A 57,671-nucleotide genomic window follows, 5' to 3' on the forward strand; every position below is an offset into this window, starting at 1 on the left:
CCCTCGCTTCGCTCGGGTGGGCCACGGGTTGAGGGCGTCCCGCCCGATCCACACCCGAGTGCAGCGAGGGGCGAACTATATGCACGAAAAGCCGCGCAGCAGCCTAGCGGGTGCGAGCAAACCAATTCCGTAGTAACTGAAAACGGGCTGTCATTTCCCACATCCCTCGCTTCGCTCGGGTAGGTATCGCGCCTGGAGGCGCTCAACCCGGGCCTACCCGACAACCCAACCCCCATTCCCCCAAACGTATCTACCTTGCACCTGCGGCCCGCCGCCCCAAACTGAAGGCCCCCTATGTATGATGCTTCTTGGGGAAGAGAACCCGCGTAGCGGGTTGAGGTTGGGGGGGGGTGGTTGGTGCGCTAGTGAATTGGTGCATTGCTGCGTTGCCCGGCAGACGGGTACCCCTCGCTTCGCTCGGGTGGGCCACGGGTTGAGGGCGTCCCGCCCGATCCACACCCGAGTGCAGCGAGGGGCGAACTATATGCACGAAAAGCCGCGCAGCAGCCTAGCGGGTGCGAGCAAACCAATTTCGTGGTAACTGAAAACGGGCTGTCATTTCCTACATCCCTCGCTTCGCTCGGGTAGGTATCGCGCCTGGAGGCGCTCAATCCGGGCCTACCCGATAACCCAACCCCCATTCCCCCAAACGTATCTACCTTGCACCTGCGGCCCGCCGCCCCAAAATGAGACCCCTATGGCCAGTGTAGATATCGAAGCCCTCAATCAGCAAATCCGCGCCGACAGCGAAGTCGTGGAGCGCATCCGCAAAGAAACCGCCAAGGTGATCGTGGGGCAGGAGAATATGATCGACCGCCTGCTGCTGGGACTGCTGAGCCGCGGCCACATCCTGCTGGAGGGCCTACCCGGGCTGGCGAAGACGCTGGCGATCAAGACCCTGGCGCAGACGGTGAGCGCCGACTTCAGTCGTATCCAGTTTACGCCGGACCTGCTGCCCGCCGATATTGTGGGTACCATGATCTACAACCCGACGGTGAACGACTTCAGCGTGCGGAAGGGACCGGTATTCGCCAACTTCGTGCTGGCGGACGAGATCAACCGCGCGCCGGCCAAGGTGCAGTCGGCCCTCCTGGAAGCCATGCAGGAGCGGCAGGTGACCATCGGATCGGATACCTTCAAACTCGAGGAGCCCTTCCTGGTGCTCGCCACCCAGAACCCCATCGACCAGGAGGGTACTTACACCCTGCCGGAGGCCCAGACCGACCGCTTCATGCTGAAGGTCAATATCGGCTACCCCACCCGGGAGGACGAGCAGATCATCATCCGCCGGAACCTGGGCGAAGGCTTCGAAAAGATCAATGCCGTGGCCACGCCGGAGGATATCCTGCACGCGCGGAAGTCCGTACGGCAGATCTACATGGACGACAAGATCGAGCGCTACATCATCGACATCGTCTTCGCCACCCGCGAACCGGAAGCCTACCGCCTGGAAGACCTCAAGCCACTGATCAACTACGGCGGCAGCCCCCGCGCCAGCATCAACCTGGCCCTGGCCGCCAAGGCCCAGGCCTTCCTGGAACGCCGCGGCTATGTGACGCCGGAAGACGTCCGCGCCGTGTGCGAGGATGTGCTGCGGCACCGCATCGGCCTGACCTACGAGGCGGAGGCAGAGAATATCCGGCAGGAGGATATCATCAGCCGGGTGCTGAACGTAGTGGAAGTGCCCTAGGGAATCTGCAACAGCCTGGTTACCGTATCCGATCGCCCCGCACGACAGCGCCTGCGGCTGGCGCCCTACGTGGAATGAGCGCCGGAGTCAACCAAAGGCCGGCTCGCGCCTTTTGTCATATGAAGGAACCTTCATATAACAGATATTCCCATGACGATCGAGCAAATCTATACCGGCTGCCTCGCCCAGGGCGCATACTATATTTCCAGTAACGGCGAGGCCGCCATCGTGGATCCACTGCGCAGTCCCGATCCCTACGTGAAGAAGGCACGGGAGGCCGGGGATACGATCAAGTATATCTTCGAGACCCACTTCCACGCCGACTTTGTGAGCGGCCACCTCGACCTGGCGAAGGAGACGGGGGCCCAGATCGTCTACGGCCCCGGCGCCAAGACCGACTACGAAAAGCACGAGGCTGAGGACGGGGAAGAGTTCAAATTGGGTGACCTGACCATCCGGGTCCTGCACACCCCCGGGCACACCCTGGAGAGCACGACTTACCTGCTGCTCGACGAGCAGGGTACGCCAAAAGCGATCTTCAGCGGCGATACCCTCTTCATCGGCGACGTAGGCCGGCCCGACCTCGCACAGAAAAAGGGGCACCTGACCAAGGAAGATCTGGCGGGACTGCTTTACGACAGCCTCCGCCGCAAGATCATGGTGCTGCCCGACGACGTGGTTGTCTACCCCGCCCACGGGGCCGGCTCCGCCTGCGGCAAGAAAATGAGCCGCGAGACCACCGATACCCTGGGTAACCAGAAGGAAACGAATTATGCCCTGCGGAAGGACATGACCCGCGAAGCGTTCGTCGCCGAGGTAACCGCCGGCCTCGCCCCCCCGCCCGCCTACTTCAGCGAGAACGTACGGATGAACAAGGCCGGCTACGACTCCTTCAGCGACGTGATGGAGCGGGGAGCGGTAGCCCTGGACCCCGAACGCTTCGAGCAGGTCGCCAACCACGAGATGGCCCTGGTACTGGACGTGCGATCCAAGGAGGACTTCGTGCAGGGGTTCATCCCCAACAGCATCTTCATCGGGATCGACGGCAGCTTCGCCCCCTGGGTGGGAGAACTGGTGCCCGACCTGCAGCAGCCGATCCTGCTGGTCACCGACCCGGGCCGCGAGGCCGAAACCGTGGAGCGCCTCAGCCGCGTAGGCTACGACAACGCCCTCGGCTACCTGGACGGCGGCCTGGAAGCCTGGCGCACGTACGGGGGGGAGATCGACACCATCGACACCATCACCGCGGCGGATTTTGACCCGCAGGCGGCCAGCTACGTCCTCGATGTGCGCAAGGAAAGCGAGTACGCCGGCGGCCACCTCAGCGGTGCCACCAACCTGCCCCTCTCCCGCCTGCCCCACGCGACCGGCGAGCTTGACTCCGACATCACCTACCACCTTCACTGCGGCAGCGGCTACCGCTCCACGATTGCCAGCAGCTTACTGAAGGCCCGTGGCTTCGACCGGCTGGTGAACGTACAGGATAAGGTAGCCGACATTCTGGCTACCGAGTCCGTCGACGCGTAGGCGGTCCGTGTGGTTCGCCCGCCCCTCCGACTACCGCTCCGGTGGCCTTCGCCGCGACGTAGTGGCCGGTCTTACGGTCACCTTCGTGCTGGTGCCCCAGGCCATGGCCTACGGTCTGCTAGCCGGGGTACCGCCGGTGTACGGCCTGTACGCCGCGCTCGTCCCGCTGCTGGTATATACGCTGCTCTCCAGTTCGCCCCACGTAGCGGTGGGACCCACGGCGCTGGCAAGTTTGCTTACGCTAAACGGTCTCTCGGCGATGGCCGAGCCCGGCAGCGCGGACTACATCACCCTGGCGCTGCAACTGGCCTTGCTTACCGGGGCGCTCCAGTTGCTCTTTGGCCTGCTGCGGCTGGGGGGTCTGGTGAGTTTGCTGAGCCGACCGGTCCTGTCGGGCTTCGTATCGGCCGCGGCGGTGCTGATCGTGGCTTCCCAGTTGAAGGCATTCTTTGGCCTCGCTATGCCGCGCACCGCCTACCTGCATGATACCCTGTACCAGTTTGCACTTCATCTCGACAGTTTTCACTGGCCGACCGCCCTCCTGAGCGTAGGCACCCTGGCCCTGCTCGTAGCCGGCAAGCGGTACCTGCCGCGGTGGCCCGTCATGCTGATCTGGATTGTGTCCGCTACCCTGCTGGTATACGGGCTCCGCCTCGACCTCGCCGGCATAGCGGTGGTGGGCGAGGTACCGGCGGGGCTGCCTCCTTTCGTGGGACTCGACGCGGTCGGAGGCGACCTGCTTACCCTCCTGCCGGTAGCGGCGGTGCTGGCCCTCATCAGTATGGTGGAAACCCTCTCGATCGGTAATGCGCTGGCCGCCCGCCACAACTACTACCGCATCCTGCCCAACCGCGAACTGGTCGCCCTGGGCCTGTCGAAGGTAGCCGGGGCTTTCTTCTCCGCGGTACCTACGTCGGCCAGTTTCGGCCGTTCCGCGGTTGTGGAGGAGAGTGGAGGGCGGAGTGCCGTGGCCAACTTGATAAGCTTCGTGCTGCTGGTCGTGGTGCTGCTGTTCCTTACGCCCCTCTTCTACTACCTGCCCATTCCCATGCTGGCGGCCGTCATCGTGTATTCGGTCGGCAAGCTGTTCGATCTGACCGAGATGCGGCGCCTGTACCGGCTCGCGCCGCGGGAGCTGGCGGTGCTGCTGGTCACCTTCGGCTTCACGCTCTTCGCGGGGTTGCAGTGGGGCATTGCCGGTGGGGTGGCCCTTTCGCTGGCCTTCGTGTTTCTCCGGGCCGCCCGCCCCCACCTGGCCGAGCTCGGACGGATCGCGGGCACCAACGCCTTCCGCAACGTCAATCGATTCGAGGGTGCCGAGACCGATCCGGAACTGCTGATCGTCCGCTTCGACGCCGAACTGTACTTCGGCAACGCGGAATACTTCGGAGAACGGATCACGGAAATGGTGGAGGCCCGCGGCACGGGCCTGCGGGCGGTGATCCTCGACGGCCACACCATCAACGACCTCGACACCACCGGGCTACACGCCCTCGAGCAACTCCACGAGAAGCTCCACCACCGCGGAGTGGCCCTTTACCTGACCGGCATGATCGGGCCGGTGCGCGATTTCCTCTACCGGTCGGGCATGATGGAACGGATGGGAGTAGAGAGCCACTTCCTGTCCATCCAGGACGCCATCCGCTACCACCGCGGCGAGGGCGACCGACGCAACTGGGACCTGCCCGCCGTACAACACGACTGAATCAGGCAAGAATATTTTCCGTGCTCCCCAACGCTCGGGGGCCGGCGTACGTCTTGTCATATGACGCCCCGGCAGAAAATTTCTTGCCAGCAGAGTAGTACTAAAAAGTTATTATTGGCCTGACGGGCAGCGTAAACAACGGTCAGCCCGTTTCACACACCAGTCATTAACCCACTTTTTCATGATCCGATCAAGCACCTTCCTAACCCTATTCCTCCTCTCTCTCGTTCTGGGATTCACCTCCTGCGGAGACGACGACGGACCGATTGTTCCCGTAATCGGCACGATCACCGACATTCTCGAGGGTGAGTCGGAATTTTCCAATCTCGTGGCCGCCCTGCAGCGGACCGGCCAGGACCAGTTCCTTGACGGCCCCACCGCGCGGCTGACGTTCTTTGCCCCCAATGATGCTGCCTTCGCGGCTGCGGGAATCGACCTCGGCACCATCAGCGATACCGAACTCTCCAACATCCTGGCCTATCACATCCTGGTCGGTCAGATTCTGCGGGACGGGGACATTCCCGACGGCCGTACCGAGTACGACACCCGAAATGCCACCGTTCCCGGAGGTATCAGCCTGCCCCTGACCGTCGACAAAGACGGTAGTACCCTTACCCTCAACGGTATGACCACCGTTACCGCCGGTCCCGTCGAAGCGGTCAACGGCGTGTACTACACCATCGACGGAATACTGATGCCGCCGACCCTGGTGGATCGGGCTATGCTTGCTGGTAATTTCACTACGCTACTGAGTCTTCTGGAGCGCGTCGAACTGGACGAAGTGCTGATGGATACCGGCAACTATACCATTTTCGCCCCGACCGACGCAGCCTTCGCCGCTTCGAGCCTTGACCTGTCTACCTTGAATGACGATGAGGTGACCGACCTGCTGCTGTACCACGTGCTGGGCACAACCATTCCCGCCGCCAGCATTCCGTCCGGTCAGTCCTTCCAGACCACGCTGAGCACCGCCGGCCCGGATGACACCCGCCTTTCGCTGCTGCTTGGATCCTACCCCGACAGCGTGACCGTCAACGGCAGCGCGGAGGTAGTCGCAACGGACGTTTACGCCACCAACGGCGTAATCCACGCCATCGATGAGGTACTTGAGATGCAGGACCTGGTCGACTTCGTGACCAAAGCCGAACAGACCAGCTCCCTGGCCACCGCCGTTACGAATGCGGGACTGGCCGGCAACCTTATGACCAGTGGCCCCTTCACGGTATTCGCTCCGACCAATGCCGCGTTCACTGCCGCTGCGGACACCATTGCTACCTTCACCGGTAATCAGCTGCAGAGTGTGCTGCTGTACCACGTACTAAGCGGCAATGTCCAGTCCTCCGACCTGGTAGACGGTGATGTCACCACCCTCAACGGCCAGGAACTGACGGTAAGCATTGAAGAGGACACCGCACCCGTCCTGATTACCCCCGACAGCACGGTGGTCAACTTCGTCACTACCGACATCCAGGCTACCAATGGCGTGATCCACCTGATCAATGGTGTGCTGCTGCCGGAGCTGGAAGACTAGGCAACGGCAAGCGCGTTTCCCGGCTTCGTCCGCAACGGATGCAGCAACCGTGGAATACGCGTCATCTTTACCAAACAAGGCCGTAAAAACGCTAGGAGAGGGGATCGTGAGGTCCCCTCTTTTTTGTGTGCGTACTTACCCGTTTCGGGGCGCGGGGGCCGGGCCACCGATGCCACGCAGGAGGTATGGAAGACACGATCACCGATCTCCTGCAAACCTACTCCTCCACCGAGCCACCTGTTCATCCGGGATGCGCGATTCGCGCGCCCCGTCCAACTGAACGAGGGAGACCTTCGCACCCAAAATGGCGTGCGGTACCTGGTCGATCGGGTGGTTGTCCCCCGGCAGCGGGAGCGGCTGCAACGTGGAGACAACTAATTTGCACCGAATACGTTATCTTTGCCAAACAAGGCCGTAAAAACGTCAACAGAGGGAACCGTGAGGTTCCCTCTTTTTTGTGTCCCTGCTCACCGATTTCGGGCGCGGACGCAGGTGCAGGGCCGCCGGTACCAAGCAAAAGTTTATGGAAGAAACGATCACCAATCTGCTGGAAACTTACTTCTCCACCGAGGAGGAATTTCAGGACTGCTTCGTCGTGGACGTGAACCACTCCAACAAGAAATTGGAAGTCTTCGTCGACAGCGACTCCGGGATGACCTTCGCAAAATGCCAACGTATTAGTCGGTATCTTGAAAGCTACCTGGATGAGGCCAAGCCCCTCGGCGAGGAATATATCCTGAACGTAAGCAGCCCCGGCGTGGACCGTCCCCTGAAGTTCCACCGGCAGTACCAGAAAAACGTAGGCCGCACCCTGGAGGTCACAACCACCGAGGGGGAAACCTACACCGGCCTCCTCAAGGAAGCCACTCCCGCCGAGATCGTCCTGGAAGCCAAGCAGCGCATCCAGGACGGAAAGCGCAAAAAGACCGTCGTGGAGGACATCAGCATCGCCACCGACGCCATTAAAAAATCTATAGTCAAAATCTCCTTCTAGCCATGATGAACCTGGTTGACACCTTCAAGGAATTCAGCTCGGGCAAGAGCATCGACAGCCCCACCATGGTGCGGGTACTGGAAGATGTGTTCCGCACCCTGATCAAGAAAAAATTCACCACCGACGATAACTTCGACATCATCGTCAACGCCAACAAGGGTGACCTCGAGCTCTGGCGCGTACGCATGATCGTCCCCGACGGGGAAGTGACCGACGAACTCTCGCAGATCTCCTACTCCGAAGCGATCGCCATCGACGAGGACTACGAAGTCGGCGAAGAGTGCTACGAGCAGCTTTTCCTGAAGGATTTCGGCCGCCGCAGCATCATGGCCGCCCGGCAAACCCTGATCAGCCGCATCATGGACCTCGAGAAGGACGAGATCTACCGCAGCTACACCGAGCGCGTCGGCGAACTGGTACTCTGCGAAGTGCAGCAGATCCTCAAGCGCGAGGTACTCGTCATCGACGACGCCAATGGCCGCGAGCTGGTCATGCCGCGCACCGAAACCATCCGTGGCGACTACTTCCGCAAGGGCGACATGGTCCGCGGCGTCATCAAGGAGGTCGAAATGCGCAACAACAACCCGGTAGTCATCGTGAGCCGTACCGACGAGCGCTTCCTGGCCAAGCTCATGGAGCAGGAGGTCCCCGAGATCGAGGACGGCCTGATCACCATCAAGGGAATCGTCCGTATTCCCGGCGAGCGGGCAAAGGTCAGCGTAGAGAGCTACGACGACCGTATCGACCCCGTAGGTGCCTGCGTGGGCATGAAAGGTTCGCGCATCCACGGCATCGTCCGGGAGCTCAACCAGGAGAACATCGACGTGATCCCCTACACCAACAACACCAACCTTTACATCCAGCGGTCACTAACGCCGGCCCGCGTTTCCAACATCGACCTGGATATGGAATCGCGCCGCGCCAAGGTATACCTCGAGCCCGATCAGGTCAGCCTGGCCATCGGCAAGGGGGGTACCAACATTAAACTGGCCAGCCGCCTGGTCGACTTCGAGATCGACGTATACCGCAACAACGAGGTAGAGATCGACGACGTCGACCTGGACGAGTTCAGCGACGAAATCGAAGGCTGGGTCATCGACTCCCTAAAGAGCATCGGACTCGACACTGCCCGTTCGGTGATCGATACGAGCCCCGAAGATCTGGTCCGGCGTACCGACCTCGAGGAGGAGACCATCATGCACGTGCTGAAGGTACTCGCCGCCGAGTTCGACGATGTCCGCTACGTGGAGGAGTAACTCACTCGCGTAAGCCCCAAAAGAAAGCCCGCTCCGGATATCCGGGGCGGGCTTTCTTTTTATAGCTATCTTTCATTTTTTTCTGAAAATTATGCAGAACATGGGGCGACATAAAGCGGTTTTTCTCGTGTAAGACAGCTGATTTGGCAGAACAGGCCGGTATTTGGCCGACAATTGTGAAATCATATCACATCATTCTAAAACGCAGCTGCGACTTTATATAAGTAAACGCTATATTTGGTTTAACAAACGGCCAGCCCGGTCCTTCGCCCATGACTCAGTTTGACTTTTTCCTCCAGTTTGATCAGCAATCGCCCCTGCTTCACTCCTTCGCATACAACCTGACCAAGAACTCGGAGGACGCCAAGGATCTCTACCAGGAAACGGCCTTTCGCGCGATCACCAACCGCGACAAGTTCCGCCCCGGCACCAACCTGAAGGCCTGGCTCTTCACCATCATGAAGAACATCTTCATCAACAATTACCGGAAGAAGGTGAAGGCCAACACCATCATGGACAATACCGATAATCAGTACTACCTGAATTCGGGCAGCCACTCCATCGAAAACCAGGCCGACAGCAACATCCTGATTAAGGAACTGACGGTGATGATCGACGCCCTCGACGATTCGACCCGGGTCCCCTTCCTGATGCACTACCAGGGCTTCAAGTACCAGGAAATTGCCGACCGCCTGGGGCTGCCGCTGGGTACGGTCAAGAGCCGCATCTTCTTCGCCCGCAAGGATCTTAAGTCGCAGATTGCCGGTCGCTACGGTAAGCTGCGCGAAAAGGACTAACCAGCATAGCCGTTACGTACGACTTTTAACAATGTGTCACTATAGTCTCTCAACTAATTTATCACGTGTCTTTTTACCTTGGCCTACCGCAACGTCGCGGTAGGCCATTGCTTTGTTCATGACTACTCCCGACTGGTCCCTGTTCCGCGACGGCCTCACGGCCTGGTACGCGCCGGACCGCCGGCCGATGCCGTGGAAGGGAGAACGTGACCCCTACTGCATCTGGCTCAGCGAGATCATCCTGCAGCAGACCCGCGTGGCCCAGGGCTGGCCCTACTTCGAGCGGTTCCTGGCGGCCTACCCTACCGTTGCCCAACTGGCGGCCGCCGAAGACGCGGACGTGATGAAGCTGTGGGAGGGACTGGGCTACTATTCCCGCGCCCGCAACCTGCTACGCGCCGCCCGTACTGTCGTCGCGGACCACGGTGGCCGCTTTCCCGACACCTACCGGGGGCTGCTGACCCTGCCCGGGGTAGGCCCCTACACGGCCGCGGCGGTTGCTTCCTTCGCCTTCGACCGACAGGTAGCGGTCCTGGACGGTAACGTCTTCCGTATCCTGGCCCGCTACACCGCCGATCCCACCCCGATCGATACCGGGCCGGGGCGGAAACACTTTCAGTCGCTCGTGGACCGGGCGCTAGGAGAGGCCCCCGCCGCCGCCTTCAACCAGGCAATTATGGACTTCGGCGCCCTGGTCTGCACGCCGAAGTCGCCCGACTGCGCCCACTGCCCCGTAGCGGAAGGCTGCCGGGCCCGCGCGGAAGGCACCGTACCGGATTTTCCGGTGAAGGGCAAGGCGGCGGCCCGGCGGGACCGCATCTTCCATTACCTGCACGTGACCGACGCACGGGGCCGTTTCCTGCTGCACCGCCGGGAGGACCGCGACATCTGGAAGCACCTCTACCAGTTTCCCCTCGTGGAACGCGCAGCACTGGACCTGCGCCCGCCGCAACTCGCTGCTGCGGACAACTGGCCCGCCTGGCTGCCCTTCCGGGAACTGGAGGTTCGGGGCCGCAGCAAGCCTTATACCCATCAATTGTCCCACCAGCGGCTGGGGGTGGTCTTCCACCGGCTGTACTGGCCGGCCCCGCACGATGTCCCCGATGACTATACGGCCGTGTCGCGCGACGGGCTGGGACCGTACGCGCTGCCGCGGGTGATCACCCGTTACCTGGGCGACCAGCGCTTGACGCTGGACCTGTAATCCTACAAATTGTTTAATAAATCGGTGAAATCCCTTCCCGTTCCCACCCGCGGGGAGTAGCTTTGCGGGTCCTCAACCTGAAGCGATGATCAACAAAGTGACCCTAGTGGGCCGGCTCGGCGCCGACCCGGAAATCCGTACCCTCAGCAACGGGGCCATGGTGGCCAAATTCAGTCTGGCCACGTCGGAAAACTACAAGGATCGCGCCGGGGAGTGGCAGGAGGATACGCAGTGGCACGACGTGATCCTCTGGCGCAACCTGGCCGAGCGCGCGCAACAGTACCTCCGCAAGGGGAGCCTGGTCTACCTCGACGGCAAGCTGACCCACCGGAAGTGGCAGGACAAGGAAGGCAACCCCCGCAAGACCACCGAGGTAGTGGCCTCCTACTTTCGCCTGCTCGACGGCAAGCGAGACGGCGATGACTCCGGCAGCAACCCGGCCCCCGCGGAAACCGGGGCTCCTGCCAGCCCCGGCGCGAACAAAACCGACGGCGACGACCTCCCCTTCTGATTGATGGCGCGGGCTCGGCGCGGCGTCCTATCTTTGTGCCTGACCAATTCCGACTGTTGGACGCCACGGCTTCGTTATCGCATATATTCCCTTCCCTGCTGCTGCTCAGCACCGGCCTCGAGATTTTCCTGGGGTTCCTGGTGATCGTAGTCCTGCTGCTGCTATCGGGCCTGGTATCGGGTTCGGAGGTGGCCTTTTTCTCGCTTACGGCCAACGACTACGAGGAGATGGAGCAGGCCAACAACCCGGTACGCGAACTGCTCTATGAGCTCCGCGAAAAGCCGCGCCTGCTCCTGGCGACCATCCTGATCGCCAACAACTTTATCAATATTGCCATCGTCCTGGTATCGGAGATCATTCTCCGTAAGGTATTTCCGGAAGCCCTCTTCGCCAGCTGGGCGCGGGGCATCCACGAGCACCTGCAGTTCATGCAGCGCTTCTCCGAGACGGGCCTGACCGGCGCCATCGGATTTCTCATTACGGTGATCGGCGTCACCTTCCTGCTCGTTCTCTTCGGCGAGGTGGCTCCGAAGGTTTACGCCAGCTACAACAAGGTGCAGCTGGCCACCCGCATGGCTGGCCCCATCAACTTCATGCTGCGCGCCTTTCACCCATTAGCGTCCAGCCTGGTCAAGGGTGCGTCCATCATCGAGCGGCGGCTGGAGAACCACACCCTGGATGCCGCCGCCGCCAGCCAGGAGGATATCGACGAGGCCATCGACCTCACGGTCAATTCCGACGACCCCAACGACGACGCGCCGCGGCAGGACGTGGACATCCTCAAGCGCATCGTCAAATTCAATAACGTCACGGTACGACAGATTATGCGGTCCCGTGGCGACGTGATCGCCGTGGATCATAAGATCGACTACCAGCAGCTGATCGCCGTGGTCCGCGAGTCGAGCTACAGCCGCATACCGGTCTTTGAGGAAGACTTCGACAAGATCAAGGGCATCCTCTACGTCAAGGACCTGCTCGGCCACCGCCACGAGGCCGGCACCTTCGACTGGATGCCGCTGGTGCGCGAAGAAGTACTCTTCGTACCGGAGAACAAGAAGATCAGCGACCTGCTGAAGGAGTTTCAGACGGAGAAGACCCATATGGCCATCGTCGTCGACGAATACGGGGGCACCGAAGGGATCGTCACCCTCGAAGACGTTCTGGAGGAAGTGATCGGCGATATTCAGGACGAATTCGACGAGGACGACGAGATCATTTACCAGCGGATCGACGCACTCAATTACGTCTTCGATGGCAAGACGATGCTCAACGATGTCTACCGCGTGCTCAAGATCAATACCTCGGTCTTCGAGCCCGTCAAGGGCGAGGCAGAATCCCTGGCCGGCCTGCTCCTCGAGATCCTGGGGCGTATCCCCGAGGTAGGCGAGGAAATCGCCTACGAGGGGTACCGCTTTCAGGCGATGTCGGTCAATACCCGGCGCATCGAGGAGGTACTCATTACCCTGCCCGAACCCCCGGAGGCCGAAGCGAACCCGGAAACCTAGCCCGGAATATGTACGGAAAAGAACAACAACGGCAGCTCTACGCCCGCTCGAAAGCCTACCTGCAGGAAGCCGGCGACGCTCCCGCCGCGCAGCAGCTTCCCGAACTCCGCGAGTTGCTGCGCTACCACGAGTGGCGCTACTACGTGCACGACGACCCCGTGCTGAGCGATGCCGAATACGACAAGCTGTTCAAGCAACTCGAGCGACTCGAGGAAACCCACCCCGACCTGGTCACCCCCGATAGCCCCACCCAGCGGGTCGGCAACGACCTTACCGGCAACTTTGAGAGCGTCCCCCACTTGGTCCCCATGCTGAGCCTCGGCAACAGCTACAACGCCGACGACCTCTTCGAATTCGACCGGCAGGTGAAGCGGATGCTCAACATGGAGGAGGATGCTCCCCTGGCCTACGCCACCGAGCCCAAATTCGACGGCGGCACCATCGCCTTGGTGTACGAAAACGACCACCTGCAGCGGGCCGCCACCCGCGGCAATGGCGTCCTCGGGGAGGAGATCACCCACAACGCGCGCGTGATCCGGTCGGTACCCCTGACCGCCGCGTTCAGCCGCTTCGGGCTGCACCGCGTGGAACTTCGGGGCGAGGTGATCATCCGCAAGGACCGCTTCGCGGCCCTCAACGCCGCCCGCGCGGAAGCCGGGCTCACCCTCTTCGCCAACCCCCGCAACACGGCCACCGGCGGGCTGCGGATGAAGTCGCCCACCGAGACCGCCGACCGGCAGCTGGAGGCCTTCATCTACAGCTTCGGTTACGGCACCGACGCGGCGGGCAACGACGCCGTGCAGGCCCTCGGCACCCATACGCACGCCCTGGATATCCTGACCGAGCTCGGCTTCAAGGTGCCGGAGGCGGGCCGCGAACGGACCCGCTCGGCCGACATCACCGGGGCGGCGGACTTCTGCCGGGAATGGGAGGCGCGGCGGGAAGAATACCCCTACGAGATCGACGGCATGGTCGTCAAGGTGGACGACCTGGCCCTGCAGGAGCGGGCGGGCTACACGAGCCACCACCCCCGCTGGGCCATCGCCTATAAGTTTGCGGCGCGGCAGGCGACGACTACCCTGCTGAATGTGGAATACCAGGTCGGCAAGATCGGTACCATCACGCCCGTGGCGAAGACCGAGCCCGTAGGACTGGCCGGCGTCGTGATCGGCAGCGTGAGCCTGCACAACGAGGATTTCATCAGGGAGAAGGACCTGCGCCTCGGCGATAAGGTACTGTTGGAGCGTGCGGGCGACGTGATCCCCTACATCGTGAAGCCCCTGGAAGAGCTGCGCGACGGCAGCGAACGCCCCATCGTCTGGCCGGTCAACTGCCCCGTCAACGATACGGCGGAGAAGGTGCCCCTCGTACGGGCGGCGGGCGAGGCCGCCTGGCGCTGCCCCGTATGCGTATGCGGTGCCCAGAACCTCCAGCGCATCGTGCACCATGTCTCCAAGGTCGCCATGGACATCGACGGCATGGGCCGGCGCTACGTGGAGCAGTTCTACGCCCTCGGCTGGCTGAAGACGATCGTGGACGTGTACCGCCTCCCCTACGACGAGATCGCCGCCCTGGAGGGCTTCGGCGAGCGCTCGGCCGACAACCTGCGGCAGAGCATCGAAACGGCCAAGCACAACCCCCTGTGGCGTCTGCTGCACGGGCTCAGCATCCACCACCTTGGAAAGAAGGCCAGCCAGTTGCTCGCCCAGAACGTGGAGCACGTACAGGACCTCGCCGGGTGGTCGGAGGAGCAGTTCCTTCACATCAAAGATATCGGACCCACGGTAGCGGAGAACGTGGCCGCCTATTTCGCCAACCCGATCCACCTCGAGCAGCTGCGCGAGCTGGAGGACCTGGGCGTCAACGTGCGCCCCACCGACGAGGACCGTCCCGCCGCCCAGGTCACCGAGGGGCCCTTCGTGGGCAAGAGCATGCTCTTTACCGGCAGCCTGCAGGAGATGAGCCGCAAGGAGGCGCAGGAGAAGGCCAAGGCCGCCGGTGCGCGCATCGTCTCTGCGGTGAGCGGTAAGCTCGATATCCTGGTGGTTGGCGAAAAGCCCGGCTCCAAGCTGAAGAAGGCCGAGGCCCTCGGTACCGTCCGGGTGATGACGGAGGCGGAGTTCCTGAGCCTCACCTAGGACGCTTCCCGGCCTCCGAACCCCGCCGTGCCCGCCCCGGTTAGCAATTAATAAAGCCATGGCCCAGACCTCCTTCCACGACCTGATCAACGGCGACACCCCCGTACTGATCGACTTCCACGCTACCTGGTGCGGCCCCTGCCACGCCTACTCCCCCATCCTCAAGCAACTGAAGGAGGACCTGGGCGACAAAATGCGGCTCGTCAAGATCGACGTGGACCGCAATCCCGAGATCAGCCAGAAACTCGGCGTGCAGGCCATGCCCACCACCATGATCTTCCACCGCGGCGAGCTGAAGTGGCGCGCTTCCGGCGTACAGACGCCCCAAACCCTTAAGGACGAGCTAGCCAAGCTAAATTGAACGTTTAATCGGGGAATGCATAAATTGCGCGCCCCCCATGAACGCATCCCTCAGCCCCCTGGCCATCCTCGGCATCGTTGCCGTCTACTTCGCGGTGCTCGTGCTGGTCTCCTTCCTCACGTCGAGGAACGACAGCAATAACGCCGATTTTTTCCTGGCGGGGCGCAAGTCTCCATGGCTCCTCGTGGCCATCGGCATGGTGGGATCGAGCCTGTCCGGCGTTACCTTCATCAGCATCCCGGGGGCGGTAGGGGCCGGCGGCGTCAACCAGGCCTTCAGCTACATGCAGGTCGTGATGGGCTATCTGCTGGGGTACGCCTTCATCGCACTGGTCCTCCTGCCCCTCTACTACCGGATGGGGCTCACCAGTATCTACGAATACCTGCGCAGCCGGATCGGGCCCCACGCGTACAAGATCGGCGCCTTCTACTTTCTGCTGTCGCGTACCATCGGCTCCTCCTTCCGCCTCTTCCTGGTGGCGGTGGTGCTCCAGCAATTCGTCGCCGCCCCTATCGGTATTCCCTTCGCAGTGACCGTGGCCAGCGCCATCCTCCTCATCTGGCTGTACACCTTCCGGGGGGGCATCAAGACGATCATCGTCACGGATACGCTGCAGACCGTCTGCATGCTGCTGGCCGCCGGCATCACCGTGTACTACATCGCCGGGGCGCTGGAGACCGACTTCAGCGGCATGGTCCGGCTGATCCGGCAGAGCGACTACAGCCAGTGGTTCTTCTTCGAGGGCGGCTGGAGCGACCCCAACAACTTCTTCAAGCAGTTTCTGAGCGGAGCGCTCATCACCATCGTAATGACCGGCCTGGACCAGGATATGATGCAGAAGAACCTGAGCATGCCCAACTTCCGCGACGCGCAGAAGAATATGCTGCTGTTCAGCATCGTGCTCGTATTTGCCAACCTCCTGTTCCTATGCCTCGGGGCACTGCTCTACATCTACGCGGCCAACGTAGGCCTCTCCCTACCGGCCTCCTCCGACCTGCTCTACCCCACCATTGCCCTGATCAACCTGCCGCCCGTCGTGGGCGTGCTCTTCGTGCTCGGGATCGTGGCGGCGGCCTACTCCAGTGCCGACAGTGCCCTGACGGCCCTGACGACCTCCTTCTGCGTCGATTTCCTGGGCATGCGGGAAACCGACGTGGTGCCCGATACCCAGGCGGGGACGCAGGTGCTGGAGGAAAATACCAAGCGCAAGCGGCTGCTGGTTCATTCCGGATTTTCGGTGCTCCTTTTCGCGGTCATCATGGCCTTCGAGCTCATCAACAATACGGCGGTGATCAACAGCCTCTTCAAGGCCGCGGGGTATACCTACGGTCCGTTGCTGGGCCTGTTCGCCTTCGGCCTGCTGACCAACTTCCGGGTGCGGGAGGAGGTACGGGTAGGCAAAGTGCGCATCCCGGCACTCATTCTGGTGTGCCTGCTGTCGCCGATCGTATCGATGGTCGTGGACTATTACTCCGCGGAGCTGCTGGGCGGATTCCAGTTCGGATTCCTCATTCTGGCCTTCAACGGCTTGCTGACCTTCGTGGGGCTGGTGACCCTGAGCGAGCTGGGCGAGCCGCACGGCGATGACTTCACCGGCACCGACTACGCCTGACCCATGGACGCCGGGTTGCGGACTGTCCTCGTCCTGCTTACCTTGTGGCCCCTAATCATTCTACCCCCAACCCATGAGTCAACTACGCGCCGCCATTACGGGAGTGCAGGGCTACGTGCCCGATTACGTACTTACGAACGACGAGCTGGCCACGATCGTGGACACCAGCGACGAGTGGATCACGACCCGTACCGGCATCAAGGAGCGCCACATCCTCAAGGGGGAGGGGAAGGGTACCTCCGTAATGGTCGTCGAGGCCCTGCGCGGCCTGCTCAAAAAGACCAACACCGACCCTGACGACGTGGAACTCGTCATCTGCGCCACGGTCACCGGCGACAGCATTTTTCCCGACACCGCCAACGTGGCGGCCTACCGGGCGGGCATCAAGAATGCCTTCGGCTTCGACGTGAGCGCCGCCTGCAGCGGATTCCTCTACGCCCTTACCGTGGGGGCCAAATTCGTGGAGGCGGGCCGCCATAAGAAAGTGATCGTGGTGGGTGCGGATAAGATGTCGAGCATCGTGGACTACACCGACCGGACGACCTGCGTGATCTTCGGCGACGGCTGTGGCGCCGTCATGCTCGAACCGACTACCGACGGTACGGGCTTCATCGACTACCAGCACCACGGCGACGGCAGCGGGGAAGAATACCTCTACCTGGTGGCGGGGGGATCGCGCAAGCCCTCCACCGTCGACACCATCATGGCCCGCGAGCACTTTGTCCGGCAAAACGGGCGCCCCGTCTTCAAGGCGGCGGTAAAGGGTATGTCGGAGGTAGTGACCGAGGTGATGCAGCGGAACGGGCTGACGACGGAGACCGTAGACTGGCTGGTACCGCACCAGGCCAACATCCGCATCATTCAGACGGTCAGCAAGATGGTCGATTTTCCGCTGGACAAGGTAATGGTCAACATCGAGCGCTACGGCAATACCACCGCCGGCACCCTGCCCCTGTGCCTGTGGGACTACGAATCGCAGCTCCGGCGCGGGGACAACCTGATCCTTACCGCCTTCGGAGGGGGCTTTACCTGGGGAGCCCTGTACCTGAAATGGGCCTACGACGGCACCCCGACCGGGTAAGCCCCGCACCCGCGCCCTGCCGCCCGAACATGCCCCCTCCATTTCAAATTAGGTAAACGGGGGCCGCACAATGCGCTAACCCCCAACGTTTTTGATATACCGCAAGTATCACGGGGTAGCATATGAATAGGGATGAACTAAAGCACAGCGGTCTACTTGACCAGTATGTGCTCGGGCTGTTAGGGCCGGAGCGCAGCGGAGAGGTCGAGCAAATGATCGCTGAGGATCCTTTTCTCCAGCAGGAGGTGGACCGCCTGCGGAAGGAACTTACCGCCTACGCCGACTTTCACGATATCGCCCCGCCCCCTTCCGGCCGCGGGCCGCGCACCGCCGAGGAGTTTCAGGACCTCGACCATGAGATGATCACGGCGATGGTGGAGCACAACCATTCGCTCAATATCTGGCGCTATGTCCTGCTCGCAGTTTGCCTTCTCCTGATCGGCACCAGCGGTTACCTATTTCGGCTGAAGGAGGAGTACCGTGGCGACCTGGTCACCGAGCGCGCGCTGCGCGCCCAGGATCACGCCAGCTACGAAACGGACCTCTACAGCATCGAACAGGGCCTGACCGCTTCCGGCGTCGACAGCCTGACAACGGTGGAGGGCTCCCTGAGTACCGGCGGGCAGGTACACGTGCACTTTCTTTCCTGGGCCCGCGTGGCGCTGCTCGACCTGACGGATGCCCCGCCCCCGGCCGAAGGCCACGTGTACGTGATCTATCCCGCCTCCGACACCGAGTTCGCCCCCCATCAACAGGTGGTGCGCACCGATGAAATCCAGAACTTACGTACGGTACGACTGTCTGCAGATGACAACCAAATCAGAATATACGACTGGGATTCTACGAAATCTGCCGAACCAAACTACGGGGATAAGCCCCTATCGGTAATTTTGTTACCGTAAAATAAAATCCCTGCTATCTCGGTTTGGAAAAAAGAGCGCAATTATGTTTATTGCGCGCAAGCCGTCAGACACGGTCGAGCCCGGCCGGTTGGGACGCTTGTTAGTCACTAGCCCACCTAACTCTTCATCTTTTTAATTGTAGCTTTAATGACGATACTGTACGTTCTGATGGCCGCCTGTGCCCTTGGCGGTGGCCTTAGCCTTACCTCTGCAATTTTGGACGGATCCCGTCACCTGTAACTTATTTCTCACACGGTCAAATCTGGATTAAGAAACGCGCGCTTACCGCGCAACCCTTCAACCGGCCGCTTGCTCACGCAGGCGGCCGTTGTTCTTTTACAAGGGTTTACCTTTACGTTGACGCCCAAACCGTTTCGTGCAACCCCTTATTCCACCCTTCATCCAGCAGAAGCTGCTCGCTGACGACCTGCACGGCGAGATCGACGCGTTCACGCTGAATATTGACCTCTCCGGCTTCACGCCGCTGACGGAGTCGCTGATGGACCAGGGGCTCAGCGGGGCGGAGCAACTTTCCGTTATTCTCAACGAGGTGTTCGAGCCCCTCGTTTCGCTCACCTACGCCGCCGGCGGCTTCATTCCCTACTTCGCCGGGGACGCCTTTACGGCCGTCTTTCCGCTGCCGCTCGACCGCACCCACGGCATGCACCTGCTGCGCACCGCCGAGCACGCGCGACAGATATTCCGGGACCGCGACAACAAGTTCGGCGACAAGTACCGCATCGGCATCAAGGCGGGCGTATCGGCCGGATCGGTGCAGTACGGCATCGTGGGGGAAGAGCTCAAGACCTTCTACTTCCGGGGGCCGGCCATCGACGGCGCCGCTACCTGCCAGAGCCTCGCCGGTGAGCAGGAGATCGTGATCAACTCCTTCGTAAACTCCCTCATCGAGGGCCGGCTGGTGTATACGGAGGAGATCGACGCCGATGCTTACCGGATCCTCGGAGAGATATCCACCACCGAAGACGCCGGCGTTTCCCCGCTGGACCTGCCCGCCATAGATCCGGAGACCGCGACCGTTTTCCTGCCCCCGGAAGTGGTCCGCTACGACCAACTCGGGGAGTTCCGCACGGTGGTTTCCTGCTTTTTGTCCTTCGATGCCGTACGGACACACCAGGAACTGGATGAGTTCGCCACCGTAGTACTCAATCAGGTGAAGGATTTCGGCGGTTACTTCAAGGAGGTGGACTACGGCGACAAGGGGGCGCTGATGGTCATTTTCTTCGGAGCGCCCGTCTCCTACGAGAACAACGTGGCCCGCGCCGTCGAATTCGCCCTCACCGTGCAGCACGAGCTCGACATCCTGTCCGCTCAGCAGCGGCAGGCCTTTCGTTTTCGCATGGGCATGACGGTGGGCACCGCCTTTACCGGCATCGTGGGGGGCAAGGAGCGCGCGCAGTACGCCTGCGTGGGCAACCGGGTCAACCTGGCCGCCCGCATCATGTCGGAAGCGGAGTGGCAGGCCGTGCTGGTGGACGACGAGATCGCAACCAACCCGCAGTTTCGGTTTCTGCCGCGGGGCGACCTTCAGTACAAGGGGGTAAAGGATACGGTGCCCACTTACTCGCTGGAGGGACGCCGGCAGTCGCTGGGCAAGCCCGACTACGGCGGCCGCCCGATCGGCCGCGAGGGGGAAGTCGAGCAACTCGTTGATTTCGCTGCCCCCCTGCTGGAGGGGAAACCGGCGGGCATCGCCTACGTACTGGGCGAAGCGGGCATCGGTAAAAGCCGACTGACGCACGAGCTACGCCACCGCCTCAACCAGGAACGGCCGTTCAACTGGCTGCTGGGCAGCTGCGACCAGATCCTGCGTAAGCCCTTCAATCCCTTCGTGTACCTCCTGCAGCGTGTCTTCCGGCAGAGCATCGACCTGGACGCCGAGCAGAACCTGCGCCGCTTTGAATTTCGCCACAACTGGCTGCGCATGAACCTTGCGCGCCGCAAAACGCGGCAGGCCGAGCAGTACGCCGCCGAACTGGAACGGACGGAGTCCATCCTCGCCGCCCAGCTCGGTATCGTAAAGCCGGATTCGCTCTATACGCGACTCGATGCCCAGGGCCGGTACCAGAACACCATCGATGCGATCGTGACCCTCGTCATTGCTGAATGCCTCATCCAGCCCACGGTGCTGGAACTGGAGGACATCCACTGGATCGACGAGGAAAGCCGGACCGTCCTGCGCGAACTGATGCGGCGCATCGGGCAGCTCCCGCTGCTCGTGATCGCCACGGCTCGGCCCGACGACGACGGCACCTACGCGCAGCTACTCAGCGAAGCGCAGCGGGAGCAGCTCGACCTGCCCACCCTGCGGATCGAGATCGCCGGGCTGGAAGCCGCCGCCGTCCGGGAGTTCGCCGAAACCACCCTGGGCAGTCCGATCTCGGAGGATACCTTCGAAACCCTACTCAAGGCCTCCAACAGCAATCCGTTCTACCTGGAACAGATCCTCGAGTACTTCCGGGAAAGCGAGCTGCTGACAGAGCACGAAGACGGCGTGCTTCAGCTCAGCGACGAAAGCATCAAACTCAGTACCAGCATCACCTCGATCCTGACCGCACGGATCGACCGGCTCTCGGATATGGTGCGCGAAACGGTAAAGGCCGCCGCCGTGATCGGACGGGAATTCGACATCCCCGTCCTCAGCGAAGTCATGCGTGCCGATGCCGAATACTCGGGCTCGGGCGACGTAATGTCCGACCTGCGCGAGCAAATACGCGTGGCGGAGCGGGGGCAGATCTGGAGCGCGATGAACGAGCTCCGCTACATCTTCAAGCACAGCCTGCTGCGGGAAGCGGTGTACGGCATGCAGCTAACGACGCGCCTGCAGCAGTTGCACCGGCAAATTGCCCGGGCGATCGAAAAAATCTACGGCGATACCATCGAGGAACGCTACGTCGACCTGGCCTTTCACTACGAGCAGGCCGGCGAGAGCGAGAAGACGATCGAGTACCTGAACAAGGCCGCCAGTTACGCCCGGGCCAATTATCAGAATCAGCAGGCCCTGGACCTCTACGCCCGCCTCATCAAGAAGATGGCCCTGCACCCCGACCGGGAAGTGACCGTCAATATCCTGATCAACCAGGGCAGCGTATTCGAGATCGTGGGTCGCTGGGAAGACGCCCGGCAGGCCTACGAGGAAGCCCGGCAGCTGGCGAAGGCGAGCCGCGACATTCTGCTGCTCGGCCGGGCCAATGACCGCCTGGGGCACCTGCATACGCTGAAGGGGGACTACGAAGTGGCCATGGACTACCTCAAAGTGGCCGCCAGCCTCTTCGAATCGGTGGACGATATGTTCGGCATTGCCAAGGCCTACAGCAATATGGGCAACCTCTTCTTCCGGACCAACCACTACGACCGGGCCCTCACCTATTACAAACGCTCCCTCGAAAGCGGCCTCAGCCAGGCGGGCACCACCACTTCCGCCAGTACCATCAGCCACCTGGGCCTGACCTACATGAACCTCGGCGAATACGACGAAGCCATACGGGTGATCAAGGAGCAGATTCCCCGCCACGAGGAAAGCCGCGACAGCATGGGGATCGCCACCCTGCATACCAACCTCGGGATCGTTTATTTCGAGAGCGGCAACTACAGCCTGTCGCTCGAGCACCACCATACCGGCCTCAAACTGGCCCGGGAGCTCGGTAATCGCCGGCTGCAGGCCATCGGGCTGGGCAGCCTGGGCAGCATCAACGAACGGCAGGGCAACTACGAGGCGGCGCTGGACCTGCTGGAGCAAGACCTGCAAATGTGCTACGAGTTGGGCGACCGGCAGGGCATCGCCGTTACCGAAGGCCTGATCGGCGATATCCACAGCGTGCTGGGTAACTTTTCCAAGGCGATCAATCACCTGGACCGCTGCCTGTCCATCAGCAGCGACCTGGGATACCGGAAGGGCGTGGCCAAGGCCGTCAACACCCTCGGCGACATCTATTACCTGCAGGGGGATTACGAGCCGTCGCTCAAGTACTACGACCAGGCCATCGAGATCGCACGCTCCACCAACAACCGGCTGGTATTGGGTGCGAGCCTGTACGAGAAAGGACAGGTGTTGCTCGCCGACAACAAGCTGGAAGCGGTACGGGAGGTGGAACGGGAGGCCCTGGAGCTGGCCGAGGACCTCGGCAACCCGGACGTACTGTTCGGGGCACGACTCCTGCACGCGCGCTGCCTGGTGGCGTACGACCGCGCGAACTACGAACAGTCGCGGCAAATCCTGCGTGAGCTCATCGACAGCGAGCGGCTCACTACCGAGCAGCTGGCGGAGGCCAACCTGGTGGTCTACCGCCTCAGCGAAAAAAAGGATACGGAGGCGCGCCAGACTGCCCTGGAACTCTACGATAAGCTCTACGCGGAGACGCCTAAGTTTATTTACAACAACAACCTCGAGGCCCTCCGCGCCGACGGCAACTAGTTGCCACCGCCAAGGATGAGGGGCAGGCCACCGCTTCCCGCGTCCCCCACTACCACGACCTTGCTGTTGGGCGACTTGGCCAACTCAAGCGTAGCCTCGATGCCCTTGTCCCGGAGGATATTCTCGGAGAGGCTGGCGGTAAGGATCCGGTTGGCGTCCGCCTTGGCCTGCGCCTCGATGAGGCGGCGCTCGGCTTCCTGCTTCTCGCGGGTCAGGATATACTCGTACTTGAGCGAAGCCTGTTCGGCCTCGAGTTTCTCCTCGATGGCGGTGCGGACCTTGTCGGGCAGCTCGATGTCACGGATCAGGATGGCCCGTAGCTCGACGTAGTTGCGCGCCAGGGTATTGGACAGTTCCTCCGTGATCAGGGTCTGTACCTCGTCCCGCTTGGTGGAGTACAGCTCCTCGGGGGTGAACTTGCCGATCACCTGCCGAACGCTGGAGCGGATCTCCGGGCGCACCAGGCGCTCTATGTAATCCTTGGCGAAGTTTTCGTGCAGCAGGGGTACCTGCCCGAAGTCGGGGCGGATCCGGGCGGTGACGTCCAGCCGGATGTTGAGGCCGTTGCTGGAGAGCACTTCCATTTGCTCCTCGAGCTGCTGTTCGCGTACCTCGTAGACGAACATGGTGTTCCACGGGGCCACAACGTGGAATCCCGGCGCGAAGACCTTATCCTTCTCCAGTCCCTGGAAAGGGCGGAACAGCACGCCCCGCTCGCCGGAATCGATGGTCACGAAGGTGGCGCTGGTAAGCATGATCAGCACGAGTAAGCCGAAGAAGCCCAGGATACCCCAGGTCATAAGTTTTTTCTGATCCATTGCGGTTGCATGATTTTAGATGTGGCTTCCTAAGATGCCACTAATTGCAACAGTACGCGCGCGGAAATAGATGTACGCCGGCGCGGCATCGATCAGCGTTGCGCGTTGGCGACAAAGTAGAGGGCCGCGGCGAAGAAGATGATGTTCGGCATCCACATCCCGAGGAATACCGGCAGGGCGGTCCCGGCACTGAGGGTGGAGGCAAACCGACTGAGGAAGACGAACAGGGCCCCCATGAAGATGCCCACAGCGAGCTGGATCCCCATCCCGCCGCGCACCTTGCGGCCCGCCACGGAAACACCGATGAGGGTGAGGATGAAGATGGTGAAGGGCTCCGCGGTACGGCGGGCGAGCTCCACTTCGTACTTGCGGATCTTGCCGGCGCCGCGTTCGCGTTGCTTGCGGATCTCGGCCAACAGTTCCGGGGTGGTCAGGGCGGACTGCTGCTCGCGGTAATCCACAAAATCTTCGGGCCGCAGGTTGAGAACGGTATCCAGCGTCATGCGGTCGCTGGCGACCAGTGTCTCTTCCAGGCCGTCGAAGGTGCGGATCTCGTAGTTATCCAGCCGCCACACGCCGGGATCGCCGTCGACGAACTTGGCCGAACGGGCCTTGGTGAGGCTCACCAGCTCGTCGTCGACGATGTGCTCGATGCGGAAGTTGCGGGCGGCGCTGTCCCGCTTGCTGAAGTGGGTCATGAATACCTTGACCTCCGGTGCCACGAAGAAGTGGACGTTATTGGTCTTCCCCTCGTCGCGGCTGCCGCTGAAGTACTCCCGGTCGATCTCCCCCCGGCGGGCGTTGGCCAGGGGTACGGCGTAGTGGATACCCGCCAGGTACAGCAGGAAAAGGAAGCCCGCCGAAACCAGGTAAGGCCGCAGCAGCCGCCAGAAGCTCACCCCGGCGTTGAGGATGCTGATGATCTCGGAATTGTCCGCCATCCGCCCCGTAAAGAAGATGACGGCAATGAGGGTCAGCATCGGCCACAGGAAGCCGAGGATGAACATCAGGAAGGTCGGGAAGTACTCGAAGGCGATCACCGATACCGGAATGTCGGACTCGATGAAGCGCTCGACCTTCTCACTGAAATCGATCACCATACTCACCATCGAGAAGATGAGCACCGTGAAGAAGAAGGTGCGCATGAACTTGCCGATGATGTACCAGTCTAGCTTCTTCAACATAGGGTAGAGTCCGGTTGCTTCGCGCCCGAACGGTAGAGGGACCTGCGGCCCCGGTAGAGAATCCGCTTGCTGCGCGTGCGGCTTCGGTAGAGGGGCCTGCGGTCCCGGTAGATCTAGCTCAGCAGGCGTTTTACGGTGGTGGCGACCTGTTTGCCGTCGGCCCGGCCGGCCACGCGGGCGTTGGCGGCGCCGATCACCTTGCCCATGTCGCGCATGGAGGTGGCTCCGGTTTCGGCGATCACTTCCTTAACGATGGCTTCCAGCTTTTCGTCTGACAACTGCTCGGGCAGGTAGCGGCTGATCACTTCGATCTCTTCGCGCTCGGGCTGGGCCAGGTCGTCGCGGCCCTGCTGCTCGTAGATCTCGAGGCTCTCCTGCCGGCTCTTCACCAGTTTCTGAAGTAGGGCGATCTCACCGGCCTCGTCGAGGGTCGCTCCGCTGCCGTCGGTCTGCTGCAGCAGGATGGCGTTCTTGATGGCGCGGATGCCCCGGAGGGCGGCCTGGTCCTTGGCGCGCATGGCGGTTTTGAGGTCGGGGGTGATGCGGTCTTGTAGGGACATGGGGGGAATAACTTGTAGGAGTGGATTGAGGTAACGCCGTGGAGCCTTGCTTTGGTTGCGCGCGTACGCCGCACCCGCGCTCCGCCGCCCTATTTGTGCCGCCCGCGCAGTACCTCCCGCACTTCCTCCAGGGTGTAGCCCTTGGCGGCCAGTAAGACGAGGTAGTGGTACATAAGGTCGGCGGCTTCGTTGAGGAAGAGATCCTTATCGTCGTCCTTGGCTTCGATGACCAGCTCGACGGCCTCCTCACCCACCTTCTGGGCGACCTTGTTGATGCCCCGCTGCAGCAGGGAGGTCGTGTAGCTGCCTTCGCTGGGGTTATCGCGGCGCTCCTGGATGGTGCGCTCGAGGTGATCGAGAAAGTCGCCCCGGTTCGCCTCGTCCCAGCAGGTATCGGCGCCGGTGTGGCAGACCGGGCCGGCGGGATCGGCCCGCACGAGGAGGGAGTCCCGGTCGCAGTCGGCGTCGATGCGCACCAGCGACAGGGTATTGCCGGAGGTTTCTCCCTTGGTCCAGAGGCGCTGTTTACTGCGGCTGTAGAAGGTCACGTGGCCGGAGTCGAGGGTACGTTCGAGCGCTTCGGCGTTCATGTAGCCCTGCATCAGGACCACGCGGGTGGTGCTATCCTGCACGATAGCCGGTACGAGGCCGTTGTCCTTGGAGAAGTCGACCTGCCCCTGGGTATTCTTGGTTATCTTCATTATACTTTCCTCAGCGTTTACCTAAATCTCCGAATCATGTACGAAAGCTCCGCACCCCTCGACGACCGACTGGGCGGTGGTCCCGGCCTGCCGCCCGCCGGAAGCACAAACCTACGCAAAGCCGGCAAGTGGGGCCGGTTTATCGGTATTGTCAGTATGGTAGGTATCGGCCTGGGTGCCCTGACGGCGATCGTTTTCGGTGGCACGCTCATCGGGATTACCGGCAACTCGGAGTTCGGCGGGATGATGACGGCTTGGCTGATCCCGATCGTGATCGTCTATGGCTTACTGTTTGCCCTCATGTTCTACCTGTCCTTTCTGCTCTACCAGTTCGGCAATAATGCGATCGTAGCGGTGGAAACGCGCAACGAAGACGCCATCGTAACCTCCTTCGGCTCCCTGGCCCGCTTGCTGAAGATTCTTGGTATATTCACCGTCATCCAGTTGGCATTTTCCGCCCTGTGGTTTGCCGGCATATTTATCACGGGGGCGTTCTCGCTGTTTCAGTAGGCGTACCCCTCCCCCGGAACCCACCCACAGATGATCGACGAATCCCCCCACCTGACCTTATCCCCCGAAGACGTTCGAAACTTCCGCAAGGCTGGCGTATGGAGCCGCCTGGTCGGGGTGGTCGGCATGGTAGGCCTGGGGCTGTTTTTGGTCGTGATCGTGGTCTATAGCGGGATAATCACGGGCCTCACCGGCCTGGCCATGAATATGCCTGGCGGGGGGATGGCGGTAGTAAGCGTCGTGTTGGTGATTTACGTCGGGATCCTGCTGCTGCTGGGTTACCTGGCCTATCTCCTTTTCACCTTTGGAAAGTCCGCGGTAGCGGCCAGCGACGCGGGCGACCACGCCGCCCTCTCCGGCGCCATGACCTCCCTCAGCCGGCTGTTCCTGATCTACGGCATCCTCACGATCGCCTACGCAACCGTTACGGCCGGCGGCTACCTCTATTCGCTGTGGGTCATGCGGGGCATGGCTCTCTAGACCGGCCGTACGGGCACGCCCTGCGCGCTCAGGTAGCTCTTGAGGTCGGCGATTTCGACTTCCCCGAAGTGGAAGATGCTGGCCGCCAGCCCGGCGTCGGCCTTTCCTTCCGTAAATACCTCCGCGAAATGCTCCTTGTTGCCCGCGCCGCCGCTGGCGATGATGGGAATGCTAAGCCGGTCGCTCATCTCGGCCAGGGCCGCGTTGGCGAAGCCCGCCTTGGTGCCGTCGTGGTCCATGCTGGTAAACAGGATCTCGCCCGCGCCGCGTTCCTGGGCCTCGGTAACCCAGTCGAACAGCTTGTGCTCCGTCCGGATGCGGCCGCCGTTGAGGTGCACGTACCACTCGCCGTCTACCTGCTTGGCGTCTACGGCCACGACCACGAACTGGTTGCCGAAGGCGTAGGCCAGCTCATCGATCAGCGCCGGCCGGCGCACGGCGGCGGAATTGATACTCACCTTGTCGGCGCCGGCGTCGAGGAGGACGTCGACGTCGGCCAGTTCCCGGATACCGCCACCGATGGTGAAGGGAATATTCAGGTGGCGGGCGATATCGCGGGCCAGGTCGGCCAGCGTCCGGCGGCGCTCGTGGGTGGCGGTGATGTCCAGGAAGACCAGCTCATCGGCGCCGGCCAGGCTGTACTTCGCGCCCAGCTCCACGGGGTCGCCGGCGTCGCGCAGGTTGACGAAATTGACACCCTTGACGGTACGTCCGTCTTTAATGTCCAGGCAGGGGATGATACGTTTGGCGAGCACGGCTACGGGGTTATGGCCGGGGAACGCCTGGCCGCCAAAGGTAGTTTTACGGGCGGCGCGCGCGGGTGCGGCACAAACGGGTAACCGGCCCGTCGGGGGGCAGGCTATACCGAAATACGGGTGATCGACAAAATTTAATCGTCAAGAAGTCACCGCAGCGTGCAAGGATTTCCCCCGACCCGCCGTTAGGTTGGTCGAGTCTATTGACTCTCTGTGTTTACGTGTCTCTCTCTTAAGCAATTTTTTTCGCTGGTTCTTTATGTACTGCGCTCTCCTCTGGAGCAGCCTGCTTATTAGCGCGCTGCATTCTCCGCTCACATCTCTGCCCGCCCCGCCCGCTGCCGCCGCCGGCTACGTGGTGCCTGCCCTGCCCGACAGTATGGTGGCTCCGGTAACGGCGGACATTCCTACCGTAGACGTATGCTACGGACAGGAATACCGCGGCGAAGCCCGCTACACCGATGCGGTGATCGGCGGTCCCCGCCCCGAGCGGGTGCACGTCATCGTACCGGGCAAGGACGCGTACGTCACCGGTCCCAACGTCCTCTGCGGCCAGTCGGAAGAAGAATTGGGGCTGAGCCAGACCTTCCACACGTACGCCTGGGACAACGGGAGCAACGCCCCCGTGCGCCAGGTCGCCGGACCGGGGACGTACCGGGTCACGGTGACCAATGCGGCGGGATGCGCCCGGGAATTTCGCCATACCGTAGCCACCGCGGCGGTACGGGTAGCGGGGGTCGATGCGGTACGCCCGCTTTGCCCGGGCTCCGCTACCGGCAGCCTGTCGGTCAGGGCGGGCGGGCCCGGACCGCTGCTCTACGCCGTGGACGACGCGGGCTACCAGCAGACCGGCCACTTCGACAACCTTGCGGCCGGTCAGTATACGGTGCGGGTACAAACCCTGGACGGCTGCACCGCCGAGCGCACCGTCAGGGTGCCGGCGGCGACCCCGCTGCGGCTGTTCGGGGCCGGCCACCGTACCGGAACCGCGGTATCCGGCGAGGCGGTCCCCCTCCCCGTGGCCCCCAACTTCACCGTTACCGAGATCGACTGGGCGCCCGCGGCCGCCCTGAGTTGCGCCGACTGCACCGCCCCCCGCGCCGCTACCGACCGCGACCGGGTATTTACGGCGGAGGCCCGCTCCCCCGCCGGCTGCCTGGTGCGCGACACCTTCACCCTGCGCGTGACCGACGACCAGCTCGCCTACGTGCCGGCCAGCTTTCACGCCGAACAGCCTGACCCCTGGAAACTCTACCCCGGGCCCGGCGTCACGGCGATCGGCGACCTGGCGATCACGGACGCCGAGGGTACCGTCTGGCGGAAGCAGGCCCGGGCGCTACCCCCGGACGATCCGCGACTAACGTGGAACGGGGAGTCGCGCGGCAGTCGAGCCGAAAGCGGAGCCTACCGATACACCGCTACCCTGTACCTGCACGACGGCCGGGAGACCACCCTGACCGGCACCTTTAACCTCACCCGCTGAACAGAATACACCTATTGCCTATGCGTCTTTTTACTCTGCTTTGCACCTGCGTCCTCGCCCTGAATTTGCAGGCGCAGTCCATCGAACAATCCGTGATCGGCGCCGCCGGTGCCCTCCTTACCGGTGGCGACGGGGGCAGCCTTCACTTTACGGTAGGCGAGATCGCGGTGGATAAGCACCGCACCCGGCTCACGCTGGCGCAGGGCTTTCACCAGTCCGCCCGGACGGTCGTCCCTGCCTCCGAATGGAAATCGCCCCGCGTCGACCTCGACGTACGCGCCTTCCCGAACCCCACTACCGACAAACTGACCCTGACGGGCAGTTGGTTGCCCGGTGACCGGGTGACCCTGAGTAGCCTGCTCGGCCGCCAGCTGCTCGACCGTGCCCTGACGCCGGACCAAATGCAACTATCCCTCCGGCACCTTCCCGCCGGCACCTACCTACTAAGTATCCGCCGCGGCGGCGAGCCCGTGCGGACGCTTCGCGTAGCGCGCCATTAATCTTCTATTCGACTACCCTATCCCAAGCTCATACCTACCATCATGATTCACTATTACCTCCCGGGGTTCCTCCGCCGAGCCCTCATCCTTTGCCTCTTTTTGCTGGGCTTCAGTATTGCCGCAACGGCACAGGCCCCCCTGGGCTTCAAGTTTCAGGCCCTGGCGCGCGACGCGCAGGATCAGGTCATCGCCGGGCAACCGGTCGCCGTACGGGTGACGCTCCTGAAGGGCGGGGCCTACGGTGCCGTCAGCTACAGTGAGCGGCACGAAGTGATCACGTCCGACCTCGGCATCTTCGACCTGGCGATCGGGCTCGGCGAGCCGCTCGACGGAAATATGGCCGGTGTCGATTGGGGCGCCGACAGCTACTTCCTCCGCATCGACCTGGATCCCGAGGGTGGCTACAACTACCTCAACATGGGCGCCACCCAGTTGCTCTCCGTACCCTACGCCCTCTACGCCAACAAAGCGGGGTCCGGCAGTGACGGCGCCGATGACGATGAACTCCAGCTACTCGACTACGATCCGGTCACCCACCTCCTGACGCTGACGGACGGAAACACGGTAGACCTTTCAGCGCTGGCCGGATCCGAATACACGGACCCTGACGCGGACCCCAGCAACGAACTGCAAACCCTCAGCCGCAAGCTGGATGTAGTGAGCCTGAGCAACGGCGGCGGAGACGTGTCCGTCAAGGATGCCGACGCCGACCCCACCAACGAGCTCCAGCAGCTCAGCCTTACCGGCCGCGACCTGACGCTATCCAACGGTGGCACGGTTACCCTGCCCGCGGAGGCCGACGGAGACGCCGTCAACGAGATCCAGGAGCTCAGCCTGCAGGGGAACGTCCTCAGCCTGAGCCGTAACGGCGGTACCGTCGTACTGCCCGCCGCCGGCGACAACGCCGACGCGGACGCCGATCCCACTAACGAGATCCAGGACATCAGCCTGGCCGGCCGCGAACTGACCATTACCGGCGGGAGCACTGTCACCCTGCCCGCGGAGGCCGACGGCGACGTGACCAACGAGCTCCAGCAGATCACCCGCGCCAACGACCGCCTCACCCTGAGCAACGACGGGGGGGACGTATCCGTCAACGACGCCGATGCCGACCCCACGAATGAGATCCAGGACATCAGCCTGACCGGCCGCGACCTGACCATCACCGGCGGGAGCACCGTCACCCTGCCCGCGGAGGCCGATGGCGACGTGACCAACGAGCTCCAGCAGATCAGCGCCGACGGCAGCATCATCCGCCTGAGCCAGAACGGCGGTGAAATTAATGTCTACGACCTGATCGAGGTATGGGACGCCGACGCCGATCCCATGAATGAGCTGCAGCAGCTTTCCCTGCAGGGCAACGTCCTTAGCCTGAGCCGTAACGGGGGTACCATCGTACTACCCGCCGCCGGCGACAACGCCGACGCGGACGCCGATCCTACCAACGAGATCCAGGACATCAGCCTCACCGGTCACGAACTGACCATCACCGGAGGAAGCACCATCACCCTGCCCGCGGAGGCTGACGGTGACGTGACCAACGAGCTCCAGCAGATGAGCGCCGACGGCAGCATCATCCGCCTGAGCCAGAACGGTGGCGAGATCGACCTGGCCGGGCGCATCGACGTCAAGGACGCGGACGCCGATCCCACCAACGAGATCCAGGACATCAGCCTCACCGGTCACGAACTGACCATCACCGGCGGAAGCACCGTCACCCTGCCCGCGGAGGCCGACGGCGACGTGACTAACGAGCTCCAGCAGATCACCCGCACCGACGACCGCCTCACCCTGAGCAACGGCGGGGGGGACGTATCCGTCAACGACGCCGATGCCGACCCCACGAATGAGATCCAGGACATCAGCCTGACCGGCCGCGACCTGACCATCACCGGAGGAAGCACCATCACCCTGCCCGCGGAGGCCGACGGCGACGTGACTAACGAGCTCCAGCAGATCAGCGCCGACGGCAGCATCATCCGCCTGAGCCAGAACGGTGGCGAGATCGACCTGGCCGGAAGTATCGACGTCAAGGACGCGGATGCCGATCCCACCAACGAAATTCAGGATATCTCCATCCAGGGAGACCAGCTGACTATTGCCGAAGGCAGTACCATCACCCTGCCCGACGCCGATGCCACGAATGAGTTGCAGCAGCTCACCCTGCAGGACAATGTTCTCAGCCTGAGCCACAACGGCGGTACCGTCGTACTGCCCTCCGCGTCCGACTACGCGGACGCGGACGCCGACCCCACCAACGAAATCCAGGACATCAGCCTGACCGGCCGCGAACTGACCATCACCGGCGGAAGCACCATCACCCTGCCTGCGGAGGCTGACGGCGATGTAACCAACGAGCTGCAGCAGATTAGCCGCGTCGACGACCGCCTCACCCTGAGCAACGGCGGCGGGGACGTATCCGTTAACGACGCCGACGCCGACCCCACGAATGAGATCCAGGACATCAGCCTGGTCGGCCGCGAACTGACCATCACCGGAGGAAGCACCATCACCCTGCCCGCGGAGGCTGACGGCGATGCTACGAATGAACTGCAGGACATCAGCCTGGTCGGCCGCAAACTGACCATCAGCAACGGAAGCACCATCGACCTGCCCGACGACGGCGACGGAGATGCGGTCAACGAGCTGCAGCAGCTGTCCCTGCAGGATAATGTTCTCAGCCTGAGCCACAACGGCGGTACCGTCGTATTGCCTTCCGCGTCCGACTACGCGGACGCGGACGCCGACCCCACCAACGAAATCCAGGACATCAGCCTGACCGGCCGCGAACTGACCATCAGCAACGGAAGCACCGTCACCCTGCCCGCGGAGGCCGACGGCGACGTGACCAACGAGCTGCAGCAGATCAGCGCAGACGGCAGCATCATCCGCCTGAGCCAGAACGGTGGCGAGATCGACCTGGCCGGGCGCATTGACGTCAGCGACGCCGACGCCGACCCCACCAACGAGATCCAGGACATCTCCATCCAGGGAGACCAGCTCACCATTGCCGGAGGCAGTACGATCACCCTGCCCGACGCCGATGCCACGAATGAGCTGCAGGACATCAGCCTTACCGGCCGCGAGTTGAGCATCAGCAACGGCAGCACCATTACGCTGCCCGAGGAGGCCGACGGAGACGTAACCAACGAGCTGCAGCAGCTTTCTCTGCAGAACAACGTACTCAGCCTGAGCCACAACGGCGGCACCGTCGTGCTGCCTTCTGCTTCCGACTACGCGGACGCCGATGCCGACCCCACCAACGAAATTCAGGACATCAGCCTCACCGGCCGCGACCTGAGCATCAGCGGCGGAAGCACCATCACCCTGCCCGCGGAGGCCGACGGCGACGTGACCAACGAGCTGCAGCAAATCACCCGCACCGACGACCGCCTTACCCTAAGCAACGGTGGCGGCGAGGTGACCGTCAACGACGCCGACGCCGATCCCGTCAATGAGCTGCAGCGGCTGTCTCTCCAGGGCAATGTCCTCAGTCTGAGCCACAACGGCGGTACCGTGGTACTACCCGCCGCCGGCAATAACGCCGACGCCGATGCCGACCCCACCAATGAGCTCCAGGACATCAGCCTCACCGGTCGCGAACTGACCATTACCGGCGGGAGCACCATCACCCTGCCCGAGGAAGCCGACGGCGACGTGACCAACGAGCTCCAGCAGATGAGCGCCGACGGCACCATCATCCGCCTTAGCCAAAATGGCGGCGAGATCGACCTGGCCGGACGTATCGACGTTAACGACGCCGACGCTGACCCTACCAACGAAATTCAGGACATCAGCGTAGTCGGCCGCAAGCTGACCATCAGCAACGGGAGCACCATCGACCTGCCCGACGACGGCGACGGAGATGCAGTCAATGAATTGCAGCAGCTGTCTCTCCAGGGCAATGTCCTCAGCCTGAGCCACAACGGCGGTACCGTGGTACTACCCGCGGCCGGCAATAACGCCGACGCAGATGCCGACCCCACCAACGAGATCCAGGACATCAGCCTCATCGGTCGCGACCTGACCATCACCGGCGGGAGCACCATCACCCTGCCCGAGGAAGCCGACGGCGATGTGACCAACGAACTGCAGCGGATGAGTCTGCAAGGGGACGTGCTTCTGCTGGACCGCAACGGCGGATCCGTACAGCTACCCGATGGTGACGCGAGCAACGAGCTCCAGCAGCTTAGCCTCCAGGGCAATGTCCTAAGCCTGAGCCACAACGGCGGAACTGTGGTATTACCCGCTGCCGGCAGTAACGCCGACGCCGATGCCGATCCCACCAACGAGATCCAGGACATCAGCCTCACCGGTCGCGACCTGACCATCACCGGCGGGAGCACCATCACCCTGCCCGAGGAAGCCGACGGCGACGTGACCAACGAACTGCAGCAACTCACCACCGATGGCAGTCGCCTACGCCTGAGCCACAACGGTGGCGAGGTCGACCTTGATGGCTTGATCGACATCGACGACGACGACGCGGACGCCACCAACGAAATCCAGCAGCTTAGCCTGCAGGGGAACGTGCTTAGCCTGAACCGGAACGGTGGCAGCATCACCCTGCCGACAGGCGGTAACGACCAGCCGCAGGACATCAGCATCACGGACGGTAACCTCAGCATTACCGACGGCAGCACCGTAGCCTTACCCGACAGCGACGCCACCAACGAGTTGCAACAGCTTAGCCTTAAGAACAACCTACTGACCCTGAGCCACAACGGCGGCACCGTAACCCTGCCCGTCGGTGGGGAAGATGCCGACGCCGACCCGACGAACGAGCTGCAGGACATTGTCCTGAACGGACGTGACCTGACCATCAGTGGTGGCAGCACCGTCACCCTGCCGGCCGACGGCGACGACGACGCGACCAATGAGCTACAGACATTCGGCTTCCAGGGGAACGAGAACCCCATGGTCATGCTTTCCGGAAACAACTCCAACCTCCGGCTCATCGGCGGCAAGCACACCCGGATACACCGCCCCAGCCGCTTCGGCAATATCTACTTTGACGTGGAACTGCCGGAAGAACTAGACGGCGATACCCTCAACGAACTGCAGACGCTTTCCCTCAACGGATCCACGCTGTCGCTCAGCCATAACGGAGGGAGCATCACCCTGCCCGCAACCGGCGACGACGCGGATGCCGATCCACAAAACGAGATCCAGAAGTTCAACTTCCAGGGCACCAAAGACCCCTACGTCATGCTGTCCGAGAACAACGCCAACTTCCGCCTCATCGGCGGCAGGAACGCCAGCATCACCCGCCAGCGCGGCCTCGGAAACATTACGATCGACGTGGACGTACCGGATACCGACCCCGCCAATGAGCTCCAGACCCTGAGCCTGGATACGGAAGGGATTACGCTAAGCCAGGGCGGCGGCCGGGTGAGCCTCGACTCCCTCGCGGAGGCGGTCGCTCCCCTGGTGAGCGTGACCGACGGCGACGGCGACGCACAGAACGAGATCCAGAAGTTCAACTTTCAGGGTACCAGAGATCCCTACGTCATGCTGTCCGGGAACAACGCCAACTTCCGCCTGATTGGCGGCAGGAACGCCACCATTACCCGGCAGCGCGGCCTCGGAAACATAACCATCGACGTGGACGTACCGGATGCGGATCCCGCAAACGAGCTACAGACCCTGAGCCTCACCGGCAATCGCCTGGAACTCTCCAATGGGGGCGGCTCCGTTGACCTGCCCACGGGGGGCACCACCGTCAACCAGGAACTGACCTTTGACGAGAGCGCCCGCACCCTGACCATCACCGGCGGTAACACCGTCAACATTCCCGCCGGCGCCGACGAAGACGCGCAGAACGAGATTCAGAAGTTCAATTTCGAAGGAACCACCGACCCCCGAATCCTGCTGTCGGAAAACAATGCAAACTTCCGCCTCATCGGTGGTAAGAACACCAGCGTCACCCGCGAGGCCAGCACCGGAGAAATCACCATCGACGTAGAGAGCGACGGCGACGGCGACGCCGCCAACGAGCTGCAGGCCCTCAGCCTCATGGGCAACACCCTGACGCTGAGCCGCGGCGGCGGGTCGATCACCCTGCCCACCGGCACGGGCGGTTCGGACGCCGATGCCGACCCCACGAACGAACTTCAGAAGTTTCTCTTCCAGGGTTCCATCGACCCCCGCATCATCCTGTCGGAGAATAACTCCAACGTGCGGTTTGTCGGAGGAGACAACATCATGGTTTCCCGTCCCAGCAACTTCGGCGAGATCCGCATCGATGCCCTGATCCCGCCCCAGACCGACGCCGACCCCCGCAACGAGCTGCAGACCCTCACGTTCGACGAGGAAAACTACCTGCTGATCCTGAGCGACGGCGGCGTGGTGGACCTGAACCCCTACATCGAAGAGGCCGAAAAGCGGCTGACTGCGGCGGTCGAATCGCAGGAAACCCTCAACAAGGCGCTGAAGCAGAACATTGACGCGCTGCAAATGCAACTCACTACCCTGCAGGACCAAATGGCCGAACTCAAGATGCAGATGGAAAATTTATCTACCGATTAGCCTTGATCTGACCTTTGATGACCCCGACCCCTTCCGTACCCACGGGAGGGGTTTTTTATTCTTCCCTGGCGCCCGGGTCGGCGCAGTGGACCGGATCGTATCTTTCCCCCTGTCAATCTCATCGTTATGCCACAGCTCCTCCTGCTCCTGCTCTGCCTGCTTCTCCTGCCGCTTACCGCCCAGAAATCACCGGACCCGACCCGCTTCGAAGCGGAGATCCGACAATTCGAAACAGCCGACAGTATCGCACCGGTCGACCCCGACGTGATCTTATTCGTCGGCAGTTCCTCGGTCCGGATGTGGAAGAGCCTGCAGGATGACCTGGAGGGCCACCGGGTAATTAACCGCGGCTTCGGAGGGAGCCAGTTTTCCGACCTGAACTACTACGCGAATCGCCTCGTCTACCCCTACCACCCCAAGGCGATCTTCGTCTACGAGGGAGACAACGACATCGCCGCCGGCAAATCGGCCCGCGACGTGCTGAAATCGGCCCGCAAATTCCGCAAGCTGGTGGCCCGCAACCTGGGCAAGGACGTCCCGGTCGTCTTCATTTCTCCTAAGCCCAGCGTAGCCCGCTGGGAACTGCACGAGGAATACGAAAAGGCCAACGAACTGCTGGAGAAATACAGCGAAAAGCAGGACAACGTATACTTCGTCGACGTCTGGACCCCCGCCCTGCAACCGGACGGGACCGTACGGCAGGACATTTTTCTGGCTGACAACCTCCACATGACCGACGACGGCTACGACATCTGGGAGGCGGCCATCGAGCCCATGGTCGAGCAACTGGACCGCTAGAGCAACTTGTCCAGGGTGATCGGCAACTCACGCACCCGGACACCCGTCGCATTGTATACGGCGTTGGCGATAGCGGCGGGAACCCCGACGATGCCGAGCTCCCCAACCCCCTTGGCGCCCAGGGCACTGACGATCTCGTCGTGCTCTTCCACGAAGATGGCTTCCAGGCCCTGCACGTCGGCGTGCACGGGCACGTGGTACTCCGCGAGGTTGGCGTTCATGATGCGGCCCGAGCGGTGGTCTACCAGTCCCTCTTCTTCCAGGGCCATGCCTATGCCCCATACCATGGCGCCCAGGATTTGGTTTTCGGCGGTTTTCGGGTTGATGATGCGTCCGGCGGCGGCGGCCGTCACGATGCGCTCGACGCGCACGTTGCCGAGGTCGCGGTCCACCCGTACCTCCACCATCACGCAGGCGTGAGCATAGGTGGAGTAATCACCGCGGTCCTTGCGGGGTGAGTGGTCCACCCCGACGGACACGATCTCCTTACCCGCTTTCTCCAGCAGGCCGGTAAGTTCGAGTGGCTCGGAGGACCAGGCCTGCATGAAGCCGTCGCTGAAGGTCACGTCGCCGAGTTCCGCGTGTTTGAAGCGGCGGGGGAAGTACTCGCGTGCCAGTTCCAACAACCGGAGGCTGAGCATGCGCACGGCACTCTGAACCGCCGAGCCGACGGAGGCTACCGTCCAGCTGCCGCCCTCGATGGGTGACTCCGGCAGGTCCGTATCGCCCAGGTTGAACACTACCCGATCGATCGGCAACCCAAGGGTTTCGGCCGCGATCTGCGACATAACGGTGTAAGTGCCAGTACCGATATCGGCGGTGGCGGTACCGACGGTGAGCTGACCGTCAGCGGAAAAACTGGCCCGTGCACTGGCCTTCTGCTGGTTGGCTTCCCAGGCACCGGTAGCCATACCGAAGCCGACCAGTTCGTTGCCCTCCTGCCGGCTTCGGGGCTGGGTGGGGCGGTCTTTCCAGCCAAACCGCTCGGCGCACTGCTGGTAGCATTCGCGAAGGGCTTTGCTGGAGAAGGGCTTGTCTTCGTTCTGGTCGCGCTCCGCGTAGTTGAGCAGGCGGAACGCCAGGGGATCCAAGCCGGCGGCGTTAGCCATTTCGTCCATGGCGCTTTCGAGGGCCCACATACCGGTCACCCCGCCGGGGGCCCGCATGTCGTTGGGGGTATAGGCATCGACGGGTACGAGCTGGTAGTCCAGCTTTACGTTCTCGCAGTCGTACATGAGGCCGGTCCAGGCGACGATCGTTTCGTTGTACTTCTCGAAACGGCTCGTTTCCCCGAAGGAGGTGTGGTCGAGGCTCGTGAGCCGACCCTTGGCGTCCGTCGATACCCGGAAGCGCTGCAACTGGGCCGGTCGGTGGCCGAAGGAGAACATCTGCTCACGGGTGAGGGTAACCTGCGCCGGTCGCTTCAGCTCGGTCGCACCGAGGACGGCCAGGAAAAGCTGGTACTGCGGGCGAAGCCCGGAGCCGAAGGCGCCGCCGATGAAGGGCGATACTACGCGGACCTGTTTTTTGTCGAGTCCGAATACTCCGCAGACGTACTGCTGGCTGCTGGCCACGCCCTGGATTTTGTCGTAGATATCCAGCGTCCCGTCCTCTTTGTAGACCGCCACCGTAGCGTGGGGCTCCATAGGATTATGGAAGTGGCGCGGCTGGCTGTACTCCACTTTGATCGTATGGGCGGCGGCGGCGAAGGCCGTGTCCGTGTCACCCCGGGCGGTCGGGGGGTCCGGGACGTCTTCGCGGGTAGCGCCGTCCAGGTTCTGCCGCAGCAGGGGCTGTACCTCCTCCTCGGCGTACTCCACCCACAGCAGCGCCGCGGCGTGGCGGGCCTGTTCGAAGGTTTCGGCAAAAACCACCGCTATCGGCTGCCCGTTATAGAGCACCTCGGCGTCGTGCAGCGGCCGGAAGGGCTGTCCCGGAGGGGCCAGGGGGTCGCTGTAGTCGGCGCTGTTCCGCTTCAGGTATTCCGGCAGGTTTTCGTGGGTGAAGACCTTGCGGACACCCGGTACCGCTACGACGCGGGAGGTATCGATGGACGTGATGCGGCCCCGGCCGATGGTACTCTGTACCACGTAGCCGTATACCAGGTCGCGGGCGGTAAATTCTCCGGCGTACGTGGCCTGCCCGGTCACCTTCAGGCGGCCGTCGGTACGTACCTGGGGTTGGCCGATATAGTTGGTTCCCATGCTATTTGCTGTCGTTGTCGCGGGCAGTCGTCAGGGCGCGCACGATCGCGCGCTTGGCCAGCGGAATTTTAAAATCATTGTGTCCGTGCCCCTGCGCGCCGCTGAGGAGCGCTTCGGCGAGGGTACGGAAGCTTTCCTCCGTGGCGGGCTTACCCACCAGGCGGGATTCGGCGGCCGGGTCGCGCCAGGGTTTGGCGGCCACGCCCCCCAGGGCGACGCGCACCTCCTTGATCGTGTCGCCGTCCAGCTCAAGACAGGCGGCTACCGACACCAGCGCGAAGGCGTATGACTCGCGGTCGCGCACCTTCAGGTAGGTGGAATGACCCGCGAAGCCGGCTTCCGGCAAGTCGATGGAGGTCACCACGTCCCCCGCCTCGAGGTTGGTGTCGCGCTCGGGGTGCGCCCCGGGCAGGCGGTGGAAGTCGGCCAGGGGGATCCGCCGGTCACCACCGGAACCCGTCACGTTGACCGTGGCGTCCAGCGCGGCTAGGGCCACGCACATATCGGAGGGATGGGTGGCGATGCACAGGGGGCTGGTGCCGAGAATGGCCAGAATGCGGTTCTGCCCTTCCATGGCCGGGCAGCCGCTGCCGGGCTCCCGCTTGTTGCAGGGCGATCCGGTATCGTAGAAGTAGTAGCAGCGGGTGCGTTGGAGCAGGTTGCCCCCGTTGGTGGCCATATTGCGGAGCTGGGTGGAGGCTCCGCTCAGGATGGCTTCGGCCAGTACCGGGTAGCGTTCCTTCACTCGCTCGTCGTAGGCCGTGGCGGCGTTGGTGACCAGGGCGCCGAGGCGTAGGCCGCCGTCGGGGCCGTCCTCGATCTCCCCCAGGGCCAGGCGGTTGATGTCGATCAGGTGTTCGGGGTTCTCGACCCGGTACTTCATGAGGTCCACCAGGTTGGTACCGCCGGCGATGATGCGGCCGCCTTCCGTAGCGACCCCGGAAGCCTCGGCCACCGATCCGGCGCGTTGGTAGGAGAAGTTATTCATGGTCGGAGCCGGATTGTTTCGCGCCCTGGAGTTCGGCGATGGTGTTGTAAATATTGGTGTAGGCCCCGCAGCGGCAGAGGTTGCCGCTCATGAGATCGCGAATCTCCGCCGGGCTGTTGCCGCGGTCGTGCTCGAGCAGTGCCACCGTCGAGCAGATCTGCCCCGGGGTGCAGTAGCCGCACTGGTAGCCGTCGTTCTCCAGGAAGGCCTGCTGTACGGGGTGCAGGGTACCGTCCTCGGCGGCCAGCCCCTCCACCGTGACGATCTCGCTGCCCTCCTGCATGACGGCTAGGCACAGGCAGCTGTTCACGTTCTCCCCGTCGCGGAGTACGGTACAGGCACCGCACTGTCCGTGGTCACATCCCTTCTTGGTGCCCGTCAGGTGCAGCTGCTGGCGCAGGGCATCGAGCAGGGTGGTCCAGGGACTGAGGGATAGTTCGTGTTTCTGGCCATTGACGGTCAGCGTGATCTTGTTCCGGTGGGGGGCGGCGGGGTAGCCGTTCTCCGTAGCGGACTCGGTATTGGAGGACATGAGGGAAAGATTTGCCGGTGCGCGCGGGGCGCGGTGTACCGGTCCAACGGAACATTTCCCGGCTTTGCTCACTTTTGGGAAAGATTAAATTGGCGGCGCTTGTCTGCGGTACGGCCATCCGGGCCGGCAGGCCACGATCGGGGAAACCCCGCGGTCGGTGCGGCGGTTAGGGTTTCTACCTAATCCCGTTCCGACTTGCCCCTGCTCACCGCCTTTTTTCTCGGCTTGCTTTCCTCCTTCGGGGCCGTGCTGCCCCCCGGTATGCTCAACCTTTCGGTGGCCACCTGTAGCCTAGAGGCCGGCCGGAACAAGGCGATCCGCTACGCCGCCGGCATCTCGGTGGTGTACTTCGTACAAACGGCCGTCGCTATTGTGGGTGCAAATTACCTGCGGCAAAATCCGGATATCCTCGACCTGCTCAGCTGGTGGGCGATTCCCGTGCTCGCCTTCCTAGCGGCTTACTTCTTCTTCAAGTGGTGGCGGGAGCAACACGCGGACGTGAGCGTGGAAGAGCAGCGGGAGCGGGACGACGTGGTCAACCCTTTCCTGGAAGGCATCAGCCGTTCGCTGCTGAATTTCCTGGCCATCCCCTACAACTTCGCCCTGGGCAGCTGGCTGATGTCCGACGGCATACTCGACGTATCGGTGGCCGCCAAGTCGCTCTTCGTAGCGGGCGGGGCCGCGGGTGCGATGGGTTTGCTGACGGCATACGCCTTCGGGGCCCGCTGGATAGACAACCACGCCCACGTACTCACCCGCCACGTCCACCTGATCGTAGGGTCGCTGTTCGTACTGCTGGCGGGTATCCAGACCTATCGGATGTTGTGAGCCGGGTTTGCCCCGTTCCCGGGCTCTCCCCCGCACCCGCGCTCCGCCGCCCTACTTGGTCGTGGAGACGCCCCGGCCCGTGGCCGCCCAGTAGATGCCACCGTAGAGGTGCTCGAGAAAAAAGTCGTCCTGGAAGGTCTCGTCGATGTGACCCAGCGCGGTGTAGAAGGCGCGGCCGCCGTCGAACTCGTGGTACCAGGCGATGGGGTGCAACTCACCCATCCCCTCGGTCTTCTTCGCGCCCCAGTCGGCGGTGGCGTCGTAGGTGCTCTCGTCCACGGTAAGGACGTAGTTAAGGCCCTCCACGGTGGCGGGCTGGAAGTCGTACCATTCGTCGGTCCACAGCATCCGTTCCGGCCACCGCTGGAGGCCGGGGAAGGAGCCGTCGCGGACCTGCAGCATGGCCGTCTGGTTGCGGGGGTGCACGTTGAACATGTGGCCGACGAGGCGGGTGTACCACTCCCAGTCGTACTCGGTATCGGAGGCGGCGTGAATGCCGACCCAGCCCTTGCCCGACTGGATGAACCGCTCGATGGCGGCCTGCTCCTCGTCGTTGAAGACGTCGCCGGTGGTGTTCAGCATGATGATCACGTCGTAGTTGGCCAGCCCGTCGTCGTTGATGGGCAGGGCGTCCTGCTGGCGGTCGAGGCGGAACTGGTGGCGCTGGGCCAGTTTCTGCAGGGCGGGGATACCGGCCGTGATGGAGCCGTGGTGCCAGCCGGCGGTCTCGGTGATGAGCAGCGCCCGGAACTGCTGGGCGCTAAGGAAGCCGGAAGAAACCGTCAGCATGACGGCCAGGAGGAGGTGGAAGACGGATCGACGTTGCATTCGGACAAGGTACGTGGTGTAGCGGAAATAAAAAACGGGAGCGCGGTCGGCCGACCGCGCTCCCGTTGCCTTTTTCGGGTGCTTACCCACTAGTTGTAGCCGGGGTTCTGCTCGAGGGCGCCCTCGCTGAGGTCGATCTCCGTCTGCGGGATGGGGAACAGCTCGTTCTTGTTCTGGGTGAAGTTGGGCCGCAGCGGCTTCATCACCTCGAAGGAACGGTTGGTGCGCACCAGGTCGAACCAGCGGTGCTGCTCGAGGGCCAGCTCCGAGCGGCGCTCGCGCCAGATGGCCTGCCGCAGCTCACCCTGGTCGGTAGTGGTGACGTCGGGCAGCACGTTGGCCCCGCCGCGGGCGCGGGCGCGGACCATGTTGAGGTACATAAGTGCCTCTTCCTGCCGGTTGAGCTCATTGAGGGCTTCGGCGGCGATCAGCAGCAGGTCGGCGTAGCGCAGGATGCGGATGTTGCCGGGGCCGTTGCCGTTGCCGCCCGGGTGGTCGGTCACGAAGGCCTTCTGGTTGAAGCGTTCGCCGTCGATGTTGGGATCGCCCTCCACGATGCCGGAGCCGTCGGGCAGTACCTCCCCTACGTAAAGAATGGTGGCATCACGTCGCGGGTCGCCGGCTTCGAAGGAAGCGGCCAGGTCGTCGCTCGGGCGATTAAAGCCCCAGCCCAGGTTGGGGACGCCGCGCACGCCCTGTACCTCGTTGTACTGGCTGCCGCCGCCGCCGATCTCGAAGGCTGCGGCCTGCACCTCGAAGATGCTCTCGCTGCTGTTCTCACCCTCCTGGGTAAAGATGCCGCTGAAGGTGGGGTACAGCTCGTACCGGCCGCTGTTGATCACTTCCAGGGACAGGTCGGCCGCCCGCTGCCAATTGCCGCGGGTGAGGGCTACCTTGGCCAGCATGGACTTCGCCGCTCCGCTGGTCGCACGACCGATATCGGCGGCGGCGTAGCTCGCCGGCAGGGCGCTGATGGCCGTCTGGAGGTCGGACTCGATCTGGGCGTACACCTCGCCGGCCGAGGCCCGGGCGATCTCGAAGTTGGTCGGGAAGGGCTCGAGGAGCAGGGGTACGCCGCCGAACCAGCGGACGAGGTTAAAGTAGAAGTAGGCCCGCAGAAAGCTGGCTTCTCCGTTCAGGCGGGTGCGCAGGGATTCGTCGATCGCCGGTACCTCGGGCAGGTTTTCGATCACGAGGTTGGCGCGGAAGATACCGGTGTAGTACCCCGCCCAGACGGTGCTGGGGGCCACGTTGGTGGGCGCGTAAGTAAACTGGTCGATCTCCTGGAGGAAGAAGCCGTCGGAGGGCGTACTGCCCTTGTCGGAATCGTCGCTGACGATGTCGGTCATGCCGATGAAGGAGAATACGTGGGTTTCCCAGCTCCGCAGCTGATTGTAGACGGCGTTTACCGACTGCACGGCCTGTTCCTCGGTCTGGAAGAAGTTGTCAAGGGTATACTCGCCCTGGGGAGTCCGGTCGAGTACGTCGGTACAGGCCGGGGCACCGGCCACGAGCAGGGCCAGTACCAGAAATTTATAGAGAGGTTGCATGGTTTGCATGATGGGGGGCATTAAAAGGTGACGTCAATACCAGCGGTGATGGTGCGGGCGATGGGGTAGATATCCCCGCGGTCGATGCCGTTGTCGAACACCGATCCGTTGTAGATCTCGGGGTTGTAGCCGGTGTACTTCTGCGAGGTGACCAGGTTGGTCCCGTTGACGTAGACGCGGAGAGACTGCATCCGCAGGCGGTCCGTCAGGGCGGTGGCGAAACGGTAGCCGAGGGTGACGTTGCGCAGGCGGACGTAGGAGCCGTCCTCTACATACAGCGAGGAGAGGTTTTCAAAGTTTGGTCCGCCGATGGTCGCCCGGGGAATGACATTGCTGCTGCCCTCGCCGGTGAAGCGGTCCAGCCAGCGCTGCTCGTAGTTGTAGGCTCCGAAGCGGGCCATCTGCTTGGCGTTGATTACCTCGTTGCCGAACTGACCGGTCACGTCGAAGCTAAGTTCCAGGCCGGAGTAGGAAAACGAGCCGTTGATTCCCAGGGTCATATCGGGGATCGCCGAGCCCAGGACGACGCGGTCGTTGGCGGCGTTAACGACCCCGTCGCCGTTGACGTCGCGGTAGATGATGTCGCCCACCTGCTGCCGGCCGTTCAACTGCGCAAACTGCCCGAGTTGCTCCTCGTTCTGGAACACGCCGATGGCCTCGTAGCCGAAGAAGGAGCCCGCCGCCGTTCCCGGCTGTGAGTTGGTACCGAGTTGGCCGCCTACCCCGAGGGCACCACCAAAGCGATTCTGGGTATTGCCGTCGAGCGTGACCACTTCGTTGTGCACGAAACTGGCGTTGGCCCCCACCGAGTAGCGGAAGGTACCGGTGCCGGCGCGCCAGCTGGCGGAGAGGTCCAGGCCCCGGTTGAGTACCTCGGCGACGTTGCGCACGGCGGGGTCGGCACCGATGTAGTCGGGGATGGGGGCCGGAAACAGTACCCCGCTGGTGAACTTGCGGTATACGTCGGCCTCGAAGAGGAGCTGGTTGTTGAACAGGCCCACCTCGACGCCGAGGTCGGTCTGTTCGGTTTCTTCCCAGCGGAGGTCCGGGTTGGCCAGGCTGGATACCGTAGCTCCGGGCAGCAGGACCGGTTCGCCGCCGAATACGGCACCGACCCCGCTGGCGACGCGGGGGATGTAGTCGAAGTCACCGATACGGTCGTTACCGGTACGGCCCCAGCTGGCCCGCAGCTTCAGGCGGCTGACGGGGCCGCCGTCGTTCCAGAAGTCCTCGTTGCTGATGTTCCAGCCCAGTCCGACGGAGGGAAAGAAGCCGTAGCGGTAGTTGTCGCCGAAGCGGCTGGAGCCGTCGACCCGCCCGGAGACGGTAATGAGGTAGCGGCTGTCGAAGGTATAGTTGAGGCGGCCGAGGTAGCTCACGAGTCCCCAGTTGCCACCGCTGGTACCGTTGCTGTTGGTGGCGGTGGTGACGTCGCCGGAATTCAGGTAGTAAAAGCTCGGATCCTCACCGATAAGGTCCTGTCGGGTACCGCTGATGAACTCACCGAAGTTATCCTGATAGGTGACGCCCGCCACGCCGTCCACGTGGTGGATACCGAAGTCGTGGGCGTAGTTGAGGGTATTCTCCCAGAGCCAGTTGCGCCGGTAGGAATTCGATACGCTGATGTCGCTGATGAGGTTCTGCTGGCTGGGGCTTACCACGAAGACCGGGGAGAAGTTGCGGTTGCGGTCGTAAACGAAGTCGATACCGAAGTTCGTCCGGAAGGTAAAGTCCTGCAGGAAGCGGACATCGGCGTAGGCGTTACCCACCGCGCGGTAGGTCTGGCTGCGGTTGTTGGTGTATTCGATGGTGGCCAAGGGGTTGCCGGTATTGCCGATCGCGGACACGTTGCTGAAGTTGCCCGCCGAGTCGCGGGGTACCGAAATGGGGTCGGCCCGGTAGGCGGTAGCCAGGATGCTACCGGTGGGGACGTTGTCGGAGGTGTTGTAGCCCAGGCTGAGGTTGCCGGCTACGGTGAGCCAGTCCTTCACCCGGCGGGTATTGTTGATGCGGGTGGTGAAGCGGTCGTAGCCCGACCCCTTGATGATGCCCTCCTGCTTGTAGTAGTTGGCGCTCAGGTTGAAGCTCGACTGTTCGCCCCCGCCCAGGAAGGAAAGCTGGGCGTTGTAGATGGGTGCCTGCTGGAAGATGACGTCCTGCCAGTTGGTACCTTCCCCGTACTGTTCCGGGTTGGCGAAGCGGGGCTGCCGGCCCGCGTTCACGTCTGCCTCGTTGATCAACGTAGCGTACTGGGTGGCGTTGAGCACGTCGATCTGCCGTACCACTTCCTGGGTACCGGCGTAGGCATTGACTGTGATCTGGCCTTCGCCGTCGCCCTGCTTGGTAGTGATGATGATCACGCCGTTGGCGCCGCGGGCACCGTAGATGGCCGTGGCGGATGCGTCCTTGAGGACGGACACGCTCTCCACGTCCTGGGGGTTCAGGAAGGAGATGTCGTTGAGGATCATGCCGTCGACCACGAAGAGCGGGTCGGCATTATTGAGCGTACCGATACCGCGGATGCGGAAGATCGCGTCGGCACCCGGGGCGCCCGATCCGGGGATAATCTGCAGGCCGGAAACCTTGCCCTGCAGGGATTGCCCCAGCGACTGCGTCGGGATATCGGTCAGCTGCTCGGCCTCCACCACGCCGACGGCCCCGGTGAGGTCGTCCTTCTGCTGGATGCCGTAGCCGATGACAACTACCTCCTGGAGTACCTCACTCGCTTCACCGAGGACGATGTCGATCGTGGTCCGCCCCCCAATCGCCACGCGCTGGGGGGAAAAACCGATGTAGGAAAAGGACAGGCTGTCGCTGCCGGCCGGAACGGTGAGTTCGTAGCGGCCGTCAAGGTCGGTAATGGTACCGCTACCAGTACCCGGCACCTGTACGCTTACGCCAATCAGGGGATCGGTACCGTCCGTGACGGTACCGTCGACGGTCACCTGCGCCGCCGCCGGGGCGGTCAGCAACAGGGCCAGAAAGGAAAATAGAAGTGTCTTCATGATAAATTATTATTCCAGGGTCAGGGTTAGGGGGTTGGCGGCGCGGGAATCTCCGCCCACGTAGAGGCGGTACTCACCGGGCTCGGTGCCGTAGGTCATGTCCTGCCGGTAGAAGGACAGGTCGTCGTTGGTCAGGTGGAAAGTGACGGTACGGGTCTCGCCCGCGGCCAGCTCGATCCGTTCGAAGCCCTTCAGTTCCCGCAGGGGACGGGTGACGGAGCCGACCACGTCCTGCACGTACAGTTGGACGACGGTGGCCCCGTCACGGTCACCGGAGTTGGTGACGTCCACCGTGACGGTCACGGTGTCGTTGCGGTTCACGGTAGCGCTGGCCAGGCTGGGCGTGCCGTACTCAAAGGTGGTATAGCTCAGGCCGTAACCGAAGGGGTAGAGCGGGTCGTTACTTTCGTCGAGGTATTTACTGGTGTACTTGTTGTTTTCGTCGCGCGGGCGGCCGGTGTTCTTGGCGTCGTAGTAGAGCGGCACCTGCCCCAGCGAGCGGGGGAAGGTCATCGGCAGGCGACCGGCGGGGTTGTAGTCGCCGAAGAGGACGTCGGCTACGGCGTGACCGGCCTCAGTGCCGGGGAACCAGGCTTCCAGTATCGCGGAGGCTACCGAGTCGACCCCGGGCAACGCCAGCGGCCGGCCGTTAAAGAGGACAACCACTACGGGTTTGCCAGTCGCGGCGAGCTGCCGGATGCGGTCCTCCTGATCGCCGGGCAGGGTGATGTCGGCGCGGCTGGCCGCTTCCCCGCTCATTTCCCAGGTTTCGCCGGCGGCGACGACGATGATGTCGGCGCGGCGAGCGCTGCGCACCGCCTCGGCCATATCGGCCACGTAGGTAACCTCCGCTCCGTCGCTCGCCGCGTCGCGGATGCCGGTCAGGAGGGTGATGCAGTCTTCGGCACGTCCGTCGCCGTGCCAGGCGCCGAGCATGTCCGCCTGGCTGTCGGCCAGCGGTCCGGTGACGAGAATGCGACCCCGTTCGGCGTTGAGGGGCAGTGCATCATTCTCGTTTTTCAGCAGCACCAGGCTCTGGCGAGCGATCCGCCGGGAGGCTTCGCGGTTGGCTTCGGTGAGGATATTCTGCGCCTCGCGCTCGGTATCGCTGTAGCGGTAGGGATCGTCGAAGAGGCCCAGGGCGTACTTCATCCGCAGGATACGCCGTACGGCGTCGTCCACCCGCGCCATGGGTACCTCGCCGGAGCGGACCTGCCCGGCCAGTTTCTCGTAGAAGACCGCCCCCTGCATGTCCATGTCCACACCGGCCTTTACGGCCAGCAGTCCGGCCTGGGCCGAGTCGGCGGCCACGCCGTGGGGGATCATCTCGTTAATGCTGGTGTAGTCGGTAACCACGAAGCCCATGAAACCCCACTCATCGCGCAGGATGTCGGTAAGCAGGTGGTGGTTGCCGGTGGCGGGCACCCCGTCTACTTCGTTGAAACTGGTCATGAAGGTGGCCACCCCGGCGTCAAGTGCCGCCTTGAAGGGGGGCAGGTAGGTTTCGCGGAGCACCCGTTCGGAAATGTCGACGGTATTGTAGTCGCGGCCCGCCTGGGCGGCGCCGTAGGCGGCGAAGTGCTTGGCGCAGGCCAGGATGGTGAGCGGATCGCTCAGGTCCTCACCCTGGAAGCCGCGCACGCGGGCGGCGGCCATCTTCTTGCCCAGGTAGACGTCCTCGCCCGAGCCCTCCATCACGCGGCCCCAGCGGGGGTCGCGGGCGATGTCGACCATCGGGGCGTAGGTCCAGTGGAGACCGGCGGCGGCCGACTCCCGGCCGGCAATCCGGGCCGCCTCCTCGGCGGCCTCGAGGTTCCAGCTGGCGGTTTCGCCCAGCGGGATCGGAAAGATGGTCCGGTAGCCGTGGATCACGTCGTACCCGAACAGGAGGGGGATCCCGAGCCGCGTTTCCTCCACGGCCATCCGCTGCAGGTTGCGGTTGTAGTCGGCGGTGTGGGCGTTGAAGATGGCTCCGAGGCGACCGGTACGGATATCGTCCTGGTAGCCCTCTCGGATGGTCGGCCCGGTCACGGCCCAATCGCTGGTGAACAGGGTCATCTGCCCGACCTTTTCCTCGAGGGTCATGATGTCCAGCAGGCTGTCGATGCGCCGCTCGTGCGTGGCGTTGTACCAGTAGGGCACCTGCTGCGCCGCCAGTGTCCAGGAGGCGAAAAGAAGGCCAAAAATTGGAATGTATTTCATATCTATCTGATTATCAATTCACTATTCCACATCGGATGTGCCGCACATCCGATGTGCGGGACATCCGATGTGCGGAGGCCGCACGCGCCGTCACATCGTCAGCCAGCCCCCGGTGAAGCCGGCGCGTTCAAGTCCGCGGCGGATGTAGGGGTTCTTCTTCATCAGGTTCCAGACGAGCTCGCTCCGGTGGTTCTCCAGCTGGATGAGGATCGGTCCCTGGTCGATGCCCAGGTAGTCGACGTCGTACCAGCCGCCGGCGTTCCCCTCCCCGTAGGTGTAGGTGGGGTTAAAGGCGTCCTTGAAGCCGTAGGGTCCGATCAGCCGATCGTACTGGGTAGTCCACATATGCTCCAGGGCGGCCAGGCACTCCTCGGGGGCGAAGGGGACAGATCCCCCGGCCGCCGTGGGTGCGATCGTTCCGTCGTCGATGATGTGGTCGGCGGAGGCGCCGCGTGCGCGGTAGCTGAAGAACTCGACCGCCTTTCCCTGCCGGACGGTATCGAGGCTCCCGGGGCCGTCGCAGGCGGTCAGGCCCCACTGGTTCGGGCCGTAGCCCACGAAATTGCCGGGGTTCTCCATGCAGTAGGCCCGGTTGCTGAGCGTAGCCTTGCGGCTGTTCTCGAAGTAGTCGCTGTCGTGCTCGCGCATGTAGGCGTCCTGAATGCCGCGGAAGTCGATGTACATCTGGCTGTACTGGTGACCGAACAGGGGGGTAAAATTGAGGTGGGCGTACCCCTGGAAGATGTCCCATTCGTAGCCCTCCGTCCAGCGGTCCCAGGCATTGTCGGGCAGGGGGTGGGTCGGGGAGCCCAGGCCGAGCACTACGAGGATCATCGCCTCGTTGTAGCCGTTCCACTCCGCGGGGATGAAGCCGCGGTCCGGGCGCCAGCCCATGCTCATGCGGCCCTTTTCGTTCAGGCTCCAGTCCCACTCCACCCGGCGGTACAGCTGGTCGGCCAGCTCGCGGATCCGGCGCTCGTCGGGCGTGTTGCGGTCGAAGTAGCTCATGGAGGAAAGGATCCCGGCCATGAGCAATCCGGTATCGATGGTGGATAGCTCCACGTCGCGGTAGCGCAGCGCGTCGTCGTTGTTGAGGAAGTGGTAGAACAGGCCCTTATAGCCCGCCACGCCGCTTGTCTCCGGCCCCTGGGGCAGCGACCACAGTTTCTCGAGGGTCAGTAGCGTGCGCTCCGCCGCATCGCCGCGGGATACGTAGCCCCGCTCCACGCCTACGAGGTAGGCCGTAAGCCCGAAGCCGGTAGCGGCGATGCTGCTGAAGCGGTCCGTTGGCCACCGGTCGGGGATCTGGTAGTTGTCCTCCAGGGCCGTTTCCCAGAAGAAGTCGAACGTGCGCCGCTGTAACTCATCCACGCTGAAGGCGCGGGCCGCAGCTTCCGGCCCGGGACGCTCGGTAGCGGCGTCGGGCGACCGGCAGGCGCCGACGACAAGCAAGGACAGCAGTAAGAGGTATTTCATAGTTTCTGTTAAATGAAGCCTCCGGACGGATGCGGCATCCGTCCGGAGGTTCGATCGGGATCAGGGATTAGCGCTTCAGTACGACCGAGCGGGCTACGAGGCGTCCCTCGGCATCCTGGGCGGTCAGGAGGTAGGTGCCCACGCGGAGGTCACCCACGTTCCACTCCACCTGCGTCCGCGCACCGTCCGCACGTAGTTCCTTCACCTGCTGGCCGAGCATGTTGGTCAGCGTGAAGTGAACGGCGCCGTTGGGGTTTTCGATGGTGAGCTGGTCGTTCATCGGGTTGGGGTAGACGCGCAGCTTGTCGACCGTGATGGGGGTAAAAATGCCGGTGGCGTCGTTGCAATCGGCACCGCCCAGGGCGATGTCGTCGAAGTAGTACGTCATGTTTTCGTCGGGGATCTCCGTGTTGTTGAAGATCAGGGTGATACGTTCGTAGGTTGCCCCGTCGAGAGCGGGCGTAAGGTCGAAGGAAAGCTCCTGCCACTCCCCGGGCGTGGTGTAGGCGGCCACGATATCGCCGGTGGTGGTGGGCTCCATGTCGCCGCGCTCCAGTTTGAAGGCCACGGAGGATTCCATGGGCATCCAGACCTTCATGGTCGCCGACTTGTTGCCGGCCGAGAGGGTGATCGGTGCGTTGAGGTCCAGGGCCAGACCGGCCCAGGGCTGGCTGCCGTCGGCGGCCTCCTCAAAGAGGGCTACGTTATCGCTGGTATTGATGCCGGACTTGTCGGGGTTCTCCACGATGATCAGCCCGTTGTCGGTGTATTCACCGTTCTCGAAGTAGCTGCCGGCGGGGAAGCTCAGGGCGTCCGATTCGAAGGTTGCCACGCAGCTCATGTCGTAGGCGGGCAGGCCGAGCCGTAGGTTGTCGATGTAGTAGGTGTTCGGAGTGGTATTATTCGTACCGGCACCGAAGAACATGACCAGGCGCGAGTAGCCCATACCGGCGTAGGGGCTCAGGTCGACCGTGTAGGTATTCCACGCCCCGACGGAGGGGATATCCTGGAAGATTTCCACCGCAGCACCGGTGCCCCCCTCCAACTTGAAGAGGATCCGTCCCGCCACGGGGGCCCAGATGTCGGCGTAGAGCTGATCGTTGATGCTAAGATCGATCTCCTCGCCGAAGTCGATCACCAGGGAGTTGAAGGCACCGGCCTGGTCGGCGAAGGCTCCTACCGTGGGGCTTTTGTTGGCGGAACCGGTTCCACCCGCGGGGTTGGCGACTACGCTCAGGAATTCCGAACCGGTCGTGTAGTTCGCGTTGCGCTGGCACTCGAAATCATCCAGCACGCTCGGGTCGATCTCCACGTCGGCACAGGGATCGACGGTGGCCAGTCCCTGGGTCAGGTTGTCGAAGTAGTAGGTGCCGGTACCGGTAGTGTTCGGTGCAAAGAGGATGGTCACGCTGGTGAAGTCCGTCACGCTCTCGCTGCCGGCGAAGGTGAAACTCAGCGTCTCCCAGGTATTGGCCGCCGTCACCGTGGCGGTGGCATTCACGCGGCCGGCGATGGGGCTGTCCAGCTGCAGGGTCACCTCGGTATTGGCGGCGGGGGCCCATACGTCCAGGTTCAGCTGGGGGGCTCCCGTCAGGTCCAGTCCGCCCACCAGTGTGGCATTCAGGGCGGCGAAGGGGGCCGACCCACGGGTGTACGAGCCTACATTGGCGCTGGTATTGCCGTTCATATCCGGGTTGGCGATGGCGCCGTTGAAGGTGCCGTTGTTGCCACCGGCAGTCGTCCAGCTCAGGCGGGGGCCGTCCTCGAAGTCCTCGATCGCCTCGGCGGGGGGCGGGGGCGTCAGGGTGATGTCGTCGATGTAGTAGACGTCGCCCGCGGCGTCTTCCACGCCGGCGTTGAAGAAGAATACGATGCGGGTGTTGCCGGCCCCGATGCGGGGACTAAGGTCTGCGCAGACTTCCACCCAGGTACCGGTCTGGGTGATCGGGACGCGCTGCTCGTAGATGGTGCCGCCCTCCAGTTTGAAGAGCAGATCACCGGTCACCGGGGCCCACACCTTCATGCAGAGGTAATTGTTGGTCGCGAGGTCGACGGGATCGTCGTAGTCGATCACGAGGGCGTGGAAGGGCCCGTCGCGGTCCGTGTACTTGACTACGGTGGCACTCGTATTGATGCCGGTCGGGTCGGGGTTGGCCACCACTTCCAGGTCGTCGTAGCCGATGCCGTAGGTGGCGTTACGCTGGCACTCGAAGTCGTCAAGTACCGTAGGGTCGGTCGCCGTACCGGCGCAGTCGCCCGCCGGGGAAACCGTGAGGTTATCGAAGAGGTAGGTGCCCGTGCTCATTTCCGTGCCCGGGTCGAAGAAGAGGATGATGTTGTTCAGGCTGTCCAGGCCGGCCCCGTCGCTGAAGTCGAAGGTGTAGGTGCGCCACACGCCCGCGGTCGGAATGTTGACGGTCTCTTCGATGGACTGCCCCGTACCGGGGGAGTCGCGGCGTTCCAGTTTCAGGATGAAGCTGGTGGGGGCGCTGGCGTACACCTGGATCGAGAACTGGTTGTCGGTGCTCAGGTCGAGGGTATCCGTCAGTTCCGCCACGAAGTAGCTGTAGGCCACCTCACCCTTCGTGTAGGAGCCCACCGATTCGCTGGTGTTGGAGGTGGAGTTCGGCGTAGTGGTATTGAGGGTGTCCACGGGGTTGTCGATGACCGCGAAGCTGCCCTCGTAGGCGTTCCAGGGCAGGTCGGCGGTACCGCCCTCGAAGTCCTCCAGGACCGTCTGCGCGTTCAGCAAGCCGAACCCGGCGACGCAAAGGAAAATAAGTAGAAGTCGTTGCATGATAGTGTCGATTTAAAAGCGAAAGGATATTAGCGCGAAAGCACGAGCGGCAGGGAGACACTCCCTTCCGCTCCGGTGATCGTGATGAGGTAGAGGCCGGCGGCGGGGCGGGTGCGCGGGTGCAGCGGCAGCTGGTGCGGCCCGCCCGTCAGGGCCGCGGCGGGCAGCAGGGTTTCGAGGGTGCGCCCGGTGAGGTCGCGCAGGGTCACGGTGACCACCTGGGGGCGGGACAGCGTGAGTTCGAGGCGGGTACCGTCCACGGCGGGGTTGGGGAACAGGCGTGGCCGCCGGGCCAGGAAATCCGGCACGGTGGCCGCCGCGGTAGTGGCGGTGTCCTCCACGAAGCCGACCGCGGCGAGGGCCGGGGCGATTTCGGGGCTCGACATGAAGAGGTCCCACAGCAGGCCGCTGCGGTAGTTCTCGATCATGACGATGATGGGCCCCTGGTCGATGGCGAGGTAGCTGTCGGCGTACCAGTCGCGGCCCACGTTGAAGGCGTCGTAAAAGCCGTAGGGCCCCCACAGCCGAGCGCCCAGGTCGCGGTAGAAATGCTTGAGGGCACGCAGGCTTTGCTCCGGCGTGTAGGGCATGCTGCTCAGGGCCGCGGTGGGGGAGATCGTGCCGTTGTCTACGGTTGCGTTGTCCGGCGCGTGGGCCACGTAGCCGTCGGGGTCGTCGCTGGCGGTGAGGCCCCAGCTGTCCGGGCCATAGCCCGCGCGGTTGTAGGGGTTGGCCTGCACGTGTTCGTAGTTAATCAGCGTCTGGTTGGTATTCCGCTCGAAGTAGTTGACGTAGCGGTCGCGGATGCCGCGGGGGTCGAAGCCGAGGTAGCTGTAGTGGCTGAAGAAGAGCGGTCCGCCTTTGTCGCGTCCTACCAGCAGGGGAATACCGTAGAAGGTGGCATCGGTAGTGTACCCCTCTCCCGCCCAGCCGGTATGGTACAGCGACGGCGGGATCCGGTAGGCCGGGGTGGGGGCCGCCATGGCCAGGAGGTAGACGATGTGGGTCTCGTTGAAGCCGCGCAGGGGTAGGTTGATGGCGAAGCCATTATTCGGCGACCAGTGCCAGTACAGGACGTCCTCCACCGATTTACGGTACCAATTCCAGTTGACGCCCTCCCAGAGCGCGTTGATCTTGTCGCGCAGCTCGTTTTCCTTGGCGTTTTCGCCCGTGAAGTACTGTCGCGAGGTCAGCAGCCCCTGCACCAGAAAGGCCGTTTCGACGAGGTCTCCGCCGTCGTCCAGCGGGCTGAAGGGAATCACCGCTCCGGTACTGCCATTCATCCAGTGAGCGAAGGCACCCCGGAACTTGGGCGCGGCCGTCAGGAAATCGACGATCTTACCGGTGCGTTCCAGGGCCTGTTCGCGGGTGATGAAGCCCCGTTCGGCGCCCACGATCAGGGCCATCAGTCCGAAGCCGGTGCCCCCCGAGGTGACGGTGCTGGTGGTGTTGCGCTCCCGCGCCATCCCCGAGACGGGGTGGCCAAATTCGTAGAAGTAGCGCAGGGTGTACTCCTGGACCATATCCAGCAGCGCCGAATCGCTCATGGCGTAGGTGGTGGCCGTCACCGTATCGGAGGGCTCCCCCAGGCGGCCGTCGTTGGTCACGGCCCGTAAAAAATAGCGGGTAGCTACGTCCGTGTCGCCGACGAAGTGGATGAACCGGTCCTGGGTCAGGTTGTCGCTCCCCAGCACTACGAAATCCGCTCCCTTGGCCGCACCGTACACCCGTACGTTGCGTACGCTGGGGTTGACGGGCCGCTCCCAGGTCAGCTCAATATGGTGGTCAAACGCACGTGCGGCAAGACCGGCCACGGGTGCGGCCTGCCCGGTGAGGGCCAGCGAAAAGGCAAGGAAAAGAAGTCCGAGAAGCCCCCGGGCAGCAGGTAAAGGTTGAGGCATATTTGATCGACTTAGCAACAACTGTGCAGGATATAACCCGCGATTAGCTCACCAAGGTTCTCTCAGAAACCCCATATATCCTAGAATTCCACCTCACCAAGACTACGCCATGTGAATAAATTGCTCACAATTGCTGCAAATACATATTCAAATTAGCATTCGAATCCAGGCCCATCTTTTTACGCAATCGGTAGCGTTTGTTTTCCACGCCGCGGACCGAAATGTGGAGCAGGGGTGCGATCTCCTTCGAGCTCAGGTCCATGCGGAGGTAGGCCGCCAGGCGCAGATCGCCCGCGGTGATATCGTCGTGGGCCGCACGCAGCCGCTTGAAAAATTCTTCGTGCACCTCATTGAAGTGTACTTCGAAGATGGCCCAGTCCTCCTCGTGGTCCAGGTTGCGGTCGATCAGGTGCAGGAGCCGGTCCGGTACGGCGGCCCGTTCGAATTCCTCTTTGAGGTCCAGCAGCATCTCGTTTTTCTTGGCCAGGGTCAGGGTCGTGTTGGCCAGCTCCCGGCTTTTGCGTTGGTTTTCGGTTTCGAGGATCTCGTTGCGGGCCTCGATGCGCTGCCGCTGGAGCTGTCGCTGGCGGAGGGTTTCCAGCTTGCGGGCCTGCCGCTGGAGCTGTTTGTGGTGCTCCCGGTAGAAGGCGTAACACACCGCGACGGACAGCAGCGCGTACAGGAGGTACGCCCAGACCGTACGGTACCAGGGGGGAAGCACCGTAAAGTCGACCGCTTCCTGTAGCCCGTACCAGTCCGTCTGCACCACGAAGCGGTAGTTTCCCTCTTCCAGGCTGGTGTACTCGCGCTCCCCGCGTTCCGACCATTCCGACCATTCCTCCTCCAGTCCGATCAGCCGGTAGCGGTATCGGACGTTCCGGTCCAGCGCGGGCAGCGCAAACGTGAAGGCCGGGTTGTTTTTCAGGTAAGGCAGACGGATTTCTTCGGCTCCCGCGCCATGGTCCTTTAGCTCGAGCAGGAGCTCCGGCCGGGGCGGGCGGGTGGAGTCGACCCGGTACACCGTAAATCCGTCTTCCAGGCCGAGCAGGTATTCCCCGTTAGCCAGGGCGGTCAGGTAGGGGTACCCCCGCCGCAAACGGATGGGGTAAGCGGCCAGCCGCTGATGACCGCGGTATACGGCGATCCGGTCCGGCGCCACCACGAACCATTCCCCGCTCCCCGCCCGCCCCGGCAGCAGGTAGTCCGCGGGCCGGGGCCGGTAGCCACGAAAGTGCGTCAGGGAATCCAGGCGGCGGTCCCGGTAAGCGTAGATTCCCTCGTCCGTTTGCACCAGCAGCGTATCCCCGAACCGGGCCAGCAGCGGGCGGATGAGGTCGGGCTTGCGGAGCGTGTCTACCCCGGTGATGCGATCCCAGTCGTCCGAAAGGGATATCCGGTACGCGCCGCGCGCGCCGTGGAGGGCAAGTACTTCCCGCGCCCCGGTTCGTGACAGGTACCGCAGCGGAGCGAGCAAGCCTTCCACGCGTTGCTCCGCACCTGCGTCCGCGCCCAGGTTCAGTACGCTCAGCCCCGCGTAGTTGGCCTGCAGCCACCTGCTGCCGCCGTCCGTGTCCAGCCTTTCCGTTTGCCAGCCTCCCGCCCGGTCGGATACTTTCTCCGCCCGGCCGTCACGGACCAGGTAGGTACCGTTATTGTGTCCGCAGAGCAGGCCATACGGGGTAGACCGCAGCTCCCAGACCTGACCCTCCGTGCCCGCCAGCAGCACGAAGCCCACCGCGACCGAATCGTAGCGGTACAACCCCTGGTTGGTGCCGAGGTAAAAGGTACCCGCGTGCT

General features: G+C 63.0%; 39 protein-coding genes (1 of these 39 running past the window's edge). 23 read left to right on the forward strand and 16 right to left on the reverse strand.

The genetic code is table 11. The features are described from left to right. The first annotated feature begins 697 nt into the window (after window positions 1–697). The 16 genes from DQG19_RS15080 to DQG19_RS15155 all read left to right on the forward strand — a co-directional run bounded on the left by DQG19_RS15080 (window position 698) and on the right by DQG19_RS15155 (window position 23,246). Window positions 698–1,690 carry an AAA family ATPase gene (locus tag DQG19_RS15080; protein WP_116127118.1) on the forward strand — a complete coding sequence of 331 codons (993 nt, stop codon included), beginning with the start codon at window positions 698–700 and terminating at the stop codon, window positions 1,688–1,690. Window positions 1,691–1,840: 150 nt separating this feature from the next. Further along, a complete protein-coding gene (locus DQG19_RS15085; protein ID WP_116127119.1) occupies window positions 1,841–3,217 on the forward strand; it encodes an MBL fold metallo-hydrolase in 1,377 nt (458 codons plus the stop codon). 7 nt (window positions 3,218–3,224) lie between these two features. Next, complete coding sequence (locus DQG19_RS15090; protein WP_116127120.1) at window positions 3,225–4,922, forward strand: SulP family inorganic anion transporter; 1,698 nt, start codon at window positions 3,225–3,227, stop codon at window positions 4,920–4,922. A gap of 181 nt (window positions 4,923–5,103) precedes the next feature. Further along, on the forward strand, window positions 5,104–6,453 hold the full coding sequence (locus tag DQG19_RS15095; RefSeq protein ID WP_116127121.1) for a fasciclin domain-containing protein: 1,350 nt from the start codon (window positions 5,104–5,106) through the stop codon (window positions 6,451–6,453). Window positions 6,454–6,976: 523 nt separating this feature from the next. Further along, window positions 6,977–7,447: a ribosome maturation factor RimP gene (gene rimP, locus DQG19_RS15100; protein WP_157974537.1), complete on the forward strand. Its 471-nt coding sequence runs from the start codon at window positions 6,977–6,979 to the stop codon at window positions 7,445–7,447. 5 nt (window positions 7,448–7,452) lie between these two features. Beyond that, window positions 7,453–8,703 (forward strand): transcription termination factor NusA, encoded by a 1,251-nt coding sequence (gene nusA / locus DQG19_RS15105; protein ID WP_116127322.1) that lies wholly within the window; start codon window positions 7,453–7,455, stop codon window positions 8,701–8,703. Between the two features lie 272 nt (window positions 8,704–8,975). Then, window positions 8,976–9,500 (forward strand): RNA polymerase sigma factor, encoded by a 525-nt coding sequence (locus DQG19_RS15110; protein ID WP_116127123.1) that lies wholly within the window; start codon window positions 8,976–8,978, stop codon window positions 9,498–9,500. A gap of 118 nt (window positions 9,501–9,618) precedes the next feature. Then, window positions 9,619–10,704 carry an A/G-specific adenine glycosylase gene (gene mutY, locus DQG19_RS15115; RefSeq protein ID WP_116127323.1) on the forward strand — a complete coding sequence of 362 codons (1,086 nt, stop codon included), beginning with the start codon at window positions 9,619–9,621 and terminating at the stop codon, window positions 10,702–10,704. A gap of 85 nt (window positions 10,705–10,789) precedes the next feature. Further along, window positions 10,790–11,215: a single-stranded DNA-binding protein gene (locus DQG19_RS15120; protein ID WP_116127124.1), complete on the forward strand. Its 426-nt coding sequence runs from the start codon at window positions 10,790–10,792 to the stop codon at window positions 11,213–11,215. A 35-nt stretch (window positions 11,216–11,250) separates the two neighbouring features. Continuing rightward, window positions 11,251–12,720 carry a gliding motility-associated protein GldE gene (gene gldE, locus DQG19_RS15125; RefSeq protein WP_232826534.1) on the forward strand — a complete coding sequence of 490 codons (1,470 nt, stop codon included), beginning with the start codon at window positions 11,251–11,253 and terminating at the stop codon, window positions 12,718–12,720. Between the two features lie 8 nt (window positions 12,721–12,728). After that, window positions 12,729–14,858 (forward strand): NAD-dependent DNA ligase LigA, encoded by a 2,130-nt coding sequence (ligA, locus tag DQG19_RS15130; protein ID WP_116127125.1) that lies wholly within the window; start codon window positions 12,729–12,731, stop codon window positions 14,856–14,858. Window positions 14,859–14,916: 58 nt separating this feature from the next. Continuing rightward, on the forward strand, window positions 14,917–15,219 hold the full coding sequence (locus DQG19_RS15135) for a thioredoxin family protein (RefSeq protein WP_116127126.1): 303 nt from the start codon (window positions 14,917–14,919) through the stop codon (window positions 15,217–15,219). A 37-nt stretch (window positions 15,220–15,256) separates the two neighbouring features. After that, window positions 15,257–16,831: a sodium:solute symporter gene (locus tag DQG19_RS15140; protein ID WP_116127127.1), complete on the forward strand. Its 1,575-nt coding sequence runs from the start codon at window positions 15,257–15,259 to the stop codon at window positions 16,829–16,831. A gap of 73 nt (window positions 16,832–16,904) precedes the next feature. Then, complete coding sequence (locus DQG19_RS15145; protein ID WP_116127128.1) at window positions 16,905–17,912, forward strand: beta-ketoacyl-ACP synthase III; 1,008 nt, start codon at window positions 16,905–16,907, stop codon at window positions 17,910–17,912. A 122-nt stretch (window positions 17,913–18,034) separates the two neighbouring features. Next, window positions 18,035–18,814, forward strand: coding sequence for a hypothetical protein (locus DQG19_RS15150; RefSeq protein WP_198661765.1), 780 nt, complete (start codon window positions 18,035–18,037; stop codon window positions 18,812–18,814). A gap of 376 nt (window positions 18,815–19,190) precedes the next feature. Continuing rightward, window positions 19,191–23,246 carry a tetratricopeptide repeat protein gene (locus tag DQG19_RS15155; protein ID WP_116127130.1) on the forward strand — a complete coding sequence of 1,352 codons (4,056 nt, stop codon included), beginning with the start codon at window positions 19,191–19,193 and terminating at the stop codon, window positions 23,244–23,246. Here the strand turns inward: DQG19_RS15155 and DQG19_RS15160 are convergent. The 4 genes from DQG19_RS15160 to hisIE all read right to left on the reverse strand — a co-directional run bounded on the left by DQG19_RS15160 (window position 23,243) and on the right by hisIE (window position 26,509). Next, window positions 23,243–24,064, reverse strand: a complete 822-nt coding sequence (locus DQG19_RS15160; RefSeq protein WP_116127131.1) for a prohibitin family protein — start codon at window positions 24,062–24,064, stop codon at window positions 23,243–23,245. The two genes, DQG19_RS15155 and DQG19_RS15160, sit on opposite strands and share 4 nt — an antisense overlap. A gap of 92 nt (window positions 24,065–24,156) precedes the next feature. Next, window positions 24,157–25,248, reverse strand: coding sequence for an LptF/LptG family permease (locus DQG19_RS15165; RefSeq protein WP_116127132.1), 1,092 nt, complete (start codon window positions 25,246–25,248; stop codon window positions 24,157–24,159). Window positions 25,249–25,361: 113 nt separating this feature from the next. Further along, window positions 25,362–25,808 (reverse strand): GatB/YqeY domain-containing protein, encoded by a 447-nt coding sequence (locus tag DQG19_RS15170; RefSeq protein ID WP_116127133.1) that lies wholly within the window; start codon window positions 25,806–25,808, stop codon window positions 25,362–25,364. Window positions 25,809–25,897: 89 nt separating this feature from the next. Then, window positions 25,898–26,509 carry a bifunctional phosphoribosyl-AMP cyclohydrolase/phosphoribosyl-ATP diphosphatase HisIE gene (hisIE, locus tag DQG19_RS15175; RefSeq protein ID WP_116127134.1) on the reverse strand — a complete coding sequence of 204 codons (612 nt, stop codon included), beginning with the start codon at window positions 26,507–26,509 and terminating at the stop codon, window positions 25,898–25,900. 36 nt (window positions 26,510–26,545) lie between these two features. Here hisIE and DQG19_RS15180 point away from each other — a divergent pair, with 36 nt between their 5' ends. After that, the gene (locus tag DQG19_RS15180; RefSeq protein ID WP_116127135.1) at window positions 26,546–27,019 is read left to right on the forward strand and encodes a hypothetical protein; all 474 of its coding nucleotides are present in this window, start codon (window positions 26,546–26,548) and stop codon (window positions 27,017–27,019) included. 30 nt (window positions 27,020–27,049) lie between these two features. Then, window positions 27,050–27,499, forward strand: a complete 450-nt coding sequence (locus DQG19_RS15185) for a hypothetical protein (protein ID WP_116127136.1) — start codon at window positions 27,050–27,052, stop codon at window positions 27,497–27,499. Here the strand turns inward: DQG19_RS15185 and hisF are convergent. Beyond that, a complete protein-coding gene (hisF, locus tag DQG19_RS15190) occupies window positions 27,496–28,254 on the reverse strand; it encodes an imidazole glycerol phosphate synthase subunit HisF (RefSeq protein ID WP_116127137.1) in 759 nt (252 codons plus the stop codon). The two genes, DQG19_RS15185 and hisF, sit on opposite strands and share 4 nt — an antisense overlap. A gap of 259 nt (window positions 28,255–28,513) precedes the next feature. Here hisF and DQG19_RS15195 point away from each other — a divergent pair, with 259 nt between their 5' ends. From DQG19_RS15195 to DQG19_RS15210, 4 genes are all read left to right on the forward strand, one after another. After that, the gene (locus DQG19_RS15195; RefSeq protein ID WP_116127138.1) at window positions 28,514–29,737 is read left to right on the forward strand and encodes a hypothetical protein; all 1,224 of its coding nucleotides are present in this window, start codon (window positions 28,514–28,516) and stop codon (window positions 29,735–29,737) included. 20 nt (window positions 29,738–29,757) lie between these two features. Further along, on the forward strand, window positions 29,758–30,237 hold the full coding sequence (locus tag DQG19_RS15200) for a T9SS type A sorting domain-containing protein (RefSeq protein ID WP_116127139.1): 480 nt from the start codon (window positions 29,758–29,760) through the stop codon (window positions 30,235–30,237). A gap of 42 nt (window positions 30,238–30,279) precedes the next feature. Next, the gene (locus DQG19_RS15205; RefSeq protein WP_116127140.1) at window positions 30,280–36,765 is read left to right on the forward strand and encodes a hypothetical protein; all 6,486 of its coding nucleotides are present in this window, start codon (window positions 30,280–30,282) and stop codon (window positions 36,763–36,765) included. Window positions 36,766–36,891: 126 nt separating this feature from the next. Then, on the forward strand, window positions 36,892–37,563 hold the full coding sequence (locus DQG19_RS15210; RefSeq protein ID WP_116127141.1) for a GDSL-type esterase/lipase family protein: 672 nt from the start codon (window positions 36,892–36,894) through the stop codon (window positions 37,561–37,563). Here the strand turns inward: DQG19_RS15210 and DQG19_RS15215 are convergent. From DQG19_RS15215 to DQG19_RS15225, 3 genes are read right to left on the reverse strand one after another with little or no spacing between them, the layout of a single operon-like run. Next, window positions 37,560–39,767, reverse strand: coding sequence for a xanthine dehydrogenase family protein molybdopterin-binding subunit (locus DQG19_RS15215; protein WP_116127142.1), 2,208 nt, complete (start codon window positions 39,765–39,767; stop codon window positions 37,560–37,562). The genes DQG19_RS15210 and DQG19_RS15215 overlap by 4 nt on opposite strands. Window position 39,768: 1 nt before the next feature. Then, on the reverse strand, window positions 39,769–40,755 hold the full coding sequence (locus DQG19_RS15220) for an FAD binding domain-containing protein (protein WP_116127143.1): 987 nt from the start codon (window positions 40,753–40,755) through the stop codon (window positions 39,769–39,771). Beyond that, window positions 40,748–41,287 (reverse strand): (2Fe-2S)-binding protein, encoded by a 540-nt coding sequence (locus DQG19_RS15225; protein ID WP_116127144.1) that lies wholly within the window; start codon window positions 41,285–41,287, stop codon window positions 40,748–40,750. The genes DQG19_RS15220 and DQG19_RS15225 overlap by 8 nt, the downstream gene beginning before the upstream one ends. 195 nt (window positions 41,288–41,482) lie before the next feature. On the opposite strand from DQG19_RS15225, the gene DQG19_RS15230 reads away from it, so the two are divergent. After that, the gene (locus DQG19_RS15230; RefSeq protein WP_116127145.1) at window positions 41,483–42,115 is read left to right on the forward strand and encodes a LysE family transporter; all 633 of its coding nucleotides are present in this window, start codon (window positions 41,483–41,485) and stop codon (window positions 42,113–42,115) included. A 51-nt stretch (window positions 42,116–42,166) separates the two neighbouring features. On the opposite strand, the gene DQG19_RS15235 is transcribed toward DQG19_RS15230, so the two are convergent. From DQG19_RS15235 to DQG19_RS15270, 8 genes are all read right to left on the reverse strand, one after another. Further along, a complete protein-coding gene (locus tag DQG19_RS15235) occupies window positions 42,167–42,943 on the reverse strand; it encodes a ThuA domain-containing protein (RefSeq protein ID WP_116127146.1) in 777 nt (258 codons plus the stop codon). Window positions 42,944–43,032: 89 nt separating this feature from the next. Next, the gene (locus DQG19_RS15240) at window positions 43,033–44,493 is read right to left on the reverse strand and encodes a RagB/SusD family nutrient uptake outer membrane protein (RefSeq protein WP_116127325.1); all 1,461 of its coding nucleotides are present in this window, start codon (window positions 44,491–44,493) and stop codon (window positions 43,033–43,035) included. Window positions 44,494–44,513: 20 nt separating this feature from the next. Then, a complete protein-coding gene (locus DQG19_RS15245) occupies window positions 44,514–47,498 on the reverse strand; it encodes a SusC/RagA family TonB-linked outer membrane protein (protein ID WP_116127147.1) in 2,985 nt (994 codons plus the stop codon). A gap of 9 nt (window positions 47,499–47,507) precedes the next feature. After that, window positions 47,508–49,700, reverse strand: a complete 2,193-nt coding sequence (locus tag DQG19_RS15250) for a glycoside hydrolase family 3 N-terminal domain-containing protein (RefSeq protein ID WP_116127148.1) — start codon at window positions 49,698–49,700, stop codon at window positions 47,508–47,510. 90 nt (window positions 49,701–49,790) lie between these two features. Beyond that, window positions 49,791–51,176, reverse strand: coding sequence for a glucoamylase family protein (locus DQG19_RS15255; protein ID WP_116127149.1), 1,386 nt, complete (start codon window positions 51,174–51,176; stop codon window positions 49,791–49,793). Window positions 51,177–51,243: 67 nt separating this feature from the next. Then, window positions 51,244–53,973, reverse strand: coding sequence for a T9SS type A sorting domain-containing protein (locus DQG19_RS15260; RefSeq protein WP_116127150.1), 2,730 nt, complete (start codon window positions 53,971–53,973; stop codon window positions 51,244–51,246). Between the two features lie 29 nt (window positions 53,974–54,002). Beyond that, on the reverse strand, window positions 54,003–55,874 hold the full coding sequence (locus DQG19_RS15265; RefSeq protein ID WP_116127151.1) for a glucoamylase family protein: 1,872 nt from the start codon (window positions 55,872–55,874) through the stop codon (window positions 54,003–54,005). A gap of 124 nt (window positions 55,875–55,998) precedes the next feature. Next, window positions 55,999–57,671: the 3' portion of a triple tyrosine motif-containing protein gene (locus DQG19_RS15270; RefSeq protein ID WP_116127152.1), read on the reverse strand. The gene runs 1,021 nt beyond the window's last position; the window shows 1,673 of its 2,694 coding nt (coding positions 1,022–2,694); its start codon lies beyond the right edge, outside the window — the gene reads right to left on this strand; the stop codon is at window positions 55,999–56,001.

Origin of the sequence: Lewinella sp. IMCC34183, from assembly GCF_003390915.1 — a bacterium.
Classification (GTDB): Bacteria; Bacteroidota; Bacteroidia; order Chitinophagales; family Saprospiraceae; genus Neolewinella.

Coding starts and splice junctions, on each gene's coding strand:
- DQG19_RS15080 (WP_116127118.1), top strand. CDS start 698: ATGGCCAGTGTAGATATCGAAGCCCTCAATCAGCAAATCCGCGCCGAC.
- DQG19_RS15085 (WP_116127119.1), top strand. CDS start 1,841: ATGACGATCGAGCAAATCTATACCGGCTGCCTCGCCCAGGGCGCATAC.
- DQG19_RS15095 (WP_116127121.1), top strand. CDS start 5,104: ATGATCCGATCAAGCACCTTCCTAACCCTATTCCTCCTCTCTCTCGTT.
- rimP (WP_157974537.1), top strand. CDS start 6,977: ATGGAAGAAACGATCACCAATCTGCTGGAAACTTACTTCTCCACCGAG.
- nusA (WP_116127322.1), top strand. CDS start 7,453: ATGAACCTGGTTGACACCTTCAAGGAATTCAGCTCGGGCAAGAGCATC.
- DQG19_RS15110 (WP_116127123.1), top strand. CDS start 8,976: ATGACTCAGTTTGACTTTTTCCTCCAGTTTGATCAGCAATCGCCCCTG.
- mutY (WP_116127323.1), top strand. CDS start 9,619: ATGACTACTCCCGACTGGTCCCTGTTCCGCGACGGCCTCACGGCCTGG.
- DQG19_RS15120 (WP_116127124.1), top strand. CDS start 10,790: ATGATCAACAAAGTGACCCTAGTGGGCCGGCTCGGCGCCGACCCGGAA.
- ligA (WP_116127125.1), top strand. CDS start 12,729: ATGTACGGAAAAGAACAACAACGGCAGCTCTACGCCCGCTCGAAAGCC.
- DQG19_RS15135 (WP_116127126.1), top strand. CDS start 14,917: ATGGCCCAGACCTCCTTCCACGACCTGATCAACGGCGACACCCCCGTA.
- DQG19_RS15140 (WP_116127127.1), top strand. CDS start 15,257: ATGAACGCATCCCTCAGCCCCCTGGCCATCCTCGGCATCGTTGCCGTC.
- DQG19_RS15145 (WP_116127128.1), top strand. CDS start 16,905: ATGAGTCAACTACGCGCCGCCATTACGGGAGTGCAGGGCTACGTGCCC.
- DQG19_RS15150 (WP_198661765.1), top strand. CDS start 18,035: ATGAATAGGGATGAACTAAAGCACAGCGGTCTACTTGACCAGTATGTG.
- DQG19_RS15160 (WP_116127131.1), bottom strand. CDS start 24,064: ATGGATCAGAAAAAACTTATGACCTGGGGTATCCTGGGCTTCTTCGGC.
- DQG19_RS15165 (WP_116127132.1), bottom strand. CDS start 25,248: ATGTTGAAGAAGCTAGACTGGTACATCATCGGCAAGTTCATGCGCACC.
- DQG19_RS15170 (WP_116127133.1), bottom strand. CDS start 25,808: ATGTCCCTACAAGACCGCATCACCCCCGACCTCAAAACCGCCATGCGC.
- hisIE (WP_116127134.1), bottom strand. CDS start 26,509: ATGAAGATAACCAAGAATACCCAGGGGCAGGTCGACTTCTCCAAGGAC.
- DQG19_RS15180 (WP_116127135.1), top strand. CDS start 26,546: ATGTACGAAAGCTCCGCACCCCTCGACGACCGACTGGGCGGTGGTCCC.
- DQG19_RS15185 (WP_116127136.1), top strand. CDS start 27,050: ATGATCGACGAATCCCCCCACCTGACCTTATCCCCCGAAGACGTTCGA.
- DQG19_RS15195 (WP_116127138.1), top strand. CDS start 28,514: ATGTACTGCGCTCTCCTCTGGAGCAGCCTGCTTATTAGCGCGCTGCAT.
- DQG19_RS15200 (WP_116127139.1), top strand. CDS start 29,758: ATGCGTCTTTTTACTCTGCTTTGCACCTGCGTCCTCGCCCTGAATTTG.
- DQG19_RS15205 (WP_116127140.1), top strand. CDS start 30,280: ATGATTCACTATTACCTCCCGGGGTTCCTCCGCCGAGCCCTCATCCTT.
- DQG19_RS15210 (WP_116127141.1), top strand. CDS start 36,892: ATGCCACAGCTCCTCCTGCTCCTGCTCTGCCTGCTTCTCCTGCCGCTT.
- DQG19_RS15215 (WP_116127142.1), bottom strand. CDS start 39,767: ATGGGAACCAACTATATCGGCCAACCCCAGGTACGTACCGACGGCCGC.
- DQG19_RS15220 (WP_116127143.1), bottom strand. CDS start 40,755: ATGAATAACTTCTCCTACCAACGCGCCGGATCGGTGGCCGAGGCTTCC.
- DQG19_RS15225 (WP_116127144.1), bottom strand. CDS start 41,287: ATGTCCTCCAATACCGAGTCCGCTACGGAGAACGGCTACCCCGCCGCC.
- DQG19_RS15235 (WP_116127146.1), bottom strand. CDS start 42,943: ATGCAACGTCGATCCGTCTTCCACCTCCTCCTGGCCGTCATGCTGACG.
- DQG19_RS15240 (WP_116127325.1), bottom strand. CDS start 44,493: ATGCAACCTCTCTATAAATTTCTGGTACTGGCCCTGCTCGTGGCCGGT.
- DQG19_RS15245 (WP_116127147.1), bottom strand. CDS start 47,498: ATGAAGACACTTCTATTTTCCTTTCTGGCCCTGTTGCTGACCGCCCCG.
- DQG19_RS15250 (WP_116127148.1), bottom strand. CDS start 49,700: ATGAAATACATTCCAATTTTTGGCCTTCTTTTCGCCTCCTGGACACTG.
- DQG19_RS15255 (WP_116127149.1), bottom strand. CDS start 51,176: ATGAAATACCTCTTACTGCTGTCCTTGCTTGTCGTCGGCGCCTGCCGG.
- DQG19_RS15260 (WP_116127150.1), bottom strand. CDS start 53,973: ATGCAACGACTTCTACTTATTTTCCTTTGCGTCGCCGGGTTCGGCTTG.
- DQG19_RS15265 (WP_116127151.1), bottom strand. CDS start 55,874: ATGCCTCAACCTTTACCTGCTGCCCGGGGGCTTCTCGGACTTCTTTTC.